Source organism: Mariniluteicoccus flavus (assembly GCF_054776655.1).
The window spans coordinates 113,647-170,927 of the sequence record NZ_BAAHBN010000004.1 but is presented as its reverse complement, the minus strand read 5'-3'; the positions used below and the strand labels follow the sequence as shown (position 1 = coordinate 170,927).

At 68.8% G+C, this 57,281-nt stretch carries 51 protein-coding genes (2 of these 51 only partly in view); 32 read left to right on the top strand and 19 right to left on the bottom strand.

Features of this window, described 5'->3' with window-relative positions; translation table 11 throughout:
• On the bottom strand, window positions 1–44 hold the 5' portion of the coding sequence (locus tag ACYVAG_RS08955) for an MFS transporter (RefSeq protein ID WP_460768955.1). The gene continues 1,336 nt to the left of window position 1, outside the view; 44 of the gene's 1,380 nt are visible here — the first part of the coding sequence; it begins with the start codon at window positions 42–44; the stop codon falls past the left edge of the window.
• A gap of 317 nt (window positions 45–361) precedes the next feature.
• On the opposite strand from ACYVAG_RS08955, the gene ACYVAG_RS08950 reads away from it, so the two are divergent.
• Window positions 362–1,222 (top strand): DUF559 domain-containing protein, encoded by an 861-nt coding sequence (locus ACYVAG_RS08950; RefSeq protein ID WP_460768954.1) that lies wholly within the window; start codon window positions 362–364, stop codon window positions 1,220–1,222.
• Between the two features lie 178 nt (window positions 1,223–1,400).
• Here ACYVAG_RS08950 and ACYVAG_RS08945 read toward each other — a convergent pair whose 3' ends face one another.
• Window positions 1,401–1,928, bottom strand: coding sequence for a YbaK/EbsC family protein (locus tag ACYVAG_RS08945; RefSeq protein WP_460768952.1), 528 nt, complete (start codon window positions 1,926–1,928; stop codon window positions 1,401–1,403).
• A gap of 36 nt (window positions 1,929–1,964) precedes the next feature.
• Here ACYVAG_RS08945 and ACYVAG_RS08940 point away from each other — a divergent pair, with 36 nt between their 5' ends.
• Together ACYVAG_RS08940 and ACYVAG_RS08935 are read left to right on the top strand one after the other, a co-directional pair.
• Window positions 1,965–3,230: an MFS transporter gene (locus tag ACYVAG_RS08940; RefSeq protein WP_460768950.1), complete on the top strand. Its 1,266-nt coding sequence runs from the start codon at window positions 1,965–1,967 to the stop codon at window positions 3,228–3,230.
• 31 nt (window positions 3,231–3,261) lie between these two features.
• Window positions 3,262–4,062, top strand: a complete 801-nt coding sequence (locus tag ACYVAG_RS08935; RefSeq protein WP_460768948.1) for an alpha/beta hydrolase — start codon at window positions 3,262–3,264, stop codon at window positions 4,060–4,062.
• Window positions 4,063–4,090: 28 nt separating this feature from the next.
• Here ACYVAG_RS08935 and ACYVAG_RS08930 read toward each other — a convergent pair whose 3' ends face one another.
• Window positions 4,091–5,647, bottom strand: a complete 1,557-nt coding sequence (locus ACYVAG_RS08930; RefSeq protein ID WP_460768946.1) for a glycoside hydrolase family 10 protein — start codon at window positions 5,645–5,647, stop codon at window positions 4,091–4,093.
• A 248-nt stretch (window positions 5,648–5,895) separates the two neighbouring features.
• On the opposite strand from ACYVAG_RS08930, the gene ACYVAG_RS08925 reads away from it, so the two are divergent.
• The 8 genes from ACYVAG_RS08925 (at window position 5,896) to ACYVAG_RS08890 (ending at window position 16,923) form a co-directional block, all read left to right on the top strand.
• Window positions 5,896–10,248: a phosphodiester glycosidase family protein gene (locus ACYVAG_RS08925; protein WP_460768944.1), complete on the top strand. Its 4,353-nt coding sequence runs from the start codon at window positions 5,896–5,898 to the stop codon at window positions 10,246–10,248.
• A gap of 290 nt (window positions 10,249–10,538) precedes the next feature.
• Entirely contained in the window at window positions 10,539–12,371 is a 1,833-nt protein-coding gene (locus tag ACYVAG_RS08920) for a DUF2207 domain-containing protein (protein ID WP_460768942.1), read from the top strand.
• Between the two features lie 450 nt (window positions 12,372–12,821).
• On the top strand, window positions 12,822–13,796 hold the full coding sequence (locus ACYVAG_RS08915; RefSeq protein WP_460768941.1) for a patatin-like phospholipase family protein: 975 nt from the start codon (window positions 12,822–12,824) through the stop codon (window positions 13,794–13,796).
• Between the two features lie 13 nt (window positions 13,797–13,809).
• On the top strand, window positions 13,810–14,172 hold the full coding sequence (locus ACYVAG_RS08910; protein ID WP_460768939.1) for a hypothetical protein: 363 nt from the start codon (window positions 13,810–13,812) through the stop codon (window positions 14,170–14,172).
• A 10-nt stretch (window positions 14,173–14,182) separates the two neighbouring features.
• Entirely contained in the window at window positions 14,183–14,791 is a 609-nt protein-coding gene (locus tag ACYVAG_RS08905; protein WP_460768938.1) for a DUF4303 domain-containing protein, read from the top strand.
• 385 nt (window positions 14,792–15,176) lie between these two features.
• Window positions 15,177–15,680, top strand: coding sequence for a GyrI-like domain-containing protein (locus ACYVAG_RS08900; RefSeq protein WP_460768936.1), 504 nt, complete (start codon window positions 15,177–15,179; stop codon window positions 15,678–15,680).
• 41 nt (window positions 15,681–15,721) lie between these two features.
• The gene (locus tag ACYVAG_RS08895) at window positions 15,722–16,555 is read left to right on the top strand and encodes a MerR family transcriptional regulator (RefSeq protein WP_460768935.1); all 834 of its coding nucleotides are present in this window, start codon (window positions 15,722–15,724) and stop codon (window positions 16,553–16,555) included.
• Complete coding sequence (locus ACYVAG_RS08890; RefSeq protein WP_460768933.1) at window positions 16,552–16,923, top strand: nuclear transport factor 2-like protein; 372 nt, start codon at window positions 16,552–16,554, stop codon at window positions 16,921–16,923. Before ACYVAG_RS08895 ends, ACYVAG_RS08890 begins: the two co-directional genes overlap by 4 nt.
• 520 nt (window positions 16,924–17,443) lie before the next feature.
• Here ACYVAG_RS08890 and ACYVAG_RS08885 read toward each other — a convergent pair.
• Window positions 17,444–18,760 carry an exo-alpha-sialidase gene (locus ACYVAG_RS08885; RefSeq protein WP_460768931.1) on the bottom strand — a complete coding sequence of 439 codons (1,317 nt, stop codon included), beginning with the start codon at window positions 18,758–18,760 and terminating at the stop codon, window positions 17,444–17,446.
• A 392-nt stretch (window positions 18,761–19,152) separates the two neighbouring features.
• Between ACYVAG_RS08885 and ACYVAG_RS08880 the strand changes: the two genes are divergently transcribed.
• The 4 genes from ACYVAG_RS08880 (at window position 19,153) to ACYVAG_RS08865 (ending at window position 24,447) form a co-directional block, all read left to right on the top strand.
• Entirely contained in the window at window positions 19,153–19,959 is an 807-nt protein-coding gene (locus tag ACYVAG_RS08880; RefSeq protein WP_460768929.1) for a nucleotidyltransferase family protein, read from the top strand.
• Complete coding sequence (locus ACYVAG_RS08875; protein WP_460768927.1) at window positions 19,956–21,254, top strand: galactokinase family protein; 1,299 nt, start codon at window positions 19,956–19,958, stop codon at window positions 21,252–21,254. The genes ACYVAG_RS08880 and ACYVAG_RS08875 overlap by 4 nt, the downstream gene beginning before the upstream one ends.
• Window positions 21,255–21,332: 78 nt before the next feature.
• Complete coding sequence (locus ACYVAG_RS08870; protein WP_460769190.1) at window positions 21,333–22,226, top strand: DNA adenine methylase; 894 nt, start codon at window positions 21,333–21,335, stop codon at window positions 22,224–22,226.
• Window positions 22,207–24,447, top strand: a complete 2,241-nt coding sequence (locus ACYVAG_RS08865) for a DGQHR domain-containing protein (protein ID WP_460768925.1) — start codon at window positions 22,207–22,209, stop codon at window positions 24,445–24,447. Before ACYVAG_RS08870 ends, ACYVAG_RS08865 begins: the two co-directional genes overlap by 20 nt.
• Before the next feature lie 6 nt (window positions 24,448–24,453).
• On the opposite strand, the gene ACYVAG_RS08860 is transcribed toward ACYVAG_RS08865, so the two are convergent.
• The gene (locus ACYVAG_RS08860) at window positions 24,454–27,546 is read right to left on the bottom strand and encodes a DUF3427 domain-containing protein (protein WP_460768924.1); all 3,093 of its coding nucleotides are present in this window, start codon (window positions 27,544–27,546) and stop codon (window positions 24,454–24,456) included.
• Between the two features lie 92 nt (window positions 27,547–27,638).
• Between ACYVAG_RS08860 and ACYVAG_RS08855 the strand changes: the two genes are divergently transcribed.
• From ACYVAG_RS08855 to ACYVAG_RS08840, 4 genes are all read left to right on the top strand, one after another.
• On the top strand, window positions 27,639–27,812 hold the full coding sequence (locus ACYVAG_RS08855) for a hypothetical protein (protein ID WP_460768922.1): 174 nt from the start codon (window positions 27,639–27,641) through the stop codon (window positions 27,810–27,812).
• A 25-nt stretch (window positions 27,813–27,837) separates the two neighbouring features.
• Window positions 27,838–28,119, top strand: a complete 282-nt coding sequence (locus ACYVAG_RS08850; protein WP_460768921.1) for a hypothetical protein — start codon at window positions 27,838–27,840, stop codon at window positions 28,117–28,119.
• A gap of 742 nt (window positions 28,120–28,861) precedes the next feature.
• The gene (locus tag ACYVAG_RS08845) at window positions 28,862–29,230 is read left to right on the top strand and encodes a hypothetical protein (RefSeq protein ID WP_460768919.1); all 369 of its coding nucleotides are present in this window, start codon (window positions 28,862–28,864) and stop codon (window positions 29,228–29,230) included.
• An 84-nt stretch (window positions 29,231–29,314) separates the two neighbouring features.
• Window positions 29,315–29,578 (top strand): hypothetical protein, encoded by a 264-nt coding sequence (locus ACYVAG_RS08840; protein WP_460768917.1) that lies wholly within the window; start codon window positions 29,315–29,317, stop codon window positions 29,576–29,578.
• 225 nt (window positions 29,579–29,803) lie between these two features.
• On the opposite strand, the gene ACYVAG_RS08835 is transcribed toward ACYVAG_RS08840, so the two are convergent.
• The gene (locus tag ACYVAG_RS08835; protein WP_460768915.1) at window positions 29,804–31,357 is read right to left on the bottom strand and encodes a carboxylesterase/lipase family protein; all 1,554 of its coding nucleotides are present in this window, start codon (window positions 31,355–31,357) and stop codon (window positions 29,804–29,806) included.
• Between the two features lie 307 nt (window positions 31,358–31,664).
• Between ACYVAG_RS08835 and ACYVAG_RS08830 the strand changes: the two genes are divergently transcribed.
• The 6 genes from ACYVAG_RS08830 (at window position 31,665) to ACYVAG_RS08805 (ending at window position 37,670) form a co-directional block, all read left to right on the top strand.
• Window positions 31,665–32,666: an isopenicillin N synthase family dioxygenase gene (locus ACYVAG_RS08830; RefSeq protein ID WP_460768913.1), complete on the top strand. Its 1,002-nt coding sequence runs from the start codon at window positions 31,665–31,667 to the stop codon at window positions 32,664–32,666.
• Window positions 32,667–32,858: 192 nt separating this feature from the next.
• Window positions 32,859–33,695, top strand: coding sequence for a MetQ/NlpA family ABC transporter substrate-binding protein (locus tag ACYVAG_RS08825; RefSeq protein ID WP_460768911.1), 837 nt, complete (start codon window positions 32,859–32,861; stop codon window positions 33,693–33,695).
• Entirely contained in the window at window positions 33,692–34,693 is a 1,002-nt protein-coding gene (locus tag ACYVAG_RS08820; protein ID WP_460768909.1) for a methionine ABC transporter ATP-binding protein, read from the top strand. Before ACYVAG_RS08825 ends, ACYVAG_RS08820 begins: the two co-directional genes overlap by 4 nt.
• A complete protein-coding gene (locus ACYVAG_RS08815; protein ID WP_460768907.1) occupies window positions 34,690–35,358 on the top strand; it encodes a methionine ABC transporter permease in 669 nt (222 codons plus the stop codon). The genes ACYVAG_RS08820 and ACYVAG_RS08815 overlap by 4 nt, the downstream gene beginning before the upstream one ends.
• Before the next feature lie 729 nt (window positions 35,359–36,087).
• Window positions 36,088–36,834: a GAF and ANTAR domain-containing protein gene (locus ACYVAG_RS08810; protein WP_460768905.1), complete on the top strand. Its 747-nt coding sequence runs from the start codon at window positions 36,088–36,090 to the stop codon at window positions 36,832–36,834.
• A gap of 101 nt (window positions 36,835–36,935) precedes the next feature.
• On the top strand, window positions 36,936–37,670 hold the full coding sequence (locus ACYVAG_RS08805; protein ID WP_460768903.1) for a sigma-70 family RNA polymerase sigma factor: 735 nt from the start codon (window positions 36,936–36,938) through the stop codon (window positions 37,668–37,670).
• Here the strand turns inward: ACYVAG_RS08805 and ACYVAG_RS08800 are convergent.
• Window positions 37,552–38,469, bottom strand: coding sequence for a hypothetical protein (locus tag ACYVAG_RS08800; RefSeq protein ID WP_460768902.1), 918 nt, complete (start codon window positions 38,467–38,469; stop codon window positions 37,552–37,554). The genes ACYVAG_RS08805 and ACYVAG_RS08800 overlap by 119 nt on opposite strands.
• A 56-nt stretch (window positions 38,470–38,525) precedes the next feature.
• Window positions 38,526–39,320, bottom strand: coding sequence for an inositol monophosphatase family protein (locus ACYVAG_RS08795; RefSeq protein WP_460768900.1), 795 nt, complete (start codon window positions 39,318–39,320; stop codon window positions 38,526–38,528).
• Window positions 39,321–39,417: 97 nt separating this feature from the next.
• Here ACYVAG_RS08795 and ppk2 point away from each other — a divergent pair, with 97 nt between their 5' ends.
• Window positions 39,418–40,308, top strand: a complete 891-nt coding sequence (gene ppk2, locus ACYVAG_RS08790) for a polyphosphate kinase 2 (protein WP_460768899.1) — start codon at window positions 39,418–39,420, stop codon at window positions 40,306–40,308.
• Window positions 40,309–40,332: 24 nt separating this feature from the next.
• Here ppk2 and ACYVAG_RS08785 read toward each other — a convergent pair whose 3' ends face one another.
• Window positions 40,333–41,226, bottom strand: a complete 894-nt coding sequence (locus tag ACYVAG_RS08785) for an SDR family NAD(P)-dependent oxidoreductase (protein WP_460768897.1) — start codon at window positions 41,224–41,226, stop codon at window positions 40,333–40,335.
• 143 nt (window positions 41,227–41,369) lie between these two features.
• The gene (locus tag ACYVAG_RS08780) at window positions 41,370–42,251 is read right to left on the bottom strand and encodes a DUF559 domain-containing protein (protein ID WP_460768896.1); all 882 of its coding nucleotides are present in this window, start codon (window positions 42,249–42,251) and stop codon (window positions 41,370–41,372) included.
• 502 nt (window positions 42,252–42,753) lie between these two features.
• Between ACYVAG_RS08780 and ACYVAG_RS08775 the strand changes: the two genes are divergently transcribed.
• Entirely contained in the window at window positions 42,754–44,310 is a 1,557-nt protein-coding gene (locus tag ACYVAG_RS08775; RefSeq protein ID WP_460768894.1) for an FMN-binding glutamate synthase family protein, read from the top strand.
• Window positions 44,311–44,318: 8 nt separating this feature from the next.
• Here ACYVAG_RS08775 and ACYVAG_RS08770 read toward each other — a convergent pair whose 3' ends face one another.
• Together ACYVAG_RS08770 and ACYVAG_RS08765 are read right to left on the bottom strand one after the other, a co-directional pair.
• Complete coding sequence (locus ACYVAG_RS08770; protein ID WP_460768893.1) at window positions 44,319–45,017, bottom strand: DUF6882 domain-containing protein; 699 nt, start codon at window positions 45,015–45,017, stop codon at window positions 44,319–44,321.
• A gap of 60 nt (window positions 45,018–45,077) precedes the next feature.
• A complete protein-coding gene (locus ACYVAG_RS08765; RefSeq protein WP_460768891.1) occupies window positions 45,078–45,764 on the bottom strand; it encodes a hypothetical protein in 687 nt (228 codons plus the stop codon).
• A gap of 138 nt (window positions 45,765–45,902) precedes the next feature.
• On the opposite strand from ACYVAG_RS08765, the gene aat reads away from it, so the two are divergent.
• Window positions 45,903–46,565, top strand: coding sequence for a leucyl/phenylalanyl-tRNA--protein transferase (gene aat / locus ACYVAG_RS08760; RefSeq protein ID WP_460768890.1), 663 nt, complete (start codon window positions 45,903–45,905; stop codon window positions 46,563–46,565).
• 4 nt (window positions 46,566–46,569) lie between these two features.
• Window positions 46,570–47,433, top strand: a complete 864-nt coding sequence (locus tag ACYVAG_RS08755) for an Fpg/Nei family DNA glycosylase (protein ID WP_460768889.1) — start codon at window positions 46,570–46,572, stop codon at window positions 47,431–47,433.
• 231 nt (window positions 47,434–47,664) lie between these two features.
• On the opposite strand, the gene ACYVAG_RS08750 is transcribed toward ACYVAG_RS08755, so the two are convergent.
• From ACYVAG_RS08750 to eccB, 5 genes are all read right to left on the bottom strand, one after another.
• The gene (locus ACYVAG_RS08750; protein WP_460768887.1) at window positions 47,665–49,395 is read right to left on the bottom strand and encodes a WXG100 family type VII secretion target; all 1,731 of its coding nucleotides are present in this window, start codon (window positions 49,393–49,395) and stop codon (window positions 47,665–47,667) included.
• A gap of 1 nt (window position 49,396) precedes the next feature.
• A complete protein-coding gene (locus ACYVAG_RS08745) occupies window positions 49,397–49,774 on the bottom strand; it encodes a hypothetical protein (protein WP_460768885.1) in 378 nt (125 codons plus the stop codon).
• Window positions 49,775–50,073: 299 nt separating this feature from the next.
• Window positions 50,074–50,367 (bottom strand): WXG100 family type VII secretion target, encoded by a 294-nt coding sequence (locus tag ACYVAG_RS08740; protein WP_460768884.1) that lies wholly within the window; start codon window positions 50,365–50,367, stop codon window positions 50,074–50,076.
• A 33-nt stretch (window positions 50,368–50,400) separates the two neighbouring features.
• Entirely contained in the window at window positions 50,401–50,715 is a 315-nt protein-coding gene (locus tag ACYVAG_RS08735) for a WXG100 family type VII secretion target (protein ID WP_460768882.1), read from the bottom strand.
• Window positions 50,716–50,963: 248 nt separating this feature from the next.
• Complete coding sequence (eccB, locus tag ACYVAG_RS08730; RefSeq protein ID WP_460768880.1) at window positions 50,964–52,328, bottom strand: type VII secretion protein EccB; 1,365 nt, start codon at window positions 52,326–52,328, stop codon at window positions 50,964–50,966.
• 151 nt (window positions 52,329–52,479) lie between these two features.
• Between eccB and eccE the strand changes: the two genes are divergently transcribed.
• The 3 genes from eccE to ACYVAG_RS08715 are packed head-to-tail and all read left to right on the top strand — an operon-like array spanning window position 52,480 to window position 54,849.
• Window positions 52,480–53,658 (top strand): type VII secretion protein EccE, encoded by a 1,179-nt coding sequence (gene eccE / locus ACYVAG_RS08725; protein WP_460768879.1) that lies wholly within the window; start codon window positions 52,480–52,482, stop codon window positions 53,656–53,658.
• Window positions 53,659–53,668: 10 nt separating this feature from the next.
• A complete protein-coding gene (locus ACYVAG_RS08720; RefSeq protein ID WP_460768878.1) occupies window positions 53,669–54,316 on the top strand; it encodes a hypothetical protein in 648 nt (215 codons plus the stop codon).
• Window positions 54,317–54,366: 50 nt separating this feature from the next.
• A complete protein-coding gene (locus ACYVAG_RS08715; RefSeq protein ID WP_460768876.1) occupies window positions 54,367–54,849 on the top strand; it encodes a hypothetical protein in 483 nt (160 codons plus the stop codon).
• A gap of 201 nt (window positions 54,850–55,050) precedes the next feature.
• Here ACYVAG_RS08715 and ACYVAG_RS08710 read toward each other — a convergent pair whose 3' ends face one another.
• Window positions 55,051–55,884, bottom strand: coding sequence for an enoyl-CoA hydratase/isomerase family protein (locus tag ACYVAG_RS08710; protein WP_460768875.1), 834 nt, complete (start codon window positions 55,882–55,884; stop codon window positions 55,051–55,053).
• A 113-nt stretch (window positions 55,885–55,997) separates the two neighbouring features.
• Window positions 55,998–57,281 carry the 3' portion of a type VII secretion integral membrane protein EccD gene (gene eccD / locus ACYVAG_RS08705; protein ID WP_460768873.1) on the bottom strand. It continues 123 nt past the right edge of the window, so 1,284 of the gene's 1,407 nt are visible here — the last part of the coding sequence; its start codon lies off the right edge, out of view; the stop codon is at window positions 55,998–56,000.

Genomic DNA, 57,281 nt, shown 5'->3' with positions numbered 1-57,281 from the left:
TGCCATTCGGTCGACTCCGTCGTCGACGCCGCGGGTGCGGACATGAGGTGTTCCTTTCGGGTGACGAGCGTCACAGCACCGCAACCGTATTTCGCAACAATGACGGGCGTCAATAGATCGCTATGTGTGGATCGCTTGGCCCAGTCAATCCGTGGTGCGCCCCACGGCGCCCAACTTGCGCACGCCGCTGCACGAGTTGGGTTTCTGGCCCGGCGTGTCGACGCCACCCATGCACACGGAGCGCCAATACCTCCTGGAGTCCCTGTGACGTTATCCACAACCTGCGCACACACCACAAGCTTCATCCACAGATGGACCCGCGCGGTGAACCGTTCCGGTCATCCGCCGCCATGGTGCGGACATGACCGATCCCTTCCTTCGCCGAACCGCCATCGAGTCCGGCATCACCCAGGACCAACTGCGTTCGTCCCCTTTCCGTCGCCTGCTCCACGGTGTCTACATCGCCAGCAGCGAGCCCGAATCGCTCGAGACCTGGGTCCGCGGCGCGCGCCTCGTCCTCCCGGAAGACGCGCGCGTCACCGGCATGACCGCCCTGCGGCTCGCCGGCGCGAGATTCGGGCGCGACTTCCCGCTCCACTTCGTCACCTGTGCGCGCCCACCCATTCGCCGCGACGGCCTCCTCGTCCAGCGCGTACGCACGCTCTCGTCACCCGGTGGCATCGCCGGGATCGCGGAGGCGTACGCAGTGGCGTGCGACCGGCTGAGCCTGCTCGAGGCCGTCCAGCTGGGGGAGCACCTCGTCCAGCTCAAGCTCACCACCTTCGAACAGATCCATACCGTGGCGACGAAGGCCGTACGCGAACACCTGCGGCGCGGGCCCGAAAGCGTACGCGAGACTCGGCTCCGCCTGACGTTGACACTGGCCGGCCTTCCCGAGCCTGACATCCAGGTGGAGGTGTTCGACGAGAAGGGGCGTCTCGTGGCGCGACTCGACCACGCGTACGCCGACCTCAAACTCGCCGTGGAATATGACGGGCGCCATCACGCCGAGGACTCGGAGCAGTGGAACCGCGACATCCGGCGTCGCGAAGACCTGGAGCGCCTCGGTTGGCGCATCATCGTCGTCACGTCAGAGAGGCTGGCCCGGCCCATCACCCTCGTCCGCGAAGTGCATCAGGCGCTGAAGGACCTGGGGCGCCGGTGCGAGGACCCCTGCTTCGACCTGCGGTGGCGCGCCGAGTTCGGCGTACCGGCCTCGTGACGGATGTGTCGTGTGCACGAGTTGCGTCGACACGCCGTGTCACGAACCCAACTTGAGCACCCGTGTGCACGAGTTGCGTCGAGGGGGACCCGAGGCACGAGTTGCGCCGAGGGGGACCCGAGGCACGAGTTGCGTCGAGGGGGACCCGAGGCCAGGGCGACGTCGAGGGGTCAACCCCCTACCCCTGTGCCAGCTCCAACACCTCAGCCCCAGGCAGTCCCGCCAGCTCCGCCCCGCGCACAGCGATCTTCGAACGCCTCACCCCGCCGCCGATCACGACCCAGCCCGCCGCCGCCACCTTCGCGTCCACCAGCACCGGCCAGTCCTCCGGGAGGCCCACCGGCGTGATGCCGCCGTGTTCCATGCCGGTCAGCCCCACAGCCGTGTCCATCGGCGCGAAGCTGATCTTCCGCACGTCGAGGTGCTTCTTCACCGTCTTGTTCACATCAGCCCGGTCGGTCGCCAACACCATGACCGCGGCCAGCCGGGACACGTCCCCGCGGCGGCCCTCCACCACGACGCAGTTCGCCGACTCCTCGGGCTCCACCTCATAGGCAGAACAGAACGCCGCCGTGTCGGCCAGCGACGCGTCGATCTCACAGACATACGCGTTCAACCCGTCACACGCAGCGGCCACGGGCGCAGCCACCAGATCCAGCCGCTCCCCGAGCGGCTTCCAGTCCAGGTTTCCCGGCAGTTGATCCATGCGGAAACCCTAACGAAGACCGGCTAGGGTCCATGGGTGTCCAGAGTCCGAGCCCTCCTTGCCGACACCCGACCCCTGGCCAACGCCCACTTCTCGCGGCTGTTCTATGCCAACATCATCACCGTCATCGGCGCCCAGCTCACCGTCGTCGCCGTGCCGGCCCAGATCTATGAGATCACGCGATCGAGCGCCTACGTGGGCCTGACCGGACTGTTCGGCCTCGTCCCCCTCGTCGTGTTCGGCCTCTGGGGCGGCGCCCTCGCCGACGCCTTCGACCGCCGCCGCCTGCTGATGGTCACCACCGTCGGCCTCGTCGTCACCAGCGCCCTGTTCGCCGTGAACTCCCTGCTCGGCGGCACGAACGTGTGGGTCATCCTCGGCCTGTTCGCCCTGCAGCAGGCGTTCTTCGGCATGAACCAGCCCGCCCGCTCCGCCCTCCTGCCCAGCATCCTCCCGATGCACCTGCTCCCCGCCGCCAACGCCCTGTCCACCACGGTGATGATGGCAGGCGGCATCGCCGGCCCGATGGTCGGTGGCGCGCTCATCCCCGTCCTGGGCTATGGGCCGCTCTATCTCGTCGACTCCGTCTTCCTCCTCGCCACGCTGTGGGCCGTCATCAAGCTGCCGCCGCTCAAGCCCCACGGCGAGCTCGCCAAGCCGGGTCTGCGCTCGGTGATCGACGGAATCGCCTACCTCGGTGGACATCCCGTGCTCATGATGAGCTTCGTGGTCGACCTCATCGCCATGGTGTTCGGCATGCCCCGCGCCCTCTTCCCCGAGATCGCCCACGAGGTCTTCGGCGGTCCCGTCGGCGGCGGCCTCGCCTTCGCGCTCCTGTTCGCCGCCATCCCCGCCGGTGCGGTCGCCGGCGGCATCCTGTCCGGCTGGGTCTCGCGCGTCGAGCGCCAGGGCGCCGCGGTCACGGTCTCGATCATCGTCTGGGGCCTCGCCATGCTCGGCTTCGGCCTCGCGTGCTGGCCGGCGTATGGCCGCCCGTGGCCCTGGCTCGCCCTCGCCCTGTTCTTCCTGGCCGTCGGCGGTGCCGCCGACACCGCCTCGGCCGCGTTCCGCACCACGATGCTCCAGACCGCCGCCACCGATGCCGTACGCGGCCGCCTGCAGGGCGTCTTCATCGTCGTCGTCGCGGGCGGGCCGCGCATCGCCGACGTGGCCCACGGCGCCGCGGCCGACGCCTTCGGCCCGGTGGCGACCAGCGCCGCCGGCGGCGCACTCGTCGTGGTCGGCACCGTCATCGCCGTCGCCCTCGTGCCCGTCTTCTGGCGCTATCGCAGCCTCCACTGACCACCGACACGCCCGTGGCAGAATCCCGCCCATGACCGCTGCGCAGCCGTCCCTCGCCGGAGGCGACGAGCACTATCTCCCGTCCCGCTCCGTCGTCGGCTGGGAAGGGTTCTATGACCAGTGGGTACGCAACAGCCAGCACGCACGCACGCGTCACGAGCCGCGCACCCTGGCGTACGGGCACGATCCCAGCGAGGTCATCGACCTGTTCGAGCCGCGCAATTCCCGCGGCACCGTGGTGTTCATCCACGGCGGCTATTGGTCCGAGCTCGGCCGCCGCGACTTCTCCTATGTCGCGCCCGAGCTGCTGAAGGATCGCTGGCGGGTGGCGGTCATCGACTATGCCCTCGCCCCGGCGGTCACGCTGACCCACATCGTCGACCAGGTACGCCTGGCCACGGCCACCCTCGCCCGCAGCTATGACCAGCCGCTCGTGATCACCGGTCACTCCGCCGGCGGCCACCTCGCCGCGATGATGCACGCCACCGACTGGTCGCCCCTGGGCGTGCAGCCCCAGATCCTTGCCGGCGTGGGGATGTCGGGTCTCTATGAACTCGCGCCCCTGCTCGAGACCTCGGTGCAGAACGACGTACGCCTGACTGGGCCCGAGGTCGCCACGCTCAGCCCCGCACGACTGACCCCGACCACCCGGGCCCCGTTCCTCGTCGCCGTCGGCGAGCTCGAACCGGCGGCGTTCCAGGCGCAGTCGGCGGCCCTGACGCAGGCGTGGCCCGGTGTCGCCACCGAACCCCGCCCGCTTCCGGGCCACAACCACTTCACGATCTGCGACGAACTCGCGCGGCTGGTGCACGAGGTCACCGCAGAAGTCTGAACGCCCCGTCGTCACCGAGCGAACAGGATCAGCGCACCGTCACCGCTCGCGACTCGTTCCCCAGCCGGTCGACGGTGGTCACGACATAGGTCACCGGCCCGCGCCCCTTGCCCACCGGGTCGGTCCACGTCGTCGTCGGCGGCAGCGTGGCCACCAGGTGGCGCGCATCCGCCACGTCGCAGGGGTCGATCTTGTTGGTGGGAACGCGATACACGGCAATGCTCGCGACGTCGTCGGCCACGCCAGTCCACGTCAGCACCCGGTTGTCACGCCGCAGGCGCGTCACCGGCGCGGGGGCCGTGGAGTCCAGCCAGGGGTAGCGGGGAATGAGCGCCGGCTTCGAATACCATTCGTCGCGCACGAGCGTCAGGGCCCCCAAAACGTTGTCACGCACGGATTTCGCCGAGAAATGGATGTGGCCCTGCACCTCGGGGAACGCCGCGTCATAGGCGAGGTGGGACGACAGTTCGCCCGGCTTCGCCCAGTTCGGGTCGGCGTTTGCGTTCACCTTGTACGCGGCCTCGCCCACATAGAGGTTGCAGTTCGTCCCGCGCACCTGCTCGGTCCACCACGAGACGACCTTCTCGTAGTCGGCCGCCGCGAATCCCCGCGACCAATAGACCTGCGGCGTCACGTAGTCGACGATGCCCTGTTTCACCCACAGGCGGGTGTCCGCGTACAGGTCGTCGAACGTCTGCACGCCCGCCCTCGTGTCGGATCCGGACGGGTCGGTGGCGCGGTTGCGCCAGATCGCGAACGGCGAGACGCCGAACTGCACCCACGGCTTGATCGCCTTGATGGCGGCGCGCATCTCGGTCATGAAGGTCGTCACGTTGTGTCGGCGCCAGTCGGGGAGCGACTTCCCACCGCCGAACCGCGCGTACGCCGCCGCGTCGTCGAACACCTTGCCCGCAACGGGATAGGGATAGAAGTAGTCGTCGAAGTGGACGCCGTCGAGGTCATAGCGGCGGACCGCGTCCATGATCGCGTCGACGACGTGGGCGCGCACCTCGGGCAGCCCCGGGTTGTAGTAGAGCTTGCCCCCATAGGGAAGCACCCAGTCGGGGTGGAGCCTGGCCGGGTGATTCGCTGCCAGCACAGGGGTTTCCGACATCGCGACGCGGTAGGGGTTGAACCACCCGTGCACCTGGATGTTGCGGCGCCGGCCCTCCGCGATCGCGTACGCCAAGGGGTCATAGCCGGGGTCCTTGCCCTGCGTGCCGGTGAGATACGCCGACCAGGGCTCCTTCGCGCCGGGCCAGAAGGCGTCGGCGGTCGGGCGGATCTGGATCAGGATCGCATTGTGGTTGTGGCGTTGGGCGAGATCGAACCAGCCGGCGAGCTCGGCCTTCTGGGCGTCGGCCGACAGCCCGGCTTTCGACGGCCAGTCGATGTTGACGACCGACGACAGCCACATCGCGCGGAAGTCGTGCTTCTGGACGTGCGGGTCGACGGGGCAGGAGCCCGGCGCCGGAAGGTCGAACGAGCCGGGGCCCGCGGCGTGCGCAGGCACCGACCACGACACGAGCGAGGCGGCGCCGACGCCGAGGACGCCCTGGAGTGCGGTGCGGCGAGTGAGGTTCATCATTGATCTCCTTCGAGTGGCTTCGACTCGCTTCGCTCGCTCAGCCAGCGTGGTGGAGCTCGCTCACCAGCGTCGTGGAACTCGCTCACCAGCGTGGTGGAGCTCGCTCAGCCAGTGTCGCGTGCGAAACGGCTTTGAAGGATTCTTGCCTGCCGGCGAACAGATGGCAACGGAAAGATGCAGAATGTTCGGCTGGCGTTCATCCGGCAGCAAGCCCCGCCACACCCCCGAGCGATTGGATCTCCACCATGATCCCCGCACCAGCACGACCCCGCGCGGCACGGCGCCTCATCGCCTCCGCGCTGCTCGCCAGCCCCGTCCTGTGGTGGTCCACAGGCCTCGCCCATGCGGCCCCCGACACCACTGAACCCCTCGAGAACCATCCGGCCGCCAGCTCGCGGATGCGCGACTCGGGCGTCCCCGCGAGCCCCAACGCCGCCCCCGGTCGCATCATGCTGGCCGACACCACCCGTCCGGTCGCCAGCGGCATCGACCTGCGCTCGTTCGAGTGGGTCGACTCCCAGGGCTTCATGCGGGGCGACCTGATGACGGTCGACCTGGCCGGCGGCCAGATCACCCCCGACTATCTGTTCCCCGGCCAGATCGCCAAGGCCGAGCCGCTGAGCGCCATGGCCACCCGGGCCAGGGCGGTCGCGGCGGTCAACGGTGACTATTTCGACATCAACAACTCCAACGCCCCGCTCGGCGCGGTCAAGCAGAACGGTCGTGACCTGAAGGGCGGCAACCCGGGCTTCACGCCGAACGCCGTGGGCGTCTCCATGGGCAACCTCGGCCGCCTGACGAGCATGTTCCTCGAGGGCACGATCACCACCCCGACCGGCACCATCCCGCTCGGCGGCCTGAACCAGAACGCGATCCCCGCCGACGGTGTCGGTGCCTACACCGAGCTGTGGGGCGCGTACACCCGCACCGCCGCGACCCAGGGCGCGACGAAGGTCGTCGAGGTCGTCGCGAAGGACGGCCTCGTCACCGCGGTGAACGCCGCGGCCGGCGAGGGCCAGCTCGCGGCCGGCGAGGTCGCGTACGTCGGCCGCAACGCCGGCGCCGACAGGCTCGCCGCCGTCAGGGTCGGCGACCGCATCACCATGGACTATCGCCTGAAGGCCGACGGTGACCCGCTGCGCATGGCGCTGTCGACCATCATGGTCGTGCTGAAGGACGGCAATGTCCTTCCCCAGGGCGACAAGGCGCTCCACCCCCGCACCGCGATCGGCTTCGACGCCACCGGCTCGAAGATGTTCCTGCTGACCGTCGACGGGCGCATGGCGAAGTCGCGCGGCATGACCTACGAGGAGATCGGCGGCTTCCTCAAGGAGGTCGGCGCGGTCAACGGCGCCAACCTGGACGGCGGCGGTTCGTCCACGATGCTCGCGCGCGAGGCCGGCGAGGACGACCTCGACATCGAGAACCAACCGTCGGACGGCAGCGAGCGCCATGTGCCCAACGGCATCGGCCTGTTCGCCAAACCTGGTTCGGGTTCGGCCCACGGCCTTCGGTTCATCACCGAGTCCGATGAGGAGAATCCCGAGCTGTGGAAGGTGTTCCCGGGGCTCACGCGCGAGCTCGAGGCGCTCGGGTTCGACGAGACGTACGCCCCGGTCGGCGTGAAGCCTGCGTACGCGATGGCCGCGGCCGACGGCACGATCGACGCCGCCGGAACCGTCCGCCCGAGCCACCCCGGTGAGGTGGCCGTCGACGCGAACGTCGCGACCGTCAGGGCCACGCGTACGCTCACCGTGCTCGGCGACCTGCGCCGCATCCGTTCCACCGTGGACAAAGTGACGATCGTCGACCCGGCCGAGGCCCAGCGCTTCCAGATCATGGGCGCGGACGCCAACGGTTTCGAGGCGCTCATCGAGCCCGGCGACGTCACACTGGACTACGATCCGGCACTCGTCACCATCACGCCCGGCAAGCAGGGCGACTTCTCGGTGAAGGCGAAGGAGGGCGCCAAGGGGTCGGTCGTCGTCAGGGCCACCGTCAAGGGTGTCACCACCCACGTCCCCGTCGCCGTCGGCTCGGTGTCGACGGTTCTCGCGAACTTCGACGACGTGGCGAGCTGGCGCTTCACCAACGCCCGCGCCGCCGGGGCAGTGGCCCCGACCACCGGCCACGACGGCGGGCCGGCCATCAAGATGGACTTCGACTTCACGCTGTCGACCGCGACCCGCGTCGGCTATGCGCGGCCGCCGAAGCCGATCACCATCACCCAGGGCCAGCCGCTGGCACTCGGCATGTGGGTGAAGGGCGACGCCCAGAACGAGTGGACGTCGTTCGGCATCACCGACGGTGCAGGCAAGGCCATGTCGCTCTACGGCCCCTACGTCGACTGGACGGGCTGGCGCTATGTCGAGGTCCCGGTTCCCCAGACCCTGCAGGGCCCGATCACGCTCCAGTTCCTGGCGGCCATCGAGACGAAGGCGGCCCGCTCCTACAGGGGCACGATCAGCTTCGATGACGTCACCGTGAAGACCGCGCCGGAGGTGAAGGTCCCCGCCAGTCCCCGCGTGGAGGACCCGGTCGTACGCCAGCACACCGCGCTCGGCGCCGGCGGCAAGCAGTGGCGCTTCGCCGTGATGTCGGACGCCCAGTTCACCGCGAAGGACCAGTCGCTGGTCCCGGCCGCGCGCCGCACCATGCAGGAGATCGTGGCCAACAGGCCCGATTTCGTCGTGATCAACGGAGACCTGGTCGACACGGGCTATCCCGACGACTTCGCGCTGGCCAAGAAGGTCATCGACGAGGAACTCACGGCCAAGGGGGTGACGTGGCACTACGTGCCCGGCAACCACGAGATCTACGGTCCCGGCAACGTGTCCAACTTCAAGGGCGTCTTCGGCGAGACCCACAAGACGTTCGACCACAACGGCACGCGCTTCGTGCTGCTCGACTCGTCGACCTCGATCCTGCGTACGGGTGGCTTCGACCAGATCCAGATGGTCAAGGACGCCTTGGAGGGTGCGAAGGCCGACCCCGCGATCAACGGCGTGGCCCTCGCCTGGCACCACCCGCCGCGCGACCCGTCGCCGCTGAAGAACTCCCAGATGGGTGACCGTGTCGAGGCCGAGATGGTCGAGCGGTGGCTGTCCGATTTCCGTGCCCAGACAGGAAAGGGTGCCCTGTTCATCGGCTCGCACGTCGGCTCGTTCTCGGCCAACACCGTCAACGCCGTGCCCTATGTGATCAACGGCAACTCCGGCAAGAACCCGTCGACCGTGCCCGCCGACGGCGGCTTCTCGGGCTGGTCGCTCGTCGGCATCGACCCCGACGCGCCCCGGGTCAAGGCACCCGACCTGTTCCGCCAGGACCCGTCGTCGCCCGCCCACCGCGCGTGGGTCGGCGTCGAGATGCGTGCCCACGTCGACGAGCTGAAAGCCTTTGCCGAGAAGGCAGAACTGACGCGGGGCGACACGACCAAGGTCGACGTCGACGTGACCCAGTGGGGCCGCACGTTCCCGCTTGACCATCCGGTGTCGGCGGCCTGGAGCGGAACCGGGGTCTTCCTCGGCGACGCGGCGAGGGCGCCCAAGGACGCGGTCATCGCGTTCGATCCCGAGGCGAAGGTCGCCACCGGCCTGCGCGGTGGCACGGCTGAGCTGGTCGTGAAGGTCAACGACAAGGAGCAGCGCATCGCCTTCACCGTCAAGGAAGGACCCCTCGGAGCGCCGACGTCCGACCGGTTCTGCGGGCTGCGCGACTCGGGCTGCGGCCAGCACTTCGAGAAGGGGTCGATCTATGACTCGGCTTCCACCGATCCGCACATCGTGCGCGGTGCGATCAAGGACCACTGGGCCAGCCTCGGCTGGGAGAACGGCCAGCTGGGTTATCCGGTGAACGACGAGTTCTGCGGGCTTCGCGACGGCGGCTGCTGGCAGCAGTTCCAGGGCGGCGCCATCTATGCGTCGACGGCCGCCACGTTCGCGAACTGGGGCGCCATCCGCGAGGAGTACGCCCGTCAGGGCTTCGAGAACGGCCGGCTGGGCTATCCCACGTCGGGCGAGTTCTGCGGCCTGCGCGACGGTGGCTGCGCCCAGCGATTCGAGCACGGGCTGATCTATTGGGCGCCCGCCACCGGGGCCCACACGGTGCTCGGGGCGATCGGGACCGCGTACGCGTCGGTGGGCTGGGAACGCAGCCAGCTGGGCTATGCGACCTCGAACGAGTTCTGTGGGCTCACCGACGGCGGATGCGTCCAGAGGTTCCAGGGCGGGCTCGCGTACTCCTCGCCGGCGGGCGGTGCCCACGTGGTCTGGGGCGCGATCAACCAGCGGTACGCGGAGCTGGGCTGGGAGAAGAGCCCGATCGGCTATCCGACGTCCGGCGAGATCTGCGGGCTGAAGGACGGCGGCTGCGTGCAGTTCTTCGAGCGCGGAACGCTGTATTGGTCGCCGCAGACCGGTGCGTGGCCCGTGTTCGGGGCGATCCGCGATCACTATGGCCGTCTGGGTTGGGAGAACGGGCGACTGGGCTATCCGGTGCGAGGTGAGCAGTGCGGTCCCGTGGGCTCGGCGTGGGAGTGCACGCAGCGCTTCCAGGGCGGCCAGATCGTGTGGAACAGCGAGCGGGGCTTCCGGGGCTGACGCTTCGACTCGCTGCGCTCGCTCAGCCAACGTTCTCCGAGCGAGCGCGCGTCCAACGTTCTCCGAGCGCGCGCGCGTCCAACGTTCTCCGAGCGCGCGCGCGTCCAACGTTCTCCGAGCGAGCACGCGTCCAACGTTCTCCGAGCGAGCGCCAGCGAGACGAGGAGCAGGAACGGAGCTCCTCGTCTCGGCCGCAAGCGGCCTCGCTCGGAGAACGTCCTAGACCGATCGTCGCCCCTTCGTGACATCTGTCAGCTTGGACTTGCCCTGACCGCGACTAATCTCGACACATGAGAGTTTTCTCACGGTTGTTGGCCGTCCTCGCCCTGGTCCTTCCCCTGACGCTGTTCGCCGTGCCCGCCCACGCGGACGACGACGACGCGCCCCGGTCGTGGAAGGTCGCTGACTACACGGCGACCGCGACGCCCGACCGTGATGGCAACGTGAAGGTCGTGCTCGACCTCGCGTTCGACTTCGCCAACGATGAGGGTCACGGCCCGCTCGTGGCCCTCACCCGCCGCATGCGGGTCGACGGCGACCCCGACCACTGGCGTGACATCCCCGTCGAGATCAACTCGGTCGAGAGCCCCACGGGCGCCAACACCAACGTCGCGCGCGGGACCAAGGACGACGTGCTGATCGCGAAGATCGGGAAGAAGGGCACGACGTTCACCGGGGTCCAGCGCTATCGCATCACCTACACGATGCATGGCGTGACCCAGCCCAACAACGCCACCAGCAAGCTCGACGAGATGGACTGGATGGCGGTCGGCAACGCCTGGCAGGTCCCGGTCGAGAAGGCGACCGTCGTGATCGACGGTCCTGCCGCGCCCACGAAGACCGCGTGCTACACCGGCAAGAAGTTCGACCAGCCGTGCGACCACCGGGTCGAGGGCAACAAAGCCACCTACAGCGCGTCGAACCTCAGCAAGGAGGTCGGCGTCCAGACCGTCGCGGGCTATCCGGTCGGCACGTTCACCGCCGCGGCGAACCCCACGTTCTCGAAGCGCCTCCATGCGGGCAACATGTTCCCGCTCACCCCGCTGTCGGGCGGCCTGACTGCGCTGGTGACCGCCGTGGGCCTGGCGCTCGTCGTCCACCGCGTACGCCGCAACGGTCGCGACGAGGTGTACGCGGGCCTGACCCCGGGCCTGACTCCCGTCGGTGCGGCCGAGGGGGAGACCCAGCGCGCGAGCGGGCGTACGAAGTTCGCCGTGCAGTTCACGCCGCCCCGCGACGCGCGGGCGGGCGAGTTGGGCACCCTGATCGACGAGCGCGCCGACGACCGCGACGTGACGGCGACGATCATCGACCTCGCGATCCGTGGTCACATGCGCATCGAGCAGACCGGCAAGAAGGACTTCACCCTGGTGAAGCTGCTGTGCCCCGAGCAGGTCGAACCCTATGAGCGCAAGATCCTCGACACGCTGTTCACCCACCACGAGACCGTGACGACCGAACAGCTGAAGGAGAAGGAGTTCGCGTCGCTGATGACTGACACGAAGGCGGCGCTCTATGAGCGCGTCCACCGTCACCACCACTGGTTCTCCGGCAACCCCGACAAGGTCCGCAACATCTGGATCGCCACCGGCATCGGCCTCGCCATCGGAGGGGCGGCGTTCGGCTTCGCGCTCGGGGCTGTGCTCGGGTTGGGCCTGATCGGCGTGGCTCTGGTGATCGTGGGTCTGGCGCTGGCGGCGATGGCGTCGAAGATGCCGGCGCGCACGGCGGAGGGCTCGGCGGTGCTGGCCCAGACGAAGGGCTTCGAGCAATACCTGTCGACGGCCGAGGCCGACCAGATCAAGTTCGAGGAAGGCGTGGACATCTTCTCGCGCTACCTGCCGTACGCGATCGTGTTCGGGGTCGCCGACCGCTGGGCGAAGGTGTTCCAGGACCTGGCCGCGGCGGGTCGCTATCAGCCCGACAACGACTGGTACGTCTCGCCGTACGCCACCACCGGCTTCTTCTACGGCGCGGGCTTCGGGTCGGCGATGGACGGGCTGTCGGAGGCGATGACGTCGTCGATCAGCGAGGCCGTGAGCTCGGCCTCGGCCAGCAACAGCTCGTCGTCGGGCTTCTCCGGCGGCGGCGGCTTCGGCGGAGGCGGCGGCGGGGGCTGGTGAGGTTCGCCCCCCCTCGAGCCCAACTTGTGCACACTCGTCCACGAGTTGGGTCGACACGCCGGGGCCACGACGCAACATGTGCACACGCGACGTGGCTGGGGGCAGGGGCCGCGCGTTCCTGCGTACGCACTCCCGCCCGTTCCTGCGTACGCACTCCCGCGCGTTCCTGCGTACGGACTCCCGCGCGTTCCTGCGTACCGACTTCCACAGGAGACTCGCCGGGCACCGCTGCTCCGAGGGGGCTCAGGCGGTGGGCGCGTGTGCACGAATTGGGTCGACACGCCGGGCCGCGTACCCAACTCGTGGTCGAGTGTGCGCAAGTTGCGTGGGGGAGGGACGGCGCGTGTGCGCAAGTTGCGTGGGGGAGGGACGTACGCGGGGAGGGGGGTATGCGAGGTCCAGGCGCGCGCAGGGGAGCCGTACGCACCGCTCGTCTGGTTCCATGGCCTGATGGCTGACCTCGCATCCCCCAAGCGCGCCGACCTCGTCATGGAGGGCGGCGGCGTGAAGGGCATGGCCTTCGTCGGGGCGATCGACGTCCTCGCCGAGCGCGGCTATACCTTCCCGCGCGTCGCCGGGACGTCCGCCGGCGCGATCTGCGCGGCCCTCGTCGCCGCCCTCCAGCACGCCGGGGAGCCCCTCGAGCGCCTCGCCGACATCGCCGCCACGCTCGACCTGCGCCGCTTCCGCGACCGTGACTTCCCGGGCTCGGTGATGGGCCCGTTCGCCTCGCTCGCCGACGCCGCGTCGCTCGTGTTCGAGGGCGGCATGTTCGAGGGCGCCCACGTCGAGGACTGGCTCGGCGGCGTGCTGGCCGACCTCGGCGTACGCACCTTCGGCGACCTGCGCCGCGACGACCCGGGGTCGGCGCTGCCACCCGAGCGCGAGTACGGCCTCGTCGTCACCGTCACCGACCTCACGTCGCGGCGAATGGCTCTGTTCCCCTGGGACTACGGCTATTACGGGCTCGATCCCGACGAGCAGTCGGTGGCTGCGGCGGTGCGCGCGTCGGCCGCGATCCCCTTCTTCTTCGAGCCTTCGGGGCTGCGTACGCCCACCGGCGAGGTGACCCTCGTCGACGGCGGGGTGCTGTCGAACTATCCGATCACGATCTTCGACCAGCCCGACCCGGCCGATGCGCGGTGGCCGACCATCGGCGTCCGGCTGTCGGCGCGGGAACACGCGCGCGCCGTCCACAAGCCCGTACGCGGGCCCCTGGGCATCGGAATGGCGTTGATCGACACGATGATGCACGGCATCGATGCGCGCCACATCGACGAGCCGGCGACCGTCGCGCGGACGATCTTCGTCGACACCGGCGACGTGTCGGGCACCGATTTCGCCATGGCGCGGGAGAAGCAGGCGAAGTTGGTCGCGTGGGGTAGGCAGGCAACGGAGAAGTTCTTGAGCGAGAAATCCGTCTGACAAGGAGAATCCCATGCTGGCAAAGATTCGTCCGTGGTTGTGGGTCCCCACCGCAGCGCTCGGTCTGGCGGTCTTCGTGTTCGCGGTGGTCGCGCTGGTCCAGGGGGTGTCCGGCTGGGCGCTGGTCCGCGAGATCGGCCACCTGGGCGCGGGGTCCGCGATCATGCTGATGGCGGCGGCCGAGCCCCTGCGGCAGCGGCAGGAGCGCCGCGCGATCGTTCCGCCTGCCGAGCCCCGGCGGGCCGAGCTGTCCGACGCCACGTTCTCCGAGCGAGCGCAGCGAGACGAGGAGCCCGGCCCCCCGTTCTCCGAGCGAGCGCAGCGAGACGAGGAGCCAGGCGGAGCCGCCCCCGACGACCCCAAACCCCTCACGTAACGTGGGTCCCATGACCGAGGTCGCACAGCTCACCGAATTCTTCGACGACTGGACCCCGCGGTACGCAGCCGCGCTCGCCGATGCCGTGCGCGCCGAGAAGGCGTCGATCGGCTCCCAGAAGGTCTATGTCGCGGCGATCACCGTCGCCGACGGCAACCAGGTCCCGGCGCTCAACCTGTGCACGGTCGAACACTTCGCCGAGCTGACGGCCGACATCGACGAGGCCGACGAGGACGAGACGCGCGAATACTACCGCTGGTGGCCCGACGAGTGGGGTTGGGAGGCCGACCTCGCCGCCGGCACGACCCAGCTCGCCAATGAGCTCTATGCCTTCGTCTCCGCCCACGGCATCGACCCGGACGAGGGCGCCGACGCCGCCGCCACGTGGTCGAAGGAGTGGCTCGACGCCAGCACCGACGCGCTGTGCACGGCGCTGGGCTCGGCCGAGGTGCGCGAGGCCTTCAAGGAGTTGGGCGCCGACCCCGTCCTCTATGTCACCGAGACCGACGGCGGCGCCGACCGTGCGCTGGAGACGTTCGAGCGGCTGAACGTCGGCCGCGATGACAAGGCCGTACGCGACGCCCGGGCGTTCTGGGAGGACGAGGCGAAGAACGGCTGAGGCTTCGACTCGCTTCGCTCGCTCAGCCAACGTGTGAGCGAGCGCCCGTCCCCCACGTTGGCTGTGAGCGAGCGCCAGCGAGTCGAAGCCTCAGCCCTCCACGGTCGTCATCGCGCGCGCTTCTTGGTGAGGTTCCCGGCGCGGAGTCGGCCGATGTCGCTTTTCAGGGGGTCGACGTTCGGCGACCTGCTGAGCGGTCAGCCCGAGCACCATGCGCCAACCCCGGACATGCTCTGCCGCGGATGACTCGACCCTGCCATCGTGGCAGCTGGTCCGGTGAAGCCTCAGACCCGAGGACGCTTGACCTGGCCCTTGGGGGAAGGCGTCAAGTGGTTGCAGGTGGTCACAACGCCACCGGCAATACGGAAAGAGGACGTGATCTGAAATGGCACTCAACATCGCAGCCGAAGAGCGGCAGACGGTTCATTACATCGGCGTTCCCCTCAGCGCCCGATTCTCGGAGTTCGGCGCGCCTGGCGGGCCGAACGAAGCGATCCCGCGGATCTATCAGTGGCTGGGCGAGCACCAGGTTGCGGCGCTTGGCGGGCCTCTCTACGTCTACCGTCACATCGGAAGCAGTGATGACACGGTTGATCTCACCGTCGCGGTGCCGATCGCTGGACCGGTCAAGCCGACAGACGGTCTCGTTCTCGGTGCTCTCCCGGCAGGAACCTACGTCGTCGGCCGTCATGTCGGCGCGCCCGATGCCATTCCGGCGGCACACAGCGAGGTCAAGAAATGGGCCGAGGCCAACGGGCATCACCTCGACGTCCTCGAAGACGACAACGGTGGACTGTGGACCGGCCATGCCGAGCACTTCCTCACCGATCCCGCAGAGGAGCCGGACCCCTCCAAGTGGGTCACCGATCTGCTGTTCAAGACCGTCTGAGCGTGCAGAGCCCTCGATAGACTGGAGTACTGAGGAGGGGCATGGCCGATCTGATGACGATTGGAGAGTTCGCGGCCGCAACATGGCTGTCGCCGAAGGCGCTCCGGCTCTACGACCGGAACGGCCTTCTCTCGCCCGATGCGGTCGATCCGTTCAACGGCTATCGGAAGTACAGCCACTCTCAGATCGAAGTCGCTCGTCTCGTCACCATGCTCCGGCGCATCGACATGCCTCTTGACCAGATCAGGGAGCTGTTGGGACTACCTGAAGACGAAAGATCAGCCTTCGTGACGCGTTATCGGGAAGCCGAAGCGGAGCGGCACGCGCGTCGCCAATCCCTGGCTCGCTTCATCGAGCACGCGGTCGCAGAGGGCTCGTTAGACGGAGACGGCCAGCCTGGATCCTCCCGGTTTGAGGTATCGCTGCGAACCGTTCCAGACTGCGCGGTTCTGACGTCGACCCGGCACACGTCCGCCCGCGAGCTGCCGGACGTCATTCGCTCCAGCGCAGCGAAACTTCTGCAGCTCGCGGACGGACGCGGCGGGGCAGGCGGCGGGCCCGTCGTGATCTACCACGGCCAAGTCGGCTGGGAGTCCGACGGGCCCATCGAGGTCTGCGTGCCGCTGCTCGATGCGACGCGCGCCCACCGAGTGGAACCCGAGCATTTGCAGCTGTTCACGCGCGTCCTGTCCGAGGATGTGCAGTTCCCCAGGATTCTCGCGGCGTTCGAAGCGGTCCAGATGCGTGCCCGTCAACTCGGTTTCGCTCATACGGGACCGCCGCGAGAAATCTACACGCCAGATAGCCAAGACTCGGTGCCGCGATGCGAAGTCGCATTGCCGGTCACCACAAATGAAGGACAGTTGAGCATATGAAAATCGTCCTTCCCACGGACTGCGGCAATGCGCCGAGAACCTCCATTGTCGGAGAGTTCGTCACCAACTGGGCTAAGAGCGACGTCGAGGCCATGACTGCATGGTTGACCGCCGATGTCACCTGGACAGTCGTCGGGCGAGAGACCGCCAGTGACGTTGAGCCAGCCGACTTCGGGTGCCCGGGCAGCATGCCCAACTACCTCGAAGTCAATACGATCATCACGCACGGACGACTCGCTTCCTGTGATGGCTTCGTGGATTCTGACTCAGGTCGGATGCACTTCAGCCACGTGTTCAAGTTCGCGAGCACGTCGAAGGCTGCCAAGATTAGGGAGGCCCGAACCTACCTCACCGATCTTTCCTACTGAGGTCCTGCGTCTACTTCCGCCAGCGGGGCCAAGTCGGCATCCCTCGGCCCTTCCACGTCTCCACGAGGCCGACCACCCAGCGGGCCGAGGCGAAGCGAGCAGCATCGCGGCAGCGGCGCTCCAGAGCTGGCGCGCCTCGACCTTCGCCGTGGCGGCGATGATCCGCTCGGCCCGCTCATTCGCGGCGTCGAGTTTCGCGGTAATGGTGGCCGAGGCCTCCCCGGCGACCTGCTCGACGGCCTTCTGCACACGCTCCTCGGTGCGCTTCTCGATCCGCTGCACGGCACCGCCGACCCGGCTCACGAGAGCCCGGTTCTCGTCGGCCTGCGCCTTGAGCGCTCACATGCCGCGGTCGTAGCCGCGTGATTCCTCTGCGCTTCGACGACCAAGCTCACCGGGGGTGGTGATCTGTCGGTCGATCCGATATCCGGCCATGAAGCCCTCCTGGCTACGCCTACAAGCGCAGTCCCATCGACGCGCTATGGCGAGGATGCACGCCATAACGCGTCGATGGCAGACCTCACCCCTGCGGCACCCTCAGGTCCACCGGCGTCAGCGCAGCCTGCGCGCTGACCGAGCCCTCCGGACCCGTCGCGGACCCCGCGTACGTGGCGCGCAGGTCGCGCGGTCCGGCCACGCCCGCGGGGACCTGGACGGGCACCGTGACCTGGCGTACGCGGCCCGGCGGGATCGCCGGCACCCGCACGGTCGAGTCGGGCCAACCCTCCGGCCCGGCGACCGTCAGCGTGCCGGGCGGCAGCGCGCGGCGCTCGTGGTTGGTGATGGTGATCGCCACCGGCGTGGTCGTCCCTGCCGGCAGCGACGGGGTCGCGGCGACCGACATGGGCGCGCACTGGTGGCCCATCGCGGTGACGTCCAGCGTGGCGTAGCTGATCTTCGCGTACCCGTCGCGCTCATAGAGCAGGCCCATGCGGCCGCCGCCGAGCGGGGTGGCGGTGACGTACGCGGAGGCGTCCGGGTCGATGACCACGCGACCGGGCCACGTCTTCCCGGAGTCGCAGGACAGCTTGGCGGTGACGTTGCGGCGGATGCCGGGGTCCTCGTCGTTGGTGAGCAGCACCAGCTGGGCGCGCGGGTCGTTCGGCGCGGCGTCGGGATAGACACGGGTGACGGCGCCGTTCGAGCCGGGGTCGACCTGCTGGGTCTCGGTGGTGAGCGGGCCGTACGTGACGCCGCCGTCGGTGCTGATGGCCTGGCGGCGGGCTCCGGCGGCGCGGATGTTGAGGAGCACGCGACCGTCGGCGAGCTCGACCGTCTTGTTCTCATCCATGCCGGGTCCGACGAGGCTCCCGCGCTGCCACGTCTGCCCGTGGTCGTCGGACGTGGAGACGTCGACGTGGAGGATGTTGGGGTCGTTCGGGTCGTTGCCGGTGCGGGACGACGCATAGCCGGCGTTCACCGACGACGCATAGAACACGATGATGCGGCCGGTGGTGCGGTCGACGACGACGCTGGGGTCGCCATAGCCGCGTACGCCGTCGGTGGCCCGGATGGTCTGCAGCGGCTGCCAGGTCCGGCCGCCGTCGGTCGAGCGGCGCATGACGAGCGTGATGGGGCTCGGGACGTCGTTCATCGCGGGGCGGGCGTCGAAGAACGCCAGGAGGTCGCCGTTGGGGGCGGTGGTGAGGGCCGGGATGCGATAGCGCTCGGTCGGGCCGGTGTTCCACAGGGCGAGGTCGACGGGCGCGGTGAGGCCGGGGTGGAGGGGTGGGTCCTGTGGGGCGGCCATGGCTGGGGTGGCGGTGGCGACGAGGCCGAGGGAGAGCGCGACGGCGACGGCGGCGCGGCGGGCGGTGGAGGGCTGACGGGGGATCAAGATCAACTCCGATCTGTGATGGGTCAGACGTCAGATGTCGGACATCGAGATGCAAACACAGGGGAGGAGAGGGAACAAGGGGTACGCATGGGTAGCCCGCGCACGTTCTCCGAGCGAGCACGGCCCCACGTTCTCCGAGCGAGCGCCAGCGAGTCGAGGAGGCTGCACCCCCAACGTTCTCCGAGCGAGCGCCAGCGAGTCGAGGAGGCTGCACCCCCAACGTTCTCCGAGCGAGCGCCAGCGAGTCGAGGAGGCTGCCCCCCACGCTGCCTGAGCGAGCGCTAGCGAGACGAGGAGGCTGCCCCCACGCTGGCTGAGCGAGCGCCAGCGAGTCGAAGCCACTACCGTGGCCCACGGCGCCTCCACCTGTCGGCGTCGCCGAAGGAGCACCTGTGACCACCACCCGCGCTGTCATCCTCGCCCGGGGTCTCGGCACCCGCATGCGCAAGGAGGGCGACGCCGCGCTCACCGCCGAGCAGCAGGCGGCGGCCGATGCCGGCGTGAAGGCGATGATGCCGATCGGGCGTCCCTTCCTCGACCACTCCTTGTCGGCGCTCGCCGACGCCGGCATCACCGAGGCCTGCCTCGTGATCGGGCCGGAACACCAGGGCATACGCGACTACTACGCCGACCTGCCGACCTCCCGCATCAGCGTGACCTGGGCCATCCAGGAGAAGCCCCTCGGCACCGCGGACGCGGTAGCTGCGGCGGAGCTGTTCGCCGGCGACGAGAGCTTCGTCGTTCTCAACGGGGACAACTATTACGGGCCTGAGGCGCTGCGGGCGGCGGTCACCACCGAGGCACCCGCCGTCGTCGGTTTCAGCCGGTCCGGGCTCGTGGAGCACGGCAACATCCCGGCCGAGCGCATCGCCGCTTTCGCCCTGCTGGACGTCGATCCCGCCGGTGCGCTCGTGGACATCGTCGAGAAGCCGTCACCCGACCTGGTGGAGGCGCACGGCCCGGATCCCCTTGTCTCCATGAACTGCCTCGCGTTCACCCCGCGGGTCTTCGAGGCGTGCCGGAACATCGCGCCGTCGGCGCGCGGTGAGTTGGAGATCGTCGACGCGATCCGCTGGCTGGTCGCGGCGGGGGAGCGCGTGGGTGTCCCGCGCGTGGACGAGGGCGTGCTCGACCTGTCGTCGCGCGGCGACGTCGAGTCGGTGACGCAGGCCCTGCGTGGGCGCGAGGTCACCCTGTGACGCCGTGGCGGGTGCCGGGCCGGCTGGAGGTGTTGGGCAAGCACACGGACTATTGCGGCGGCAACGTGCTGGTGTGCGCGATCGACCGCGGCATCACGCTGACGGTCGAACCGGCGGTACGCGGGATCGAGGCGCGCTCGGACTTCGCGAAGGAGCCGGTGACGCTCCGTTCTCCGAGCGAGCGAAGCGAGTCGAGGAGGGTGGAGCGCGCCCCCTTACGTTCTCCGAGCGAGCGAAGCGAGACGAGTAGCCCGAGCGAGTACTTCGACTCGGCCGCAGGCGGCCTCCCTCAGCAGAGGCTGCGTGAGCCGAGCAGCGACCTCCCTCCCGGCCACTGGGGCCGCTACCTCCAGGTCGTCGTCGACCGCCTCACCGCCAACTTCGGCCCGCTCCAGCCCTGCCGCATCAGCGTCACCTCCGACCTCCCTCCCGCCAGCGGCATGAGCTCGTCCTCGGCCCTCGTCGTCGCCGCGACGCTCGCCCTCGCCGACCTCAACGGTTTCTCCGATTCCCCACTGTGGAAGAAGGAGATGCCGACGCCCATCGAACTGGCGGCCTATCTCGCGACCGTCGAGAACGGCAAGTCCTGGAAGTCCTTGGAGGGCGACCTCGGCGTCGGCACGCTCGGCGGTTCCGAGGACCACACCGCGATGGTCTGCGGTGAGCCCGGCATGCTGACGCAGTTCTCCTTCGACCCGCTGCAGAAGGTGCGCTCGGTGGCGCTGCCGGACGACCTCACGTTCGTGGTGGCCGTCAGCGGCGTCCTGGCCGAGAAGACCGGCACCGCGCAGATCCTCTACAACCGTGCTTCGCTGGCGGCGACGGCGATCCTCAACACGTGGAACCAGGCGACCGGCCGCAACGACGCCTCGCTCGCGGCGGCCCTGCGCGAGGACCCGGGAGCGGAGCGGCTCACGGAGCTGGTGAAGCCCGAGCCTGAACTTGGGCGCCGGCTGCACCAGTTCGTCCGCGAGTCCACGGTCATCGTGCCGGAGGCGGTGAAGGCGCTGGAGGCGCGAGACCTTGAGGCGTTCGGCGCGCTGGTGGACGAGTCGCAACGGCTGTCGGAGACGCATCTGGGGAACCAGGTCCCGGAGACGGTCGCGCTGGCGCGGCAGGCGCGAGAACTGGGGGCGTACGCAGCATCTGCCTTTGGGGCGGGGTTTGGGGGTAGCGTCTGGGCACTCGTGGATGCGTCGCGAGCGAACTCGTTTGGCGAGACCTGGTCCTCTGTGGACGGTCCGGAATATCCGGGTGGGACACTGCGCATTTTTCCTGCACCCGGGGCGAGGTAGCCAGCGGGGGTCCGGCAGTGTGGATGGTCGCTCTCGGATGATGATGCTAGGAAGTTGAGGCGACAACTCGCGCCCGATATGCACCGCAGCGAGTGCAACATCCATTATCGTGCACGCATGCTGCCCGAAGCGAGCGATCCTGTCGCCCCCCTTCTGCGATGGGCTGGAGGCAAGAGATGGCTAGCAAGAGCGGTGAGTGATTGCCTAAGAACACTGCAGCCGTCAGCATACTCTGAACCCTTCTTGGGTGGCGGTAGCATCTTCTTTGCCGCGCCTGACGTCCCATCGATGGAACTATCGGACGCAAATGCGGAGCTCATGGAATTCTATATGACGGTGCGAGACTACCCTGACCAGGTGCATGAGATTGCCAGTTCCTACCGAAACGAAAAAAACGCCTACTATGAAATAAGGGGGCGAGTTGCCGATGGAGCAGTTGTGCGCGCCGCGAGATTTTTATATCTTAACCACACTTCATTCAACGGGATATATCGTGTCAATCTGCGAGGCGAGTACAACGTCCCCTATGGATTCCGAAAGTTTAGCTCGATACCAACCTTGGAGCACTTAACCAGAGCAGCTATCAGCCTCAACCGGGCGGAACTGAGGGCGGGCGATTTCGCAAATTTAACCCGACGGGCGCGTTCAGGAGGCTTTATTTTCCTCGACCCCCCCTACACCGTAGCCCACAACTCCAACGGATTTGTCAAGTACAATCAGCATCTATTTTCCTTTGAAGATCAGCGTCGACTGGCTCGGATCATCAGATCCCTGGATAGGCGCGGCGTCAGTTACGTCCTCACGAACGCTGCGCACGAATCCGTGCGCAATCTCTATCCGAAGGCGCAACGCATTGCTGTCGTGACGCGCAGGAACTCGATTGGCGGTAAGGGCGCTCACCGGGGTAGGGCCGAAGAGCTTCTGGTCACTAACATCGAAGGGGGATGGCTCGATGCCGTCAGGGTTGGATGAATCGAAACTGCTATCCGAGCTAAGCAATATCAAGCGAGAAGCGACGAGGCGAGGCAATCCGTTCACCACGGTGTCTGTCGACCCGAAGCTTCAGAGTGACTACGAGGACCAGGGATGGACCTTCGACCGCAAGATGAAGCGCTCCGTTCGCCTTAAGAGGCCCAAGTCGACGGATGTCATGCTGGAGGACAGAGTTTGGCGCCTACTCGCCGGATTAGGATTTCAGCGGATGAACCGGGGGCGTGACTTCTATCTTCCATATGGCAACGGCGCCAGCGATCGAAAACAGATCGATGTCTTTGCTATGGACGAGGAAACCATCCTGGTAGTCGAATGCAAGTCGGCTCAAAAGCAGCAGTCGACTGCACTAAAGCAAGAGATTGAATCGTGGATCGGGATTCGCCCTGGATTGATGGCAACCCTGCGAAAAGAGTTCCCCAAGCACAAGATAAAGATCGTCGTCGCGACAGTGAACTTGATTCTTCGGGATACGGCGAGCGACCGGTTGAGGAACGCTGCAATATTCCACCTTGACGAGCGATTGCTAGAGTACTTTGAGGGTCTTCTTCAGCACCTGGGAGAGGCTGCTCGATACCAACTCCTCGGAACAATTTTTGCGGGTGAAAAGATCGAGAATCTTGAGTCCCGAATCCCGGCCATCCGCGGAAAGATGGGGGGGCATACTTACTACTCATTCATGGTGGAGCCGCAACGCCTCCTAAAGTTGACTTATGTGCTCCACAATACATTGACGCTCGGGGAGGATCTCGGTACATATCAGAGGCTGGTTCGGCGTACCCGTCTTGGCCAAATCAAAAAGTTCGTTGATACAGGCGGATACTTCCCGAACTCAATCATTATCAATATTGACCCCGGCAGAAAGGATCTGCAATTCGATAATGCTGCAGTCTCGGTAAAGTCGCCACAGGTTGGAGTCCTTCATCTTCCTCCGGTCTACCGCACGGCCTACGTGATTGATGGCCAGCACCGGCTTTACGGCTACTCGGGATCGAGCCGAGCGGATTCAGAGCTGGTTCCCGTAGTTGCATTTGTGGGACTGGATCCCGCAGATCAAGTTCAGATGTTCATGGACATTAACGAGAACCAAAAGGCGGTATCGAAAACGTTACGCAATATCTTGGATTCTGACCTTCTATGGGGCTCGAGCAACCTGGCCAAGCGGGCGAAAAGCGTAAGACTCAAGATTGCACAACGGTTGGCTGACTCGCAGAATTCTGTGTTATCTGGCCGGGTTCTGTTGGGTGAGGAGGCGCGGACGGACGATCGCTGCATATCAATAGAGGCGATCCAGTCGGGGCTTTCCAGAGGATCGCTTCTGGGGACTTATACTGCCACCAAAATGACTTCTGCCGGGTCGCTTGACCAAGGCGATGGTTCCGAGACCGTGAAGCACGTGTTCAGGTTCTTGGAGCAATATTTCGCCTTCCTTGCGGAGCATTGTGAAGACCAATATCAGTTGGCATCGCGTCAGGGTGGATTTTTGTTCATGAACAATGGCGTCGAAGCCTTGATTCGACTTGCTAGTGACTTTGTCGAGCATGTGTCGCGAGCCACCGACGTTCGTACAGTCCCCGTGGCGGCGTTGATGAACGAGATCGAGCCCCTTCTGCTGGCGTTGGTGGATTGTGTGAATGGATTGTCCGCGGACTTGGTGCAGGAACTCCGCACCGCATACGGCGCTGGCGGAAAGACGCGATTTCTCAGAATCTTGCAGCACGGGGTAAGTGAGCGATTTCCTGATTTCTTGCCAGCGGGAATGGCTGAGTACTTCGAGGAGCAGGACGACTCCCTAAGTACTCAGGCCTACGTCTTGCTGTCAAAGTTGGAAGGTCATCTGAAGATCGACTTCCGCAAGCGGTTGGATGAGGCCTATGGAGACTTCAAGAAGGGGCTTCCGCAACAGGTCTTCTTGGATGCTTCCGGACGTGTGGCGCAGAAGGAGTTCGCAGGCGAGACCGTTGATTTCTGGGACTGCCTCTATCTGATCGATTATCAAAAAATTGCACGCAAGAGTGCTCAACAATGGAAGTTGTTTGAAAGTGATTACACGCTCCCCGGGGAAGAAAAGCTAAAGTGGGAGTCGAGGTCCTCGTGGATTGACAAGGTCAATAGCATACGAAACAAGACCATGCACAACCAGGATGTCACTCTTGAGGAACATGACTACCTCGTGCAGGTGGTCGCGCATATTGTCAAGTAGTCGACGTCATGCATTTGCGCGCATGTGATTGAAGGCAGCGGCGGGCATTTCACGTCGGAGTCGATAAGTAATCGCGATCGGTCGCTCGCCCTCATGCTCGACGTACTCGGCTTCGCCCAGAAGCACGTACGGTGATCCCTTACCGAACGCGTTGTTCTTACGCTCCCGCGTGAACAACAGCACGTGAGACCCATTGGTCCGCTGGTTGACGTATCGCTGACCCGTCGGAGAATGCAGCGACGTGTTCGACTGCGACTCCCAGTGGAACAGGCTCGGGGAGAGCGGATAGTCCTGATACATCGTCGTGGGCGTGAACTCGTCCTCGGCCTTGTTGAGCGTGATGAAGAACGCGTCGGTCTGCCACTCGCTGGCGTACAGGACGCCCTGCATCATGCTGGCTGGCAGGCGGTTCCAGTTGAAGTAGTTCAACGCCGCGCCAATCTCTTCACGCGTGTAATGCGCGTGCGACTGCATCGGCACCATGCCCAACGTCCCCTGCAGACGTCTGGGGTGAAGGTGCGATCGATCAACCGCGAGGGAGATGACGTCAGACAGCTCTCGACGGAAGGCGCGTTCGACGCGGAGGGACTCGAGGCCTTCCGCGTAGTCGCCGAAGTTCCCCTTGTTCGGCCACAGATTGAAGAAGAACATGCGTGCCAGGACCTGTTCTGCCTCGTTGAGATCGTCATAGGCAGGGGCATCGTCGGCCAATAGGTCTAGGTAGAGAGCCGCCCGCCTCACGTCGTCAACGTGAGCGAAGCTCGCGACCCGCTTGAGGAGTTGGTCTTCGACCGGACTCGGGGAAGGCACCGTGAACCCAGCTTGGCGCTGAGCCTTGGTCCAGGATCGGCCCGACTTGAGGAGATCTGACAGCTCGAGGCCGGCCCGCGAAAGGAACTCGGCCAGGGGAACCTGGCCCATAGCGCGCAGCTCAGAGACGATCTCGGCGAAGCGCGAATAGACCTGAGACTTCAGGTTGGAGAGGACAGCTTCCTGGGTCTGGCGGTCGAGCACGATCTGGCACCCAGAGGGCAGGTAGGGGAATCCTTCCTTCACGTGGCGCTCAAGGTTGCCTCGATTCGCTCCAGTCATTGCCGTGAGGCGCTGGTCGAAACGAAACTCCTTGCGCTGATGTCCCACGAAATCGAGTGCCGTGAGTACTGCCTTGTCGTCGGTGCGCCGGAGCCCTCGCCCCAGCTGCTGAAGGAAGATGGTGGCGCTCTCCGTAGGACGTAAGAACAGGACGGTGTCGACCTCAGGGATGTCGATGCCTTCGTTGAAGAGGTCTGCGGTGAAGAGGATGTTGACTTCGCGGTTCTGCAGTTTGCGAATGGCCGCCGCCCGCTCATCAGCAGGAGTAGACCCATTCACGTCGAGCGCCGGGATGCCGTGAGCGTTGAAGACCTCGGCCATGTAGCTCGCGTGCTTCACCCCGGCGCAGAAGCCCAATGCACGCATCGAGCGCACGTCGGTGACCTTCTCGTTCACCTCCTTGAGGATCACCCGCGTACGGGCATCGTTGCCTGTGTAGAGGTTGTCGAGGTCGCCGCTGGCGTACCGCCCCTGCGCCCAGGACAAATCAGTGAGGTCCGTGCCATCGCTGATGCCGAAGTAGTGGAACGGACACAACAGCTCAGCACTCAGCGCGTCCCACAGCCGAAGTTCCGCAGCGGTGCGTCCATCGAAGTAGTCGCGGACGTCGAAGCCGTCGCCGCGCTCAGGGGTGGCGGTGAGTCCCAGGAACTCGCGTGGGTGCAGAAGATCGAGCAACTGGCGATAGCTCGACGCCTTCGCGTGATGGAACTCATCGACGACCACGATGTCGAATGAATCGGCGCTGAGCCGCTCCAGGTCTCGGGCGTTCAGCGTTTGAATGGATGCGAACAGGTGACGCCACTGACTGGGCGTTGAACCTCCGACGTAGAGCGACCCGAACTGGGGTTCGCCGAGCACCAGTCGGTAGGACCGCAGCGCCTGCTCGAGGATCTCCTTGCGGTGGGCAACAAACAGTAGGGATGGGCGGTCGGAACCGTGGCACAGCCGCGCGTAGTCGAAGGCGGCGATCATCGTCTTGCCGGTGCCGGTTGCCGCGACAACAAGATTCCGGTGGCGATCGTGAACGTCGCGCTCGGTTTCCAAAGACTCGAGAATCTCTTGCTGGAAAGGCAGTGGCTTCGGTGCCAGTCCCGACAGCTGCATCGGCGCGCCGGGGAGGTGGCGGGAGGCACCCGCCATCGCCAGCGCCTCGTCCAGGCGTTCGGCATCAGTGTCGGGGTTGTAGGTCTCGAAAGAGGCGTCGTTCCAATAGGAGTCGAACGTCGCGCGGAACTTTGTGATCAGATGGGGCGTGGCGACCGCGCTCAGGCGCACGTTCCACTCAAGACCGTCCAGAAGCGCCGCCTTGGAGAGATTGGACGAGCCCACGTACGCCGTATCGAACCCCGTCCGGCGCTTGAACAGCCAAGCCTTGGCGTGCAGACGCGTACGCAACGCCTCGTATTGCACCTTCACTTCGGCACCGTAGTCACGGACGAGGGCGTCGACCGCTCGCCGGTCGGTCGCCCCCATGTAGGTGGTGGTGATGACGCGGAACGGCACGTCGAGGCGCTTGATGAGTTCGAGTTCGTCCTTCATCGTGCGCAGACCAGTCCACTTGATGAAGGCGCAGAGAAGGTCGATTTCGTTGGCGCTCTGAAGTTCGGCTCGGATCTCGGACCCCACGGAGGGTTCGCCGGAGGCGTTGGTCAGGAGGGCGGCGTCGGCGAGTGGAGTCTGCGGCGCCTCGGCATAGAAGATGTCGGCGCCCGGTCGGGGCGGTGCGGTGACCGCGACAAGCCGATCGCTCGAGGTCAACTGATCGGCGTCGGCTTGGAGCTGGACCAGGAGTCCGTTGAGGATGTCGCGACGGCGTTCGCTCGACGTCTCGTCCTGGAGCACGCGCGCAACCACGTCGCGCAGGTGGCGCGCCATGACGACCGGCTCGTCGACAGGATCGATGGGGGATTGACGAACGACGAACGAGCTCGCCGCGAGGCGGCGCGCCAGTTCGCGCGTCACGACGCTGTCATACAGACCTTCGAGCAGTTCGTCTTCCGGCATGCCGTCCCCTTGTCTCGACCCTGCCAGGACTCTAGCTAGACCGACTGACAAAGTGTCAGGAGACACCAAGGTTCCTGACGGAGGAGACAGCAATGCCCGCTCGCTATCTCGTTTCGCACCCCTGCGAGGACGCCTGCAGCGAGATCACCACCGATCGCCTCGTCGACGGCGCGCCCGTCTATCGGTGCCCCGGCTGCGACTCCGAGTGGATCGAGCTCGACGAGCTAACCCCCGAGACACCCGCCGCGCCCGGGGACCACGGCTGACCGAGCCCCCGCGTACCCTCGTCCCGTGACTCAGCCCGCCTCGAACCGGAAGGATTCCGGCAGCATCCGCGGAACCCGCATCGTCGGCTGGTTCCTCGTCGCTCTCGGCGTCTTCGTCATCCTCAGCAAGATCTTCGGGTGGGGGCCGCGGTCCGATGCGCCGCTGTGGGGAGAGGGCGCCGTGCACTCCCTCCTGTCCCTGCTGGGTGGGCTGGCGACCGTCGTCGCGCCGATCGGGCTCGGGATCCTGTGCCTTGTGTCGGCCCGGATCATGCGCTGGGGCCGGCCGATGGACCCGCCGGAGTGACCGCGGGGTTGCGTACGCTTCGAGTGTGACCCCTGCATCGCCAGAGGACGACGAGACGTACGAGAACCACGCGCGGCATGGGAGATCCTTCTCCTTTCGCTGGCAGCGCACAGAGCCGCGAGCTCGGCGGTGGCCGACCCATGCGGGCACGGGCAATCTGGCGTCCACGCCCCCGCTCGGACCGACCATCGACTGGCCACTCCTGGTGGGGGGCCTGATCATGATCGGGATCGGCGCCGTCCTGGCCATCCTCGGGCTACGGCCGGGCCCGGGCGGCGACCTCACGCTCGTGCTGTGGGGCGCATTCGTCGCCGCCGGCGGCGCGTGGCTCGGCCTGCCGCAGGTGGTCCACCACTTGGTGTGGCGGCTGACCCACCTGCAGCCCAAGGGGGAGCGCACGCAGCGGCGCGCTGGCGCGGAGCGGCGAGCGTACGCTTCGCCTGTGGCTGACTCCCCGCGCCCGGCGGACCGACCCTCCGCCGACGAACCGTGGAGGATCTATCCCCACGCCGAGTTCGATGACGAGGCGCCGGAAGGCACGTGGGACGCAGGGAATGGAGCGTCTCATGGGAGGCGACGCAGCGGCAGGCCAGGCGATGGGAGCGCATGAGGCGCTGAGCTGACGGGTGCGCCGTGCGGCAGTGGCCCGCATACCCGGCCGAGGGGACCCGAGGTGAAATGGGGGTCTGGGCGCTGTGACAGGTGGGAGTCGAGTGGACGGGCCGCCGCGTACGCTCCGTCCGTGACGCAATGGCCGAAACCGCCGGGGGCCGACGATGACCCCGACAACGTGCTGCCGGTCCCGCTGGTGCCGGACCCGGAGCCGCCGGAAGTGTGGAAGCCGTACGCGGGGCATCGCGCGGGCGACATCACGCCGCTGCTCCCGCCGAAGCCGCGAACATCCTGGGGTGGCGTGCTCGTCCCGGCCGTGCTCGGCGCCGTGTTCCTCGTCCACGCCGTGTCAGGCATAGGAGTGCTGACGCGGCAACAGATCCTGGGTTCGATCGCGGGGGCACTGGTGCTTGCCGGTTGGGCGGCCTTCCAGGCGCGGCCGTATGTGAAGTGGCAGAAGGAACGCAGGCGGGTCGAGCGGGGGAGTGACCGTCCGTGACCGAATGAGTCGATCTATGGGCCGACGCGGTCGTTCATCCTGAGCTTCGCGCAGGGGCTGCGGGAAGAGATGAAGGACTTCGGGGTGACTGTGACGGCGCTGCTGCCGGGCGCGACGGCGACCGACTTCCATCAGTCGGCCGGCATGGATAACACGATCTTCGGTTCGAATGACTGGAAGAACGATCCGGCGTTGGTCGCACGGATGGGCGTGGACGCGTTGTTCGCGGGCAAGGACCATGTGGTGGGCGGGGACCGGGCGACGCAGCGGGCCGCGCTGATGAACCGGGTGCTACCGGACGCGGTGAAGGCGCGGCGGTTCGCGAAGGACAGCCGGCCGAGGGAGTGAGGGGGCTTCGACTCGCTTCGCTCGCTCAGCCAACGTGGGGGCGGGCTCGCTCAGCCGACGTGGGGGGCTTCGACTCGCTTCGCTCGCTCAGTCGACGTGGGGGCGGGCTCGCTCAGTCGACGTGGGGGGCTTCGACTCGCTTCGCTCGCTCAGCCAACGTGGGCGCTCCTCCTCGTCTCGCTTCGCTCGCTCGGAGATCGTAGGGGCGGGCTCGCTCGGAGAGCGTTACTCCACCACGGCCTTCCACGCCTCCCGCCGCTCCCTGCGGGGGTCCTGTTCCACGCGTACGTCGGTGTCCAGGATCAGCGTCTGGCGTGACGTCGTGTCGTACGCGGGCCAGCCGTCCCCCGGGCGGCCGTGGCGGGCGAAGTGGGTCCAGTCGTCCTGCATGCGGGCGCTGAGGTCCGACCACGGCGCCGTCCCGCCCAGCGCGCCCATGAATCGGCCCAGGTCGCCCGACATCTGGCCGAACAGTGGCAGCAGTTCGCTGGCATGGGTCGCGTCCATGCCGACGAGCTTGCTCAGGCGGGGCGCGAAGTCGTAGCGGTACGCAAACACGGGCGCGTGGGCGGAGTGGGCCTCCATGACCTCGACCGAGGGATACCAGAAGGCGCCGTCGCCGGCGAGGTCGGCGAGGGCCGAGCGCTTCGGATAGCCCGGATAGAGACGCCGCAACACGTGGCTCGGCGGCAGCTCGTCGCCGTCGGCGTCCTCGAAGTCGCCCTTCGGGTCGATGAACGAGTGGGCCTTGGTCACCATCTGGCGCCACGACGGCTTCAGCGTCGGGTTCGACGGCGCGAAGTGGGAGAACAGCGTGCCCTCGCGGTCGCACGTGCCGATGATCAGCGGCACCGGATTCGCTTCCCCTGCAGCGATCGCGGTGACCGGCGTACGCGGCAGCAGGTCGCCGTCAACCGCAGGAACCACCGGGATCGCGGCCGGCTCGTCCTTCAACCCCAGCAGGGAAAGCCGGGACAGGGCGACGCAGAACTCCATCCAGTCAGCGTTCTCGAGCGCATCGCGCACCTGGTCGTGGTTGTCGGGGTCGTCGACGAGATGGGCGAGGAACTCCTTCGTCCAGCGGTGGGCGGCCTCCATCATCGGGATCACGCGGGGGGCCGAGCTCTGGGAAATCGCGCGGTGGAAGAGATTGCGGGCGCTCGGGACGGCGAGGAGGGTCGTGATCGAGATCGCGCCGGCCGACTCGCCGAAGACCGTCACGTTGTCGGGATCGCCACCGAATGCGGCGATGTTGTCGCGCACCCACGCGAGCGCCGCGATCTGGTCGCGGAGCCCGAGGTTCGACTCGATCGGGCGGTCCGGAGTCGCGTACGCGTCGAAGTGCATCCAGCCGAGGGCGCCGAGGCGATAGTTGAAGCTGACATAGACGACGTCGCCGCGGCGGACGAGGTCGGAGCCGTCATACATGGGCTCGGAGGCGGCGCCGTTGACGTACGCGCCGCCGTGGATGAAGACCATCACGGGGGATCGGTCGGACGTGGGTTCGGCGGGGGCGGTGACGTTGAGCGTCAGGCTGTCCTCGGAGCGGGGGAGGCGGCGGTCGAGGGTGCCGAGGCCGAGCTCGCGGGGCTGGGCCGACATCGGGCCGAACTCGGTGCAGGGGCGGACGTCGGGCCAGGGCTCGACGGGCTGCGGGGCGCGGAAGCGGAACGGGCCGACGGGCGGGGCCGCGTACGGGATTCCGCGCCAGTGGACCAGGTCGCCCTCGACGACGCCGCGGACCGTGCCGGAGTGGGTGTCGATCTCGATGCGACGCATGGTGCGATTGTCTCGGATTGTGAACATCTATGGACCCATAGGTCGTGTTTATGTCTATAGTCATCTGCATGACCGCCGCACCTCGCCGCACCGCCCACATCGACGCAGCCCACGCTGTCCTCATGTGCATGCCCGGGCGCGCGATGTGCGGGTGCTGTCGCGGCTGAGACCGACACACATTGCCCCCACGGGGTGCACATCGCGCGCGGCTCGAACCGCGGAGTGGCTTCGACTCGCTCCGCCCGCTCAGCCAGCGTCACCAGCGACTTGACTCGCTCAGCCAACGACACCACACGGAGACTTCATCATGGCCAACCTGCCCATCCTTGACCTGCGCCTGGCCGCCGACCCGGCGACCGCGCCCCAGTTCCGCGCCGACCTGCTCGCCGCCGCCCACGAGGTCGGCTTCTTCTATCTCGTCGGGCACGGCCTCGACGCCGTCCGCCAGACCGAACTCATCAACGCCGCCCGCCTCTTCTTCGCCCTTCCCGAGCAGGAGAAGCGGGCGATCGAGAATGTCAACAGCCCCCACTTCCGCGGCTGGACGCGCGTGGGAGGGGAGCGTACGCAGGGCCGCACCGACTGGCGCGAACAGATCGACATCACGGTGGAGCGGGAGCCGGTCGCGGTCGGTGCAGGTGTTCCCGACTGGGCCGTGCTCGAGGGGCCCAACCTGTGGCCGGAATCGCTGCCGGGGTTCAGGAATGTCGTCGAGAACTGGAGCGCCCACGTCGCGGGCGTCGGGCGCCAGTTGCTTCAGGAGTGGGCCGAGGCGTTGGGCCAGGACCGCGGGGTGTTCGACGCGGCGTACGAGCGACACATGAGCCTGACCAAGATCGTGCGCTATCCGGGGCGGGTCGAGGGCGGCACCGAGCAGGGCGTCGGGGCCCACAAGGACTCCGGCATGTTGACCCTGCTGTTCGTCGAGCCCGGCAAGGGTGGACTGCAGGTCGAGGGGCCCGACGGCTGGGTCGACGCGACGCCGGTCGAGGGGGCGTTCATCGTGAACATCGGCGAGCTGCTCGAGGTCGCCACCGACGGCTATCTGGTGGCAACGAACCACCGCGTCGTCGCGCCGCCGGCGGGCGACGAGCGCATCTCGGTGCCGTTCTTCTACAACCCCGGCCTGGACGCGCGCATCCCGAAGCTCACGCTCCCGCCCGAGCTGGCCGCGCGTACGCGGGGCGTCACCCAGGACGCGAGCAACGTCATCTTCGACACCTACGGGGCGAACGCGCTGAAGTCGCGGCTGCGGGCCCACCCGGACGTGGCGGCGCGGCACCACCAGCGGTTGCTGGTCAGCGCCTGAGAGGTCGCTTTGCTGGGCACTCGGTGTGCAAAGTGCACAGATGTGCGCTGAGCGTCGGCGTGTCGCGCTGCACGCCCCCGTTATGCGCACTCCTGCGCGCTTTCCACGAACTGCACTGCCCCTGCGCGCCCACAACCGCACACGTGTGCACTTTTCGCAAACCTCCCACCCAGAATCCAAGGAGAACTCCCCATGAATCGTCGTCTCTTCCTTCAGGCCTCCGGAGGCCTCGCCCTGCTCGCCGGCGTCGGCACGACCGCCTGCTCCGCCGGCTCCGCCGGCGCCCTCCGCGTCGCCGCCTCGTCGGTGCCGCACGCCGAGATCCTCAACCACCTCAAGGAATCCGGGGCGCTCAAGGACGTCCAGCTCAAGATCACCGAGGTCACCGGCGACCTCGACCCCAACCAGCTGCTCGTCGCCGGCGACGTGGACGCGAACTTCTTCCAGCACGTGCCGTACGCGGACGACTGGTCGAAGCAGCACAACACCACCGACCTCGCGAACATCGCCGAGGTCCACGTCGAGCCGCTCGGCCTCTATTCGCGCAAGGTCACCGCGCTCGACGCGCTCGCCCCCGGCGCGACGATCGCGCTGTCGAACAACGTCACCAACTTCGCCCGCGGGCTGTTCCTGCTGGCCGACGCGGGGCTGCTCACGCTCGACGCCCAGCGCGGCGCCAGCGCCATCGGCGTGACCCAGAAGAACATCACGGGCAACCCCAAGAACCTCAAGTTCGTGGAGGTCGACCCGGCGCAGATCCCGCGTACGCTGGATGATCCGGCGATCGCCCTCGGCGTGGTCAACGGCAACTATGCGCTGGAGGCCGGGCTCAAGCCCGCCACGGACGCGCTGAAACTCGAGCCGGCGCAGGGAAACCCGTACGCGAACGTGCTGACCGTGTTGAAGAAGAACGCCCAGGACGCCCGCGTGACCGCTTTGGCCGCCGCGCTCACCTCGCCGGCGATCGGTGCGTGGATCGGCCAGCGCTACAGCGGCTCGGTCCTGCCTGTCCACAAGGGGAACCAGTGATCCGCGTCGACCACGTGACCAAGACGTTCCCCGGCGGCGTACGCGCCCTCGACGACGTCAGCCTCGACATCGCCGAGGGCGAGGTGTTCGGCATCATCGGCCGCTCCGGCGCCGGCAAGTCGACCCTGCTGCGTTGTCTGAACCTGCTCGACCGGCCCACGTCGGGGCGAATCCTGCTCGACGGACAGGACCTGTCGGCGCTCAGCGACGCCCAGCTGCGGCCGCTGCGCCGGCGCATCGGCGTGGTGTTCCAACAGTTCAACCTGCTCGACTCGCGTTCGGTGCGCGGGAACATCGGCTTCCCGCTCGAGGTCGCCGGCATTTCCAAGCCCGATAGGGAACGCCGCATCGACGAACTCGTCGACCTCGTCGACCTGACCGACCGCCAGTACGCGCACCCGGCCCAGCTGTCGGGCGGTCAGAAGCAGCGGGCCGGCATCGCGAGGGCCCTCGCCGGCAACCCACGCCTCCTGCTGTGTGACGAGCCGACCAGCGCGCTCGACCCGGAGACGACCGGCCAGATCCTCGATCTCATCGCCGAGCTCAATCGTGCGCTCGGCGTGACGGTCGCGATCATCACCCACGAGCTCGACGTCGTCCGTCGGATCTGCAGCTCGGCAGCGCTGTTGGAGGACGGGCGCGTACGCGACTCCGGTCGGCTGGTCGACCTCATCGCCGACCCGCAATCCCCTTTGGGGGAGGCGATCCTGCCGACCGCGGCGTCGGCGACGGGTCACGCGACCCAGGCCTTGTTGACGTTCCACGGGGGAGCGGGGGCGACGCCGCTGCTGTCGAAGCTCACCCGCGCGCTCGACGTCGACGTGTCGCTGCTGGCGGGCGGCGTCGAGCACGTTGCCGGCCGCGACGTGGGGCGCATCCGGGTCGGGTTCTCCGGGGCCGGGGCGTCCGCGGTGCAGGAGATCGAGGACTTCCTCACGCGTGAGGGGGTCGGTGTGGTGCTGGACGGCCGCCGGCGAGACGAGGAGCTGATCGCATGAAAACCCCTGTCTCACAAGCGGTTCCGGAGGTTTGGGCGGCGCTGCAGGAGACCCTGCTGATGGTCGTCGGCGCGTCGTTGCTGACAGTGGCCATCGGGACTGTGGTCGGCGTACTGCTCGTCATCACCGGCGACACCGGATTCTGGGCCAACCGGCCCGTGAACCGTGCGCTCGGGTCGGTGATCAACGTGGGGCGGTCGCTGCCGTTCATCATCCTGCTGATCGTGCTGATCCCGCTGACGCGGCTGCTGGCGGGCACGTCGATCGGCCCGGTGGCGGCGATCGTGCCGCTGACGGTCGGCAGCGTGCCGTTCTTCGCGCGCGTGGTCGAGTCGTCGCTGCACGAAGTGGGCCGCGGGAAGATCGAGGCGGCCCAGGCGATGGGCGCGACGAACCGGGAGATCGTGACGAAGGTCTTGCTGCCGGAGGCGGCGCCGGGGCTGGTGGCGGGAGTGACGCTCACGGTGGTGATGCTGATCGGCTTCTCGGCGATGGCCGGGACGATCGGCGGGGGAGGGCTGGGCGACTTCGCGATCCGCTATGGCTATCAGCGATTCAATACGCCGGTGCTGCTGGTCGCGGTGGCCGTGCTGATCGTGCTGGTGCAGGGCATCCAGAGCATCGGCGACCTGGTGGTGAGGAGGCTGGGACGGCAGCGGGGGTGAGGTGCGGACCCCGCGTACATGGCCCCGCGAAACCTGCGTACCCGGCTCCGCAGGAACCCAACTTATGCACCCGCGTGCGGAGGTTGCGGTTTTGGCCCGGCGTGTCGACCCAACTCGTCGGGCGGTGTGCACAAGTTGCGTCGAGGGCCGGGCCCGAGCGTGGGGGCGAGGGCGCAGCGCGGCAGCGAGCCGAGCATGGGTTTCCCTGGTCAGGTTTCGGAACATCCGTTGAGATGTCACGAAGTGGCCACTCGATGACACGAAACGGCGATCTGGGGCTGATCTCAGCGTCGAGTGGACGATTCGTGACACCAGGCCGGGGACGGCGGCCGAGCGTCGAGTGCTCCTCGTCTCGCTGGCGCTCGCTCGGAGAACGTGGGGCGGCGCTCTGGCGGCGTGGCTTCGACTCCTTCGTCGCTCAGCCAGCGGTCCCAAGAAATCCCTTGCCCCCGCATTGCCCCCGACCTACCGTGGACGCACACGAGGAAGGAGGTGGTCCGACAGATGATTGACGTACGGACATGTGAGGTGGCTCCCCGCTGACGCGGTGCGCTCCGAACGGACCGCTCGGCGAATCCACCCGAGCCACCGGACCTGCGGGCATGTCGGCCCTTGTCCACGCCGACCGCGTCACCCGACGCGACCCGCAGGTCTTTGCATGCCCGGTTATCCCCGCCCCATTACACTGGGCCCGTTGTGGCATCCGCCGCGGCGGATGAGGAGGTCGCCATGGAAACCGTCGAGAATTCCCTCACCGACGTGATCGCTCGGCTCACCCAGGGCGACCCCGAGCCCGAGGTCGTCATCCAGCGCGTGCTCGACCTCGCCGTCGACACCATCGCCCCCGTCGACGGGGCCAGCATCACGATCCTCGACACCGAGGGCAAGCCCTTCACCACGTCCACCAGCGCCCAGTGGGTCGTCGACGTCGACAAGATCCAGTACGCGGTGCTCCAGGGCCCCTGCCTCGAGGTCGCCTCGACGTCCGCCCCCGTCTCCGGCAGCGCCGACGTCGCCACCACCGAGGCGTGGCCGGTGTTTGGCCCGAAAGCGAGGGAGGCCGGCGTACGCGCCATCATGGCCGCCGGGCTCTCGAGCCACCCCGACCCCGACGACTCCGCCCAACCGCCCGGTGCCCTCAACCTCTATGCCCGCGGCGAGGAACCCTTCAGCCCCGATGATCGCGACCGCGCCGTGCTGCTCGCCTCGATGGCCGGCCTCGCCATCACCCTCGCCGAACAGCGCGCCAACACCAAGCGCCTGCGCGAGGCCCTGTCGAGCCGCGACGTCATCGGCCAGGCCAAGGGCATTCTCATGGAACGCCACGGCATCACGCCCGACGAGGCGTTCTCCACCCTGCGCCGCGCGTCGAACCAGCTCAACGTGAAGCTGCGCGACATCGCGGTGCGCGTGACGGTGCCCGAGAAGCCCCGCGTCGCTCCGCGCGACCAGAAGACGCGGCTGCCCCGCCTGTGAGGGGCTGCGTACGCCCGCCCGCGTACGCCTGTGGTTGACTTTTCTCGCAAGTCCCCGGTCAAAGCGGCGCCGGCGGAGGTGAACCCTGCCCGAAAGTCCGCATGACGCACGACGCATCACCCGCACGCGACACGCCCGACGACGACCCCCCCGCCGCGTTCCCCGTGGACGCCATCGTGGCCTCACTTCCGCTCGCTGACGCGATCGCACGGCGCTATCACCGCCGCGGCATCGACCCCGACGACCTCACCCAGGTCGCCCGGCTCGGCCTCGTGAAGGCCGTCCTGCGCTTCCGTCCCGATGCCGGCGAGTCGTTCGAGGCGTACGCCGTCCCGACCATCACCGGGGAACTCAGGCGCCACTTCCGCGATCACCTGACGCTGGTGCGACCGCCGCGGGCGGTGCAGGAACTGCGGGCCGAGACCGTACGCGTCCGCGAGGTGCTCACCCAGCGGCTGGGGCGCCCCGCCACCGACGGTGACGTGGCCGCGGAGCTCGGCGTACCGGTGTCACGGGTGCGGGAGGCCGCGGTCGCGCGGTCCGAGGAGTACGCGGAGCTGGCCGACCTGCCCGACCTCGACGACCACTACGGCGCGGTGCTCGACCGCCGCGCGGTGACGGACGCCGTCGCCCAGCTGGACCTGCTCGAGCGCGAACTGCTGCAGCTGCGCTTTGTCGCCGAGCTGTCCCAGTCGGAGATCGCGCAGCGCACCGGGGTCAGTCAGATGCAGGTCTCGCGTCAGCTGGCGCGGACTCTGCGTCGCCTCCGGTCGCTCGTCGATGACGGGGAAGGTGAGGGCCGACCCCGATCCCGACGACCGTCAGCAGCGCCTTGAGCGTCGCCGGCGGGTCGACGAGCGGCACATCGGGCGCGACCAAGACGCGGAAGGCGTCGGGGCGCTCGTTCAACAGCATGCTCTCGACGAGCGCGTCGGGCCGGAACACCGCGGTCAGCGGCTGGAGGAGCTTGAGGCGGGCGAGGCCGCGGACGTGCTCGACCAGCGCCTCGGCCGATCCGTCGCCGCCGAGGTGGGAGGCGAGAACGAGGTCGACGAGGTGGGGCGTACGGCCCTGGATCGCATAGCGCAGGGCCTCGGCGTCGTCGGCGGTCTGGGTGATCACGAGCTGGCGTGGCAGCTCGGCCTTCGTGAACGCCTCGTCGGCGTCGACCTCGAGCCGCAGCACCCCGTCGGGCCGGGCCAGGGCCGCGAGCCGCAGCACGGTCGCCGCGTCGTGGTCCTGGAACAGCCCCATGAACCACTCGCTGTGGGCCACGGGCGGCGTGGGCCGATCTTCGGAGAACACGCGCAGCCAGCCCTCCGCCTCCAGCGTCAACAGCCCGCCGACGGGGTCGGACACGATCAGCGCGGGGTCGTCGGGATGGAGCCCGAAATAGGCGCTGCGCGCCAGGTCGAGCGACTCGTCGAGCAGGTCGAGCGCCCCGTCGGCGCTGTGGCCCAGCGCGTCGAGCCGGTCGGCGACCACGCGGCCGGTCGCCTCGAAACCCAACAACCCGTCGGGGGACGGCGCCGCCGCCATCTCGCGCGTGAACACCGCGAGCACCACTTCATCCACCTCGTGGTCGAACTCGCACACCACGAAGTCATTCACCAACAGGCGGCCGTCGAGCTCCACGTGCTTCTCCTTCGAGTCTCCGGGTCAATACCCCGCGGAGACCTGCCCCAAACATCTCACCTCTTGGGGACGTTGACCAGAGCCCGCAACGACTCGAAGATCGCCGGCGTGGCGGCCAGGGTCAGGTCGTGGCCCGCGCGGTCGCCGCGGCCCCCCACCAGGGCGCCGGCCTCGTGCGCGATGAGGGCTCCCGCCGCGTGGTCCCAGGGATGGAGGCCGGCCTCCCAATAGCCGTCCAGGCGGCCGCAGGCGACCGCGGTCAGGTCGAGGCTCGCGGCGCCGATGCGCCGGATGTCGCGCACCTCTCCGATCATGGACGCCACGACCGCGGCCTGGGCGAGGCGGGTCTCGGCCGCGTACGCGAAGCCGGTCGCGACGAGGCTCTGGGCGAGGTCGGTGGCGCCGGAGCAGTGGATCGGTCGCCCGTTCAGCGTGGCACCGCCGCCGGCCGAGGCCGCGTACAGCTCGTCCAGCGCGGGCGCCGCCACCGCGCCCGCGAGCGCGGTCCACGTGGCGGGGTCGGGATCGCCCTCCACCACGCCGACGCTGACGCCCCACTGCGGCAGGTCGTAGAGATAGTTCACCGTGCCGTCGATGGGGTCCACCACCCAGGTCAGGCCGGAGGTGCCGGCGACCCCGTCGCCCTCCTCGCCGAGGATGGCGTCGTCGGGCCGCGCGTCCATGATCAGCCCGATGATCAACTCCTCGGTGGCCCGGTCGGCGGCGGTCACGACGTCGGTGGGGGTCGACTTCCGGTCGGCCACGCGTACGCCGGCGCGGCGCTCGGCGAGGGCGTACGCGCCCGCCTCCCGCGCGATCGAGGCGGCCAGGTCGCGGAGTTCGGTGGTCACGGGCCGAGCGTACGCTTCCATGCCCGGGAGTCTGTGCGGCGGAGTGCCGCGTACCCGGTTCACGCGGCGTTCACGGGCCGCCGTTACGCTGCGGCGCATGTTCCAGAACCTGCGTGAATACATCGACCGGCTGCGGGCCGAGGGTTACACGGTGTCCGGCAGCAAGGGCGAGGACCCCGAGCTGATCGATCCGGGCGGCAAGGCGGTGGAGACGTGGGAGGAGGACTACCCCTACGACGAGCGCCTGGGCCAGGCCGAATACGACGAGGAGAAGCACAAGCTGCAGATCGAGCTGCTCAAACTCCAGTACTGGGCGCAGGACCATGACCAGCGCATGGTCATCCTCTTCGAGGGCCGCGACGCCGCCGGCAAGGGCGGCACGATCAAGCGGTTCACCGAACACCTCAACCCGCGGTACGCGCGCGTGGTCGCCCTCGCGAAGCCGTCCGACCGCGAGGCGGGGCAGTGGTATTTCCAGCGCTACGTCTCCCACCTGCCGACGTCGGGGGAGTTCGTGCTGTTCGACCGTTCCTGGTACAACCGCGCCGGGGTCGAGCGGGTGATGGGGTTCTGCTCGGACGAGGAATACGAGACGTTCATGCAGCAGGCGCCGCTCGTCGAGAAGATGCTGATCGAGTCCGGCATCCACCTGACGAAGTTCTGGTTCTCGGTGACCCAGCACGAGCAGCGGACGCGGTTCGCGATCCGCCAGATCGACCCGGTGCGCCAGTGGAAGCTGTCGCCGATGGACCTCGAGTCGCTGGATCGCTGGGAGGCATACACGGAGGCGAAGGAGCAGATGTTCCTGCGCACCGACACCGACCGCGCGCCGTGGATCACCATCAAGTCGAACGACAAGAAGCGGGCGCGCATCAACGCGATGCGGGCGTTCCTGAACCAGTTCGACTATGACGGGCGCGACGACTCCGTGGTGTTCGACCCCGACCCGCTGATCGTGCGGCGCGGCAAGGACGCGGTCGGCGACTGATCATGGTCGGAGCGGGGGTGGGCGTCAGGACGTCGGGAACCGGACGCCGGTCATCTCCTCGGCGGCCGCCCAGAGCTGGGCGGCCTTCGCCGAGTCGTTGGCCTGCTTCGGCATCGGGACGATGCCGGGCCGGCCGAGCAGTTGGAACCGCTTCGTCGGTCCGACGCAGGCGCCGCCCGGCACCTCCAGGCGTGTGGCCGCGACGACGACCGGCAGGGCACCGTCCTCGGGCTGGGTCATGGCGGGCATCACCCTCGCGTATTTCCCGAAACCCCCGCCGCCCAGGTTGGTCGCCGACCACCCCGGGTGGGCGATCACGCTGGTGAGGCCCCAGCCGTAGGCGTCCGAACGTCGCTGGAGCTCGCGGCCGAACGCGGTGAGCGCGAGCTTGGAGTAGGCGTACGCCCCCATGGGGGAGAAGCGGGCCTGTTGGGCGGGATCAAGGCGCCCCCGCCAGGCGGCGAGGCTGCCGACCGAGACCACGCGCGGGGCGTAGGAGCGCTGGAGCGCCGGCAGGAGCAGGCCGGTGAGGGCGAACGGGCCGAGGAAGTTCGTGCCGAACATCAGCTCGAAGCCGTCGGCGGTGGTCTGGCGATGTTTGTCACCCATGACGCCGGCGTTGTTGACGAGGAGGTCGAGCGGGCGGCCCTGGTCGACGATGCGCTCGGCGCAGGCGCGGACCGAGCGGAGGTCGGCGAGATCGAGCTCTTCGACGCGGAAGGCCGCGTCGGGATTGCGCGACCTCATGTGATTGGCGACGCGGCGGCCTCGCGTCTCGTCACGCACGGCGAGGACGGTCTCGGCTCCGGCGGCGCCGAGCAACTCGGCCGTGACCAGCCCGATGCCGCTGGTCGCGCCGGTGACGAGGGCGACGCGGCCGGTCAGGTCAGGCAGGGCTGACGGGATTGCTGTGTGCACAGGGACTCCTAGGGATGGCAGGAGTCTACGCCCGGGAACGGGTGATGAATTGTTGCGATCTGGCCACGTTCAGGGGGATTTCGGGGTGAAGGCTGTCACGAGATGGCCACTCGATCGCCGTCAGCGGCCGGGGAACGACGATCTCAGCGTCGAGTGGACGATTGGTGACACTTCCGCCGGTGCGCCAGGGCCAGCAGGATCTGTTCGATGACCCAGGCAGGCTCGTTGTCGATCATGGTCGGGGTCAGGTGGAGGATGACCCAGCCCGCACCGCACAGGTGGGTGTGGCGTCGACGATCCTTCTCGAAGTCGGACGAACTGCTGTGATAGGTCCAGCCGTCGACCTCGATCGCCAGCTTGAGATCGGGGAAGGCCACGTCGAGGACGTAGCGCTTCCGTTGCACCCAGACCGACAGGTTGCCCCGCCACCCGGTGATTCCTGCCCTGTTCAGCAGCGCGTGGAAGTCGCGCTCGCTGGCCGACCAGGGGTGACGGAGCGACCCCTTGACCAGCTCGGCTCGGATCGCGTTGCCGCGCGAGCCCGCCAGGGCGGCGAGGGCCGTCCTCAGTCCGGCCGCGCTGAACTCGTTGTTCCGCAACCCGTCGTCGATGATCCGTGACCCTTCGGTCGTGGCGATCTGGAGCGCTGCGGTGGCGCGATCGACATGGGGCAGAGGCCAGAGATGGACGTTGTGGAAGGCGATGGTGCCACGGGTGGCCTTCAACCAGGGACGTTCGATGTGCCAGCGCTTGGGGGAGGTGAAGGTGATCACGGGTGGCCAGTCGTGTTCGAGCAGGTGGTGGGCCGCTGCGGATCGACCGGTCAGCACGGCTTCTGGGTCGTGGGCGCAGATGGCGGCGGCCCTGATGTGGGGGAAGCACTCGTGACCTGATCGGCAATAGATGCCGGGGATCACCCGAGCCAGCACACCGTGCGCCGCCAACCGGGTGACCCGGCGATGGATGGCGGAGCCGGAGCGGACCTTGATGACGCCGTTGGCCTGGAGCAGTTCGTCGAGATTCATGCCCGCACCATGACGGCGGGTCCTCGAAACGTGTCAGGTCAGAAGGGATCTGTGGACAACTCTCACGCAGGGGCCGAGTTGTCCCCAATTCCCCCTCGGGGGGCCAACCTGACCCTGGGATGTGTCACGAAATGGCCACTCGAGGACTCGAAACGGCGATCTGGGGCGTTTTCCAGTGTCGAGTGGACGATTCGTGACACCCGGCCAGAGGCCGGGCAGGGGTGGTCAGAGGTCGGTGTCCACCAGCGGGGGGACGACGGCGCAGAGCACGATGAGCAGGATGCCGATGGTCACGGCGAGGGCGGTGAGCAGGTTGATGGTCATGGAATCAATGATGCGTGGGATCGCCGGATTTCCCACTCGGAGCAGGGGATAGCGCTGATCGGACCCGGGGACGACCACGGGCCAGCGGACCCCGGTCGATCCCGGACCCGGGGCGCCCGCCGCGGTCAGGGAGGTCCCCGCGTGGGGGCAGCGATTCCCGTGTGGCCACAATGGCGCCATGTCCTGGAAGCGAGCCCTGCCCCTCATCCCGCTGGCGGCGGCGGCCGGCGTCACCGCCTATGACCTGAAGCAGAAGCGCCACGCACTGCTGCGCAACTTCCCCGTGGTCGGCCACGCGCGCTATGCCCTGGAGACGATCGGGCCGGAGCTGCGGCAATACATCGTGACCGGCAACGACGAGGAGCGGCCGTTCAGCCGCGACCAGCGGCGCTGGGTGTATGCATCCTCCAAGGGCGAGAACAACTATTTCGGCTTCGGCACCGACAACAACATGGAGTCGGGCGAGGGCTATCCGATCATCAAGCACCGCACGTTCTCCGAAGTCGTGCCGCCGACGTCGGCCCACGTCGGCGAACAGGCGTGGCTGCCGTCGGCCAAGGTGCTCGGCGGGCCGCGCGGTCGGGCCAAGGCGTTCCGGCCCGACTCGGTCGTCAACGTGTCAGCCATGTCATTCGGATCGCTGTCGGGCAACGCGATCCAGGCCCTCAACCGCGGCGTCCAGCTCGCCGGGGCCATGCACAACACCGGGGAGGGCGGCATCTCGCCCCACCACCGCTCCGGCGGCGACCTCATCTGGCAGATCGGCACCGGCTATTTCGGCTGTCGCACGCCCGAGGGCGACTTCTCGCTCGAACGCCTGCTGTCCACCGTGGAATCGGCCCCCGTCCGGGCCATCGAGATCAAGCTTTCCCAGGGGGCCAAGCCTGGGCTCGGCGGCGTGCTGCCCGCCGCGAAGGTGTCGGCCGAGATCGCCGAGATCCGCGGAATCCCCGAGGGCAGGGACTGCGTGTCGCCGTCGCGTCACTCGGCCTTCCACTCGGTCGACTCGCTGCTGGACTTCGTCGAGCTGATCGCCGCCGAGACCGGCCTCCCGGTGGGCATCAAGTCGGCCGTCGGCGACCTCACCTTCTGGGAACAGTTGGCCGACGCCATGGCCGACGGCCCGCGCGGGGTCGACTTCATCACCGTCGACGGCGGCGAGGGTGGCACCGGGGCGGCCCCGCTGGTGTTCTCCGACTCGGTGGCTCTGCCGTGGCGGCTCGGCTTCGCGCGGGTAATGGCGACCTTTGCCACCCGGGGGCTGAACGAGCGGGTCACGTTCGTCGGGTCGGGCAAGCTGGGGCTGCCAGAGAACGCACTCGTCGCGTTCGCGCTGGGTGCCGACATGGTGAACGTGGCCCGCGAGGCCATGCTCTCGATCGGCTGCATCCAAGCCCAGAAGTGCCACACCGACCACTGCCCGACCGGCGTCGCGACCCAGAACCGCTGGCTCGAACGCGGCCTCGACCCGACGCTGAAGGCCAACCGGCTGGCGAACTACGTGCGTACGCTGCGTCGGGACCTGCTCAAGGTCAGCGAGGCCGTCGGCGTGCTCCACCCGGGCCTGCTGACCGCCGACGACATCGAGCTGTGCGACGGCAACCGCTTGGGGCGGCCGCTGCGGGAGGTCTATGGCTATGAACCGGGCTGGGGGCTGCCGTCCGCCGAGGATCGCGCGCTGATCTCGGAGCTGATGGCGGCGACGGCGCCGCAGGGGTCAGACGGGGCTGCCTGAACCGCGCCTCAGGCCTGACCCGGCACCTCGACCCGCTCCACCTTGCCGTCCTCGCCGAAGTGCACGAACAGCGGTCCCTCGGCGAAGCCGATGTCGAAGATGCGCCAGGTCCCGGGGTCGACCCAGCGGTGGGGCATGCGCCGGGCCTGGGCCCAGCCCTGCACCGCGCGTCGGTGATCATGGACGAATCCCTGTGCCTGCAACGATCCCAGCAGCAGGGTGCCGAACGCGTCGCGCGTCAGGAGCGGGGGAGTGAAACCGGCCGGGTCGACCACGAACACGTCGACGCCGCCCTCGCGGGGCGCCATGTGGCTCGCCGGCATCTCCGTGACGCGGCACGCCACGCCCGCCATCACCCACGCCGGCGCGTCCAAGTTCTCGCCCGCGAGTTCGGCGATGCCGTTGGTCTCGCCGAAGGTCTTGATGCGCTCGGCCAGGCGTACGAACATCGAATCGGCCAACTCGGGGTCGGCCCACGCCCAGCGGCCCACCCCATCGACCACCGAACCCACGAAGTGGGCGGTGGCGACGACCTCCTCGCGTTTGTGGAGCCGAGGAATCCACGTGATCTGGCGGCGAACCCGGTCGATCTTCTGCTCGTCGGACCCCCCGCCGGTCTGCGCGTCGATCCAGGCAGCGAAGGCGTTCTGGGTCTCGGCGTAGGCGATCATGGAGTCGTCGACGACGTCGGCGAAGGAGAGGCTCATGGGGGTGAGTCTAGGTGGGGGCGCTCCTCGTCTCGCTGGCGCTCGCTCGGAGAACGTCCCCTATTCCGCCGTCAGCCGCCGCCGCGCCACGAACTCCTGGCGCGTGTAGCGCGCGATCTGCCACGTGTCGAAGCCGTCGAACGCCGCGCCCACCCCGCCGCCGAGGACCGGGACGCGCTTGGTCATGGCGACGACCATGCGCTTGCCCGTGATGCGGGTGAGCAGCTCGCCGGCGATGCGGTCGCACAGCGTGCGGCCCAGCTCGGCGTCGAACACTGGCGCGGTCGCGACCACCAACGGGCGCGTCGGCAGGTCGAGCCCGTCCAGCGCCTTCTCGAGGTCTTCGCCGATGAGGCACATGGCGACGGCGATGCGTACGCGGTCGTCGGTGACGTCATAGCCCTTGAGGTGGGCGATGGCGGCGATCATGCGGGCCTGCAGCACCGCGGCGCCCGCGACGTTCGCCGGCAGCGACACCACGGTGGTCACCAGGCCGCCGATGTTGGTCACGAAGCCCTGGGCGCCGGCGAGGCTCACGTGCTGGGTGACGAGCGCGTCGATGGCCTCCTCGACGTCGCCGTGCCTCTGCAGCTGCTTGGCCGCGGCCACGCGCGCTCCCGGCAGCTTGCCGGCACCGTCGATCGCCACGTCGAGGATCTTGCGCAGCAGGTTCCCCGCGGCATTCGGCGCGAAGTTCGCCGCCGACGGCACCAGAGAGCTGATGCCTCGACCGAGATTGTTCGCCATGTCGCCTCCCTCTCCCCGACTGTTGGCATGCAGGACGCGGGGTCTGGGTCAAGAGTACGACGGCGGGGAAGCGCACCCCAGTCCGCGCGACCCGGACTCGACCCGGACGTACGCCCGGGCCGACCTACGCTGGGGCCTGTGACGACCTTCGGCGATCCCGCCCACTGGCCCGACGACGACCTCGTCGGCTGGTCGGACGAGATCCACCCCGACATGGTGGTGGAGGCGTACGCGAACGGGGTCTTCCCCATGCCGCTCGAGGACGCGATGGGGTGGTGGTCCCCCGTGCGCCGGGGCGTCCTCCCGCTCGACGGACTGAAGGTGCCGCGCTCCCTGCGCAAGTCCGCGAAGCGCTATCGCATCACCGTCGACACCGCGTTCGACCGCGTCATCGCCCGCTGCGGCGACCGCAGCCGCGACGGGTTCTGGATCGACGACACCATCCGCGAGCTGTACGCGGCCCTCCACCGCGCCGGCATCGTCCATTCCGTGGAGGCGTGGGACGCCGAGGACCGGCTGGTCGGCGGGCTCTACGGCGTCGCGCTGGGCGGCCTGTTCGCCGGCGAGTCGATGTTCCACGACCCCGAGCACGGCCGCGACGCGTCGAAGGGCGCGCTGATCGGCCTCGTGGCGATCCTGCGCGCCGCGGGCTCGGAGGATCAGCGGCTCCTCGACGTGCAGTGGCGCACCGACCACCTGGCGAGCCTCGGCGTCGTCGAGGTGCCGCGCCCCGCGTACCTCTGGCGCCTGGAACGGGCACTCGAACTTCCGGCGCCCGACTGGGGAGCCGTGCCAGACTGAGCCCATGCCGGAGATGCCCGAGGTCGAGTCGCTGCGTGCGTTCCTCGAAGAGCGGTGCGTCGGGCACGCGGTCGCCCGGGTCGACCTGGCCGCGTTCTCGGCGCTGAAGACGTTCGCCCTGCCCCTGTCGGCCCTCCACGGGCTGGAGGTCACGCGGGTCGAGCGCCGCGGCAAGTTCGTCTGCCTCGACTGCGATGGAACCTGGCTCGCGTTCCACCTCGCGCGCGCGGGCTGGCTGAAGTGGAAGGACGCGATGCCGGCGACGCCGGCGCGGCCCGGCAAGGGCCCGCTGGCACTGCGCGTCGTGCTCGACGACGAGTCGGGGTTCGAGCTGACCGAAGCGGGTACGCAGCGCAAGCTCGCCGTGTATGTCGTCGCCGACCTCGCCGAGGTGCCGGGCATCGCGACGCTCGGGCCGGAGCCGCTGGCCGACGACTTCACCGCCGAGGCGTTCGGCCGCATCCTCGACGACGCGGGCCGGGCCCAGGTCAAGGGCGTGCTGCGCGACCAGAAGATCATCGCCGGCATCGGCAATGCCTATTCCGACGAGATCCTGCACGCCGCGAGACTCAGTCCGTTCAAGGCCGCGTCGGGGCTGTCGGGTGAGGAACGCGAACGGCTGTACGCGGCCCTCCGCGACGAGTTGACCGGCGCGGTGGCGCGCTCGGCGGGGCTCGCCGCGGCGGCACTGAAGGGGGAGAAGAAGTCGGGGATGCGGGTGCACGGACGGACGGGGGAGGCGTGTCCCGTGTGCGGCGACACCGTGGCGGAGGTGTCGTTCGCCGACTCGTCGCTGCAGTATTGCCCGACGTGTCAGACGGGCGGGAAGAAGCTGGCGGACCGGCGGCTGTCGAAGCTGCTGAAGTAGCTCCTTGTCTCGCTTCGCTCGCTCGGAGAACGTGAGGACGAGGGGCGGTGGCTTCGACTCGCTGGCGCTCGCTCAGCCAACGTGGGACCGGGCGCTCGCTCGGGGAACGTGAGGGCGAGGGGCGGTGGCTTCGACTCGCTGGCGCTCGCTCAGCCAACGTGGGACCGGGCGCTCGCTCGGGGAACGCTCTCCGAGCGAGGCCGCCTGCGGCCGAGACGAGGAGCCGCCGCGTCAGATGTCTCCCGCGCGCTGCCCGTCGTTGTAGGTCCAGACGTCCTGGTCCTCCTCGAGCCACGTCTGGTGGCCCTCGGATCGGTCCTCGTCACGCCTCGAGCCATTGCGGGCCCCCGCCCCCGCGCCCGCGCCGCCCATCGGGCCGCCCGCGGGGCCGGCCATCGAGCCCACGTTGCCGGGGTTGACGATGCCCTTGCCGTGGGGACCCATGCGGAACGACGAACCCGACTGCCCCGAGAACGGACCGCTCGCGCCACCGGGGCGGGAACCGCCCAGGGTTCCGGTGCCGGACTTCGACGAAGCCCCCGGGGTCGGAGTGATGAGGCCGGGGCGACTGGCGCCCGGTGCGCCCGTCGCGCCGGGGCGACCGCCGAGACCCGCGCCAGCGGGACCGCCCAGCGCGCCCGGACCGCCGAAGCCGCCGCCGGGGCCGCCCAGACCGCCGGGGCCACCCAGACCGGAACCGCCCAGACCGGGGCCCTGCAGGGAGGGGCCGCCGAGGGCGGGCGTCGTGATCGGCCCACGACCCGGACCGGTGCCGGAATCCCAGCCCGCGGCGCTCGTCCCGGGCTCCTCGGTCGGGAGCTTGCTGGTGTCGTTCTCCCACCCCGGCACGGTGCCGGGGCCGTGGGTGCCGGGCCCGAAGGGGCCGCCGTTCTCGCCGGGGCCGGGGACGCCGGGCGTCGTGGGCCCACCGGGGGTGAGGCCGGGGCCCTCGGGAACGCCGGGCTGCGGCTCGACGCCGGGATGCGGCCCCGGCGGGTTGACCGGGCCGGGGTTGACGGGGCCGGGGTTGACGGGGCCGGGGTTGACCGAGCCCGGAGTCGTCTCGTTGCCGGGGTTCGTGCCGAACTCGGGGCCGCGCGGAGCCTGGAGCTCGGGCGAGGGCGTCGACGGGGACGTGAACGGCGCGGTCGACGGCGGCCGCTGTCCACCGTCCGGCGTGCCGCCCACGTCGTTCGCCGTGAACTTCACCGGCTCCAGGACCGGGGGCGCGTACGCCTCCATCGCCTTCTGGACCGACGCCGCGCTGGTGCGGACGTTCTCGCGCGGGACCTGGTTGAGGCTGAGGGCCTCCATGCGGCGATCGAACTGGTGGGTGTGGGGCGTGACGGCGGTGCTGGTGACCGTGAAGACCTCGGGCGGCGCGACGAGGGGGGTCGTCTGTGTGAGGAGTTCCCAGTCGGGCTTCGCGCGACGGGCGCGCTCGCCGTTGCCGCCGTCGAGCACCAAGTAGTCCGCGTTGCGCTCGCGCTCCTGCAGGCCGTCGTCATCGCCGGTGACGACCTCGTCGACCTTGCCGAAGAACGTCTGGTCCTGCTCCTCGCGGTCGACGCGCCACTGGGTGTCGTTGTCCCACGGGATGTCGTTGACCATCGCGGTGCCGGTCGACTGGCCGACCTTCGCGTTGATGGGGCTCAGGGCGTCGGCGAACTTGTCGGCGGTCGTGGCGAACGCGCCGAGGGTCTTGACCAGGTCGTGGTCGACCACGGTGCGGAACGTGTCGGCCCCCTGGCCGGTCCAGCCGTCCGCACCGGTCAGCGCGCGCAGCCGCGCCTCCACCAGTTCGTTGATGTCGCGCAGGCGTGCCGCGGTGTCGCGCCACAGGGTCTCCGCAGAATCGAGCGCCACCGTGTCGACCGAGGCGATGGTCGCGAAGAGCTCGCGCTGGGTCGCGCCATGGTAGTCGCGGCTGCTTCCGCCGCCGCCGTCATGTGCCGCCAACATGTCAGGCCTTCCTGCGCAGCGCGTCGGCGACGTCGCCGCCGATCGCGCGGTTGAGCTCTTCCAGGTCGGAATAGCGGCGCGCCAGCGCCAGGGTGCCTCCGGCCAGTTCCTCCACGCGCGTACGCAGCGCTTCCGCGTTGTCGACCGCGGCGCGCAGGGACTGCTCGTGGCGCTTCTGGGCCGCCTGCGAGGCGTAGTAGGCGCCGAACTCCAGGGGATCGGCCGCCTCGTGTCGGGCCTTGAGGGCTTCCTCGACCAGCTTCACCTCGCGGGCCATCTCGTCGAGGAAACGCGCGAAGTCGCGGATGTCACCGGGGTCGACGGTGACGCCGGAGGTCACTGCGGTGCGGGAGGTTCCGCCGCCTCCATCGGTCATCATGCGCACGATTGCTCCTGGGGCTCGTCGGTGCGGGGGGCCACACCTACTGACGTGTCTCCAACGATCCACGTTCCGGGGGTCGCGGGGGAAATCCCTGAGGCTGGAAGGTTCCACCTGTGCGTCCAAGGACCCCGCGTACGCGGAGGGCGTCCAAGGACCCCGCGTACGCGGGAGGGCGTCCAAGGACCCCGCGTACGCGGGAGGGCGTCCAAGGACCCCGCGCGTACGCGGTGACGCAGAACCGGGTGCGACCCGAAGGCCGCACCCGGTGTCACGCGTACAGGTGGATCAGCGAGTGATCAGGCCCACTGGCCGTGAATGCGACGCTCGTTGTCCGAGTAGTTCGAGGAGATCGTGCCGAGGGCGGTCGAGATGCCGTTGGCGATGCGCTCCATCTCTTCCATCGACTGGTCCCACTCGCGGAGGACGGCCTGGTAGGCCTCGTAGGACGGGCCCGTCCAGGTCTCGCCGAGGATCGACTTGATCTCCTGCTGCATGGTCTGCTTGGCGGTGGCCATCTCGCGCTTGGCGGTGTTGAGGTCATCCACACCCTGCTGGAGGTAGCTGTATTCAAAAGAAACTTGATCCGACATGATTTTCTCTCTTTCCGGTGGGTGGGTGAGCGGTCAGCGACCGATGAGCTTCTGGAGGTTGGCGGCCGTCTGGGACTGCTCGACCTCGTTCTTGTTGTAGTCGACGCCGGTCTGCACGAGCTTCTTGTGGAGCTCGTTCAGCGAGTTCTGCACATCGGAGAACTCCTTGTCGTAGGCCTGGAACGACTTGTAGAAGGCGCGCGCGGCGTCGCCCTGCCACTTCGTCATCAGGGCCTCGATCTCGGAGTAGAGCTTCTTCTGGATCTTACGCTCGATCGTGCCGTAGGCCTCTTCGACCTTGTCAGCGGCCTTGGCGAGGGTTTCCGGTGAATGCGATTCGGTTGCCATGATTCCTCCAGTTCGGCCGAGTGTGGGTCACACCCGGGGGTGAGTGGCGGGGGTTCCGCCCTGGTTGCGTCACCCGGCTTTCCGGATGCCATCTGAGAAAGACCTTAGGAGCGGGGAGGGTCGCCGTGGAGGGCGATCCGCGCACTTTTCGGCGATTGAGTACGCAGGTGAGTACGCCTACCTAGGAGGGCTGAGCAGCGGCCCGGAGGCGCGTACGCGCGGTGACTTAGACGAGTACGCGCGGTGACTCAGGACATCTCCGTGGCGGCCCGCACCGACAGGCTCTGGCCCGCGGGAAGGCCGTCGGGAATGAGCTTCAGGACGGCGGGGGAGACGGGCGTGGGGGCGATCTGGCCATAGCCGAGCGCGGCCTTGGCGTCGGCGTCGGCGATGCCGTAGCGCTGGCCCGCGACGACGAGGCTGCCCGGGTCGGCGGGGCCGATCGAGCCCTCCGAGCGCAGCAGCGCGCCGCGCAGCGACGGCATCACGATGGCGTCGGCCACGTCGGGATCGGCGACCTGCTGGGACACCGGGGGCGTGGCGGCGCCGAAGGCGATGCGGGGCTGTTGGCCGGCGCCCGCCCACGTGGCGCAGACGCTGGACCGCGCGGGGTCGGCGATGGGGGAGCGGGTCGGCAGCGCGAACGGCATGGAGGGGTGGCCCACCGACCGGAGCAGCGGATTGCGCGCATCGTTGGCATCGTTGGCCTTCACGGCGATCGACCGCTTGCCGGTGGACACCTCGAGGACGGCCGCCTCGAGCGGGGAGATCTCGCTGAGGCCGTCGGCGAGCAGGACATACCAGGAGCGGACGGCGCCCTCGACGTGCATGACCGTGCCGATCGTCGGGTCGAAGCCCTGGACCGGGTTCTTGGAGCGAGACCCGCGGCCCGAGATCTCGAGCGGCCTGAGCGCCGGCCCCTGCGGGAGCGCGCGCAACCAGGCGTCGCCCGGGCGTACGACCTGCTCGCCGAAGCCCAGGTGCAGCGCGAGGGCGTGGGTGGGCATCTCGTACGCGCGGCCCTCGGCCACCAGGTATTCCTTGCCGCCGACCCCATCGCCGCGTGCGACGAACGAGGTGGTGGAGCCGGGGACCTCGCCGGTGCCGACCTCGAGTGTGGTGAAGCGCTCGTCGCCGCGGGCGCCCACGGGCGGGGCGACGCTGCAGGTGCGCATCGGCCAGGCCGTCATGTCCTTGGCATCGGGGAGCTCGGCGGGGGCGGCCCTGATGCCGATCGGGCGCTCGCGCGGGAAGTCGCGGAGCGATGACGGCTTGACGGTCTTGACCTGGCCTCCGCCGGTCGCCAGCTTGGCCGAGGTGATGTTGTGCACCGGATAGAGCTTGTTCTCCAGGAACACCAGCACGCCGCCCGAGCCCGAGTCGATGATGACGGTCTTGTCGGCCTGCCAGTTCTTCGAGCTGCCCGGCTTGATGAGGCCGACGACGCCGAAGCCGGCGAGCACGAGGATGCCGATCATGATGCCCACGAACGTGCCGGTGGTGAGGCGGCGCAGCGGCGGCTCGGGATCGTCCGGGTTGCGGTCGACCAGCGCTGCCACGAGGCGTCCGGTGATGAACGTGTGGGCCTTCAGGAGGTCCTTGCGGCTGGCCATGCGCCTCCTTCCGGACTCCTGGGCGTGGTCGAGCGGTTCGCATTCTTCCCCGCCCGGGTGTCATCAGTCGACCCGGGTGGCCCCCTAGAGTGGTGCCGGATTCTGACGAGCCCCGTGGTGAGGGGGCCCGATTCTGACGACAGGGGACACCGTGGCGCGACCGACCGACCGGGGGGTGCGAGAGTTGCGCCGGCCGTGGCTGCTGCGCAACGCCCCCAGCTTGGTCGCGATCGAGATCGCGCTGCTCGTCGCCGTCGTGTTCCTGCTGGCCCGCAACACCCTCGGCATCATGGCCGGGGGCATCCTCATGATCGTGGTCCTGGTGCTGGTCGTGCCCGTCTTCGGCGGGCGCTCGCTGGTCGGCTGGGCGCGGCTCAGGTGGGCGTACGGGCGTCGGCAGGGCGACGGGGTCCGGGGCCGGCGGGTGCCGCCCGACCTCGTGCCCGTGGCGACGTGGGCGTCGGGACTCAAGGTGGTCGGCGCCCGGACCGCGCGCGGCGAGGAGATCGGCGTGGTCTCGGAGGGCGACGGGTGGGTCGCCGTGCTCGGCGTGCTGGCCGACGACGACCTCCTCGCCGACTCCGGGGCCGAGATCGACCTCGGGTCGCTCGAGGGACTGACCGTCTCCGATGACATCGTCTTCGCCGGCATCCAGGTGGTGACCTACACGGTCCCGGCGCCCGCCGTGCTGATGCTGGGCGAGGGATCGGCGGCTGCGGCGGCCTATCGCGAGACGGCCCCCGTCGTCCCGCCCGCCGTCCGACGGACCTGGATCTGCGTACGCCTGGAGCCGACGCGCTGCCTGTCCGCGGTGACGCGGCGCGGCGAGGGCATCCCCGGCATCCACGCGACGCTGCGGTTCGGCCTGCACCGGGTGCAGTCGGTGCTCAAGCGCGTCGGCGTGGACACCCAGATGTTGACCGCGGCGCAGGTGCAGGAGGTGCTGGGGCTGACGTCGGGTGCGGGCCTCGAGCCGGGTTCGGGCTCGCGCTCCGTCGAGCGGTGGGGCCGGTGGGAGTGCGACGGGCTGGTCCACGCCGGTCAGGTGGTGAAGCGCTGGGGGAACAACCCGTCGCAGACCTATCAGCGCCTCAACGACGCGCTGGCGTCGGCGCCGGTGCTGTTCGGCGTGACCGCATACACGCTGGAGCCCGGACGCGAGGCGTCGGGCGGCGTACGCGTGGTCGCGCCGACGGGGCAGGCGGCCGACGCCGCGGTGGCCCACCTCGCGCGCCAGGCGGGGCGGGCGGTGCCGCTGGCGCTGGCCGGGGGTACGCAGGTGCCGGCGATGCTGGCGACCGTGCCGCTCGGGCGAGGGGTCGCGCTGTGAGGTGGTCATGGTGAGCGGATGGGTGCTGCCGGACGCGCCGGCGCGCGAGGGCGTGATCAGGACCGGGCCGAGCGGGATGGTGCTGGGCGAGGGGCCGAAGGGCCCGGTGTCGATCCGGCTGTTCCGCGAACGCGGCACGCGGCTGGTGCTCGCGGTGCCGCAATATGTCGCGTGGCTGCTGTCGTTCCGCGCGCTGTCGATGGGCGCGCACGTGTCGGTGGTGACCGACCAGCCGCGGAACTGGAGCACGCTCGTGGAGCGGATCCACGCGCACGGGGGCACGGCCGACCTGGTCGGCGCGGGCCAGCCGCTGCCGGAGGCGGGGCGGCCCTACCGGCCATCGCTCATCGTCGACGACGCCGAGCGCTATGACGGGTCGCAGGCGACGGTCGGGCCGTGGCAGGCCGTGCTGGTCGTCGCCGACATGGAGGCCGACGACGCCGTGCAGAACCTGAGGGCCTGCGACCTCGGCCTGATCACGCCGGAGAACCCCGACACGATCGAGCACATGAGGCGGGCGTACTTCCTGAACCAGCGACAGGTGCGGGCCTGCGAGCTGATGGCGAACGACGAGGTCATGCTCGCGGTGCCGCGCCGCATCGTGAAGCTGGCGGTGCGACCGACGCCGCTCGAATACCAACTGCTGTTCGGAGGGTGACGGTGAGGGTGCGGGGCGGAGTGGGCGTACGGGGCGTATGGGTATTGGCGGTGGGGGTGCTGGCGGCGCTGGCGCTCGCGGGGTGTGCGAAGGAGGGGGCGCCGCCCGGCGTACCCACTGCGGCGCCGTCGACCGCCGAGGCCGGGCGTACGCCGAGCGCGTCCGGGCCGACCGGGCCGTCGTTCACGCCGGTGCCCACGGCGGCGCGGGTGTCGCGGATCGAGTATGCCTACTCCGGCGAGGGACCCGGCTATCGGGTGGTGCTGACCCCGACCGAGGGAACGTATGACGCGCCGCCGGCCGCGCCGGTGCGCAAGCCGATGCCGGCGGGGTTGTGGGAGGACGCGGTCGCGTCGCTGGGCCAACTGCCGCCGAAGGAGACGGCCACGTGTGCGCCGGGGGCGGGGTCGAGCTCGATCAGGGCGTACGCGGGGAACGACGTCGTGCGGGACGCGTCCGCGAGCTGCAACCCCGACGCGCGGGCGCGGATCGACGGGGTGGCGTCGCGCTGGACCGAGGCGCTGTCGCGCTGAGCCAGCCTACAGGGCGCGCTTGTGGACGATGTGGGCGGGGCGTACGGGGCGCGCCTGTGGACGATGTGCAGAGATCGGCGATGGCGAGGCAATTTTCGGGCTCCGGCGGCCGATCTCCGCAGATCGTCCAGCCGCGCGTACCCCAGATCCGCATTAGCGAGCCAAGGTGTGAGTCATCGTGGGGTACGCGGGGGCGGGCCGTCAGTGCGCGTGGTCGTGGTCGCCGTGGTCGTGGTCGTGGTGGTCGTCCATCGGCTTGTTCCAGCCGCCGACGAGCTCGACCAGCAGCTCGGCCTGGGCCGTGCGCTCGGTGAGCAGCTGGCCGGCCGGGTCGTTGGTGACCGCCTCCCGGAGCACCTTCTTGATCGCGCGCACCGCGCTCTCGGGTGACTCGAGGACGGCCTCGACGACGGCGTCGGTGACCGCGCCCAGCCGGTCGTTGGGGGCCACGATCGTCGCGAGCCCAGCGGCGACGGCCTCCTGGGCCTCGATCGCCCGGCCGGTCAGGCAGACCTCGAGCGCGCGGGAATAGCCGACGGTCCGCACCAGGGGGAGCGTCCCGCCGAGGTCGGGCACGAGGCCGAGGCTGGTCTCGCGCAGCGACAGCTTCGCGTCGGCGGCGACGACCCGCAGGTCCGCGGCGAGCGCGAGCTGGAACCCGGCGCCGATGGCGTTGCCCTGGACGGCCGCGACGACGATCGCGTCACACTCGCCCCAGGCCGTGAAGGCCTGCTGGAACGTCGCGATGAGGCGCGCGGTCTCGGCGGGGCCGCGGTTGGCGGCGATCGACAGCATCTTCGGCTCGCCCTTCGGCACCTCGGCGCCGAGCATCACGCGGTCGAGCCCGGCCGAGAAGTCGGGGCCCTCGGCGTCGATGACGACGACGCGGACGTCGGCGGGGAGGGTGCGGGCGACCTCGGCCATGGCCAGCCACATCGACGGCGTCTGCACGTTCCGCCTCTCGGGGCGGCACAGGGTGAGGCGCAGGACGGAATCGGTGCGGGTCAGGCGGAAGCCGGGGTGCTCGGTGGTCATGGGGGCGATTGTCCCATGACCCTTCGACTCGCTGCGCTCGCTCAGGGAACGTGGGAGGGGCGCTCGGTCAGGGACCCTTCGACTCGCTGCGCTCGCTCAGGGAGCGTGGGGCGTCAGCCGCCCAGCCCGTACGCCCACGAATACACGTCCAGCACCGCCAGCAGCAGTGGCACGATCGCCATGATCGCCAGCCACTCCAGGATGTCGCCCCAGCGTCCCCAGACCGGCGACATGACGCGGTTCCACTGCGAGGTCGCGTACTGGCCCAGCAGCCACACCGCGAGCACGACCACCGCGAGCCCCGCGAGCGCCTGGAAGATCGGGGTCTGGATCGTCGACAGCCACTTGGCGACCGCCATCAGCCCGACGAGCGTGCCGCCGACCAGCAGCCATGTGCGCTGCATGCGGCCCGTGAACGCCCGCGCCCGCAACAGGAGGGCCAGGGCGACCGCGGCCAGCAGCGCCACCGGGGCCCAGCCGTACGCGCCGAGGAACACCGGGATCGAGAGCAACACCGCCGACAGTCCCGTCGCGACGAGGAATCCCCCGAGGAAGCGGTCGGCCGAGATGGCGCGCTCGACGATGTCGGACTGCACCGGAGTCTTGTCGGCCATCAGGCCCTCGGCCGTGGACGGCAGGTTCGGCATCGCCACGCGCGCCATGCGGAACGCGATCCCGGGCAGCAGCGGCGTGACCGCCAGCACCAGCGCCAGCGCGATCGCGCTCGCGTGGAGGCCGCCGCCGGGCATCAGCACGACCGCCATCGCGGTCGCCACGACCACGAGGGCGGAGAGGGCGACCCCCAGCAGGTGGTAGGCGGTGACCTGCGTGCCGAGCGCCATGGCGCCCGCGGCGACGAGCACGAACGCCGCGGTGCAGAGCAGTTGGACCGGCACGTCGCCGGTCTCGGGGACGAAGGTGCCGACGAGCAGGTTGAAGGCGCCCACCCCCGCCAGCGCGGTCGACACCCACGCCAGCGTGCCGGCCACCGGCCGCTGGCCGAAGGCCCGCGCGAGCAGGATCGCGGTGAACCCGCAGGCGAGGCTCAGGAGCAGCACGCCCGCCGAGACCAGCCACCCCGGTGCGGCCAGCGCGGCCGCCCCCGGAATGGCGATCGCGACGACGGCGAGGAGGGCGAGGGCGTACCGCTGTCCGTCGACGGGGCGCCAGGCCGGCTGCGTGCCGGTCGCGGTGGCCACGGCGTCGACGACGTCGTCGAAGGCGGCGTCGGGCATGGCCGCCTGGCGCTGGCGCAGGTGGAGCGTCTCGCCGTCGCGCAGTCCGAGCTCGCCGACGTCCTGGTTGACGTCGAGGGGGTCCTCGCCGAACCGCTGCAGGACCCAGGCCTGCTGGGCGTCGTTGGTGGAGCCACCCTCATAGCCCGCGAAGCGGACGAT

What these genes read in the sequence shown, in the direction of transcription:
- ACYVAG_RS08905 (WP_460768938.1), top strand. Translation starts at nt 14,183, where the DNA reads ATGACCGAGGTCGCACAGCTCACCGAATTCTTCGACGACTGGACCCCG.
- ACYVAG_RS08930 (WP_460768946.1), bottom strand. Translation starts at nt 5,647, where the DNA reads ATGAACCTCACTCGCCGCACCGCACTCCAGGGCGTCCTCGGCGTCGGC.
- ACYVAG_RS08805 (WP_460768903.1), top strand. Translation starts at nt 36,936, where the DNA reads ATGACGCACGACGCATCACCCGCACGCGACACGCCCGACGACGACCCC.
- ACYVAG_RS08775 (WP_460768894.1), top strand. Translation starts at nt 42,754, where the DNA reads ATGTCCTGGAAGCGAGCCCTGCCCCTCATCCCGCTGGCGGCGGCGGCC.
- ACYVAG_RS08750 (WP_460768887.1), bottom strand. Translation starts at nt 49,395, where the DNA reads ATGTTGGCGGCACATGACGGCGGCGGCGGAAGCAGCCGCGACTACCAT.
- ACYVAG_RS08895 (WP_460768935.1), top strand. Translation starts at nt 15,722, where the DNA reads ATGGCCGATCTGATGACGATTGGAGAGTTCGCGGCCGCAACATGGCTG.
- ACYVAG_RS08865 (WP_460768925.1), top strand. Translation starts at nt 22,207, where the DNA reads ATGCCGTCAGGGTTGGATGAATCGAAACTGCTATCCGAGCTAAGCAAT.
- ACYVAG_RS08860 (WP_460768924.1), bottom strand. Translation starts at nt 27,546, where the DNA reads ATGCCGGAAGACGAACTGCTCGAAGGTCTGTATGACAGCGTCGTGACG.
- ACYVAG_RS08810 (WP_460768905.1), top strand. Translation starts at nt 36,088, where the DNA reads ATGGAAACCGTCGAGAATTCCCTCACCGACGTGATCGCTCGGCTCACC.
- ACYVAG_RS08920 (WP_460768942.1), top strand. Translation starts at nt 10,539, where the DNA reads ATGAGAGTTTTCTCACGGTTGTTGGCCGTCCTCGCCCTGGTCCTTCCC.
- ACYVAG_RS08780 (WP_460768896.1), bottom strand. Translation starts at nt 42,251, where the DNA reads ATGAATCTCGACGAACTGCTCCAGGCCAACGGCGTCATCAAGGTCCGC.
- ACYVAG_RS08835 (WP_460768915.1), bottom strand. Translation starts at nt 31,357, where the DNA reads ATGCGTCGCATCGAGATCGACACCCACTCCGGCACGGTCCGCGGCGTC.
- ACYVAG_RS08830 (WP_460768913.1), top strand. Translation starts at nt 31,665, where the DNA reads ATGGCCAACCTGCCCATCCTTGACCTGCGCCTGGCCGCCGACCCGGCG.
- ACYVAG_RS08710 (WP_460768875.1), bottom strand. Translation starts at nt 55,884, where the DNA reads ATGACCACCGAGCACCCCGGCTTCCGCCTGACCCGCACCGATTCCGTC.
- ACYVAG_RS08890 (WP_460768933.1), top strand. Translation starts at nt 16,552, where the DNA reads ATGAAAATCGTCCTTCCCACGGACTGCGGCAATGCGCCGAGAACCTCC.
- ACYVAG_RS08745 (WP_460768885.1), bottom strand. Translation starts at nt 49,774, where the DNA reads ATGATGACCGATGGAGGCGGCGGAACCTCCCGCACCGCAGTGACCTCC.
- ACYVAG_RS08735 (WP_460768882.1), bottom strand. Translation starts at nt 50,715, where the DNA reads ATGGCAACCGAATCGCATTCACCGGAAACCCTCGCCAAGGCCGCTGAC.
- ACYVAG_RS08870 (WP_460769190.1), top strand. Translation starts at nt 21,333, where the DNA reads ATGCACCGCAGCGAGTGCAACATCCATTATCGTGCACGCATGCTGCCC.
- ACYVAG_RS08740 (WP_460768884.1), bottom strand. Translation starts at nt 50,367, where the DNA reads ATGTCGGATCAAGTTTCTTTTGAATACAGCTACCTCCAGCAGGGTGTG.
- ACYVAG_RS08935 (WP_460768948.1), top strand. Translation starts at nt 3,262, where the DNA reads ATGACCGCTGCGCAGCCGTCCCTCGCCGGAGGCGACGAGCACTATCTC.
- ACYVAG_RS08765 (WP_460768891.1), bottom strand. Translation starts at nt 45,764, where the DNA reads ATGGCGAACAATCTCGGTCGAGGCATCAGCTCTCTGGTGCCGTCGGCG.
- ACYVAG_RS08910 (WP_460768939.1), top strand. Translation starts at nt 13,810, where the DNA reads ATGCTGGCAAAGATTCGTCCGTGGTTGTGGGTCCCCACCGCAGCGCTC.
- ACYVAG_RS08915 (WP_460768941.1), top strand. Translation starts at nt 12,822, where the DNA reads ATGGCTGACCTCGCATCCCCCAAGCGCGCCGACCTCGTCATGGAGGGC.
- ACYVAG_RS08755 (WP_460768889.1), top strand. Translation starts at nt 46,570, where the DNA reads ATGCCGGAGATGCCCGAGGTCGAGTCGCTGCGTGCGTTCCTCGAAGAG.
- ACYVAG_RS08770 (WP_460768893.1), bottom strand. Translation starts at nt 45,017, where the DNA reads ATGAGCCTCTCCTTCGCCGACGTCGTCGACGACTCCATGATCGCCTAC.
- ACYVAG_RS08815 (WP_460768907.1), top strand. Translation starts at nt 34,690, where the DNA reads ATGAAAACCCCTGTCTCACAAGCGGTTCCGGAGGTTTGGGCGGCGCTG.
- eccB (WP_460768880.1), bottom strand. Translation starts at nt 52,328, where the DNA reads ATGGCCAGCCGCAAGGACCTCCTGAAGGCCCACACGTTCATCACCGGA.
- ACYVAG_RS08900 (WP_460768936.1), top strand. Translation starts at nt 15,177, where the DNA reads ATGGCACTCAACATCGCAGCCGAAGAGCGGCAGACGGTTCATTACATC.
- ACYVAG_RS08925 (WP_460768944.1), top strand. Translation starts at nt 5,896, where the DNA reads ATGATCCCCGCACCAGCACGACCCCGCGCGGCACGGCGCCTCATCGCC.
- ACYVAG_RS08825 (WP_460768911.1), top strand. Translation starts at nt 32,859, where the DNA reads ATGAATCGTCGTCTCTTCCTTCAGGCCTCCGGAGGCCTCGCCCTGCTC.
- ACYVAG_RS08950 (WP_460768954.1), top strand. Translation starts at nt 362, where the DNA reads ATGACCGATCCCTTCCTTCGCCGAACCGCCATCGAGTCCGGCATCACC.
- ACYVAG_RS08855 (WP_460768922.1), top strand. Translation starts at nt 27,639, where the DNA reads ATGCCCGCTCGCTATCTCGTTTCGCACCCCTGCGAGGACGCCTGCAGC.
- ppk2 (WP_460768899.1), top strand. Translation starts at nt 39,418, where the DNA reads ATGTTCCAGAACCTGCGTGAATACATCGACCGGCTGCGGGCCGAGGGT.
- ACYVAG_RS08945 (WP_460768952.1), bottom strand. Translation starts at nt 1,928, where the DNA reads ATGGATCAACTGCCGGGAAACCTGGACTGGAAGCCGCTCGGGGAGCGG.